This is a genomic window from Curvibacter sp. EU05-FHT14A10, assembly GCF_058791075.1.
On the sequence record NZ_JBYTDE010000030.1, the window covers coordinates 1 to 41,961 of the forward strand.

Consider the following 41,961-nt stretch of genomic DNA (forward strand, 5'->3'; position numbering starts at 1 on the left):
GTGGGCCCCATGATCAGCCCCGCCCACCTGGCCAAGGTGCGCAGCTACATCGAGCTGGGCCCCAAGGAAGGCGCCACGCTGCTGTGCGGCGGCCTGGACCGCCCGGCCTACGCGCCCGAGCTGCCCGCCCATGTACAACGCGGCAACTACGTGTGGCCCACCGTGTTCGCCGACGTGGACAACCGCATGAAGATCGCCCAGGACGAGATCTTCGGCCCCGTGGCCTGCCTGATCCCCTTCGAGGACGAGGCCGACGCCATCCGCATCGCCAACGACACGCAGTACGGCCTCTCCAGCTACGTCTGGACCGAGAACCTGGGCCGCGCCCACCGCATGGCCGCCGCCATCGAGGCCGGCATGTGCTTTGTCAACAGCCAGAACGTGCGCGACCTGCGCCAGCCCTTTGGCGGCACCAAGGCCAGCGGCACCGGGCGCGAGGGCGGCACCTGGAGCTACGAAGTGTTCTGTGAACCGAAGAACGTGGCGGTGTCCCTCGGCAGCCACCACATCCCTCATTGGGGAGTTTGAGATGGACCGTCGTCTTGTTCTGCAAGCCCTGGGCGCCACGTTGCTGCCCGGCCTGGCTCAGGCCCAGTCACCGGCCTGGCCCGCACGCCCGCTGAAGCTGATCGTGCCGTTTCCGCCCGGGGGCACCACCGATCTGGTGGCGCGCCTGGTGGCCACGCAGATGGCCGCCACGCTGGGGCAGCCGGTGGTGGTGGACAACAAGCCCGGGGCGGGCACGGTGATCGGCGTGGACGCCGGGGCCAAGGCGGCGCCTGACGGGCTGACCCTGACCTGCGTGGCCAATAGCTTTTGCGTCAACCAGACCCTGGTGAAGAACCTGCCCTATGACGGCCTGCGCGACCTGCGCCCGGTGGGCTTGATGGGCCTGTCGGAGCATGTGCTGGCCTGCCACCCGGACAGCGGCATCCGCTCCATCGCCGACCTGCGTGCCGCCGCGCGCAAGCCGGGCGCACGGCTCAGCTACGCCTCGTTCGGCAGCGGTACCTCGGCCCATCTGGCCGGCGAGATGCTGCGTGAACAGATGGGCATCGAGCTGACCCACATCCCCTACAAGGGTCAGGCCCCGGCCCTGAACGATTTGTTGGGCGGCCAGGTGACGCTGATGTTCGGCAACTGGCCCGAGTTCAGGGCCCATGTGCAGACCGGCAAACTGGTGGCCGTGGGCATGGCCACGGCACAGCGCTCAACCTATGCGCCCGACATCCCCACCCTGGCCGAGCAAGGCGTGGCAGTCGAATCCAACTCGTGGAACGGCCTGCTGGTGCCCACGGCCACGCCCGATGCGGTGGTGGCCCGGCTCAATGCCGCGCTGCGCCAGGCCCTGGAGACGGCGGCCGTGCGCGAGGCCTTTGCCAAGGGCAGCATCCGCTCGCTGGCGGGCACGCCCGAGCAGTTCGGCCAATTCATCCGCAGCGAAGTTGCCCGCTATGCGCAGGTGATCCGCAGCGCCCACATCAGCGCCGAGAGCTGACCCCACCCACCGACCTCACACTCCGGAGACCGCCATGGGCAAACTCGCACTGGCCGCCAAGATCACCCACGTGCCCTCGCTGTACCTGAGCGAGCTGCCGGGCCCGCGCCACGGCACGCGGCAAGACGCCATCGACGGCCACCATGAGATCGGCCGACGTTGCCGTGAACTGGGCGTGGACACCCTGGTGGTGTTCGACACCCACTGGCTGGTCAACGCCAACTACCACATCAACTGTGGCCCGCATTTCAAGGGCGTCTATACCAGCAACGAGCTGCCGCACTTCATCAGCAACCTGCCGTTTGAATGCCCGGGCAACCCCGAGCTGGGCCGGCTGATGGCGCGCACCTGCAATGAGCTGGGCGTGGAAACCCTGGCCCACGACGCCACCACGCTGAACCCCGAGTACGGCACCCTGGTGCCGCTGCGCTACATGAACCCCGACCAGCACTTCAAGGTGGTGTCGGTGTCGGCGCTGTGCACGGGCCACTACCTGAACGACAGCGCCCGCCTGGGCTGGGCCCTGCGCCGTGCGGTGGAGGAGCACTACGACGGCACGGTGGCCTTTCTGGCCAGCGGCTCGCTGAGCCACCGCTTTGCCCAGAACGGCCTGGCGCCCCAGTTCGCCTTCAAGGTCTGGAGCCCCTTCCTGGAGATGATGGACCACGAGGTGATCGCGCTGTGGCAGCGCGGCGACTGGCCCGCCTTCTGCGAGATGCTGCCCGAGTACGCCACCAAGGGCCATGGCGAAGGCTTCATGCACGACACCGCCATGCTGCTGGGCGCGCTGGGCTGGTCGGCCTATGAGGGCCAGGCCGAGGTCATCACCCCCTACTTCGGTGCCTCGGGCACGGGCCAGATCAATGCCGTGTTCCCCATCACGCCGCAGGACGGCCATGCCATTCCCGCGGCCCAGGCCTCGGCCGCCAGCGGCTACCAGGCCTTTCCGCGCCTGTGACCCCTTTCTGACATTTTTCATTGCATTGACATGCCCCACGTCGTCATCCTCTACACCCCCAACATCGAGCCCGAGACCGACCTCAGCGCCCTGTGCCGCAGCCTGGCCGACACCATGCTGGCCCACCGCGACGAGGCCGGCAAAGCCGTGTTCCCGCCGGGTGGCACCCGGGTGCTGGCCTTCCCGGCCGCCCACCACGCGGTGTCCGATGGCGGGGCGGCCGGCCGGGCCGCCGGTGGCAGCGGCGACTACGCCTTTGTCTACCTGAACCTGCGCATGGGCTCAGGCCGCTCGCCTGCCGTGGTCCAGGCCGTGGGCGAGGCCCTGCTGGGCGTGGTCAAACAGCACTTTGGCCCTCTGCTGGCGCAGCGCCACATTGGCATCACCCTGCAGGTGGACGAGGGTGCGCCCTCGTTTGATGGCAAGTACAGCAACCTGCACCCCTTGTTCAACAAGGCAGTCTGACCCCACCCTCCCCCTGAAAGCGAGACCCCGCATGTTCACCCCCGAGCAGATCGCCACCCTGGCCACCGAGCTGGACCAGGCCGAGAAAAGCCGCCAGCAGGTCGAGCATTTCTCCAAGCGCTACCCCGACATGCGCATCGAAGACGGCTATGCCATCTCGCGCGAATGGGTGCGCCAGAAGATCGCCGCAGGCCGCACCGTGCGTGGCCACAAGATCGGCCTGACCTCGCGCGCCATGCAGCTCTCGAGCCAGATCACCGAACCCGACTACGGCACCTTGCTGGACGACATGTTCTTTGCCGAGGGCAGCGACATCCCCTTCGAGCGCTTCATTGCCCCCCGGGTGGAGGTGGAACTGGCCTTCATCCTCGGCAAGCCGCTGCGCGGCCCCGGCGTCACCCTGTACGACGTGCTCGCCGCCACCGACTGGGTGGTGCCCGCCATCGAGATCATCGACGCCCGCATCGAGCAGTTCGACCGCCACACCAAGGCACCGCGCAAGGTGTTTGACACCATTGCCGACAACGCGGCCAATGCCGGCATCGTGCTGGGGGGGCGCCCGGTGCGCCCCGACGCGGTGGACCTGCGCTGGGTGAGCGCCCTGCTGTTCAAGAACGGCGTGATCGAGGAATCGGGCGTGGCCGCCGCGGTGCTGAACCACCCGGCCCAGGGTGTCGCCTGGCTGGCCAACAAGCTGGCCCCCTGGGGCGAAAGCCTGCAGGCCGGCGAGGTGGTGCTGGGCGGCTCGTTCACCCGGCCCACGCCGGCCCTGCCGGGCGACACCTTCCATGCCGATTACGGCCCGCTGGGTTCCATCGCTTTCAGATTCACATGACCCCCACGCTCATCACTCTGTGTATCGCTGCCCCCCCAGGGGGCCCAACCCGCCTTGGGGCGGCCCGGCGGCGGGTTGACATGACCCCCACGCTTGGCACTGCGTGTGCTGCGCTGCCCCCCGAGGGGGCCCAACCCGCCTTGGGGCGGCCCGGCGGCGGGTTGACTCCCACATCGAACAAGGTGTCGCATGACTGAAGTGAATCGCCCCGTCTGCCTGATCACCGGCGCCGCCACCGGCATCGGCGCGGCCTGTGCACGCGAGTTCTCGCGCCAGGGCTGGGATGTGGGCCTGGCCTACTTCGAGCCCACGGCCGCCGAGGCGCGGGCCGTGGCCCGCGAGTGCGAGGCCCTGGGCGCACGGGTGCTGGCCCTGGCGCTGGATGTGCGCGACGACGCACAGTGCCGGGCCGTGGCGGCGCAGATGCAGTTGCATTTCGGCGGCCTGCAAGCACTGGTCAATTCCGCCGGTGTCACCCGCTTCGTGCCCCATGCCGATCTTGAGTCGCTGGATGGCCCTGATTTTCAGCGGCTCAACGAGGTGAACCTGATCGGCCCCTGGCAGATGACTCGCGCCTGCCGCAATGCGCTGGCTGCTTCGGGCCAGGGGGCCGTGGTCAACATCTCGTCGGTGGGCGGCGTGCTGGGGCGGGGCTCTTCACTGGCCTATGCCGCGACCAAAGGGGCGCTCAACACCCTCACGCTGGGCCTGGCCCGGGCATTGGCCCCGGCGATCCGCGTCAATGCGATCGCCCCGGGCTTTGTGGCTGGCGGCCTGCCCAGCCGGGTGCTGGGCGAGGCCGAGCACGCCGAAGTGCTGCAGCGCCAGCGCCAGGCCTCGGTGCTGCAACGCGTGTCGCAGCCCGACGAGGTGGCAGCGCTGGCCTGGTTCGTGGCCGCGCGGGCGCCGGGCATGACGGGCGAGGTGCTGGTGATGGACAACGGTTTGCACCTGAACGCGGGTTGATTCGGCTCAAAAAGGTTATGAGGCAAAACCAAACACTGCAGGTAAACACGGGTGGCGATACCGCTCAACGGCTGGAAAAATCCGCTCTCAGACATTGACGCCAATGGGGCGTCCGTGCTGAGCCAGACATTCCGGAGACTGACATGAGCCACTTCGACACCCTGCACCCGAACCGCCGCCAATGGCTGCAAAGCACCGGCGCCGGCGCCTTGCTGGCCGCCCTGGGCCAGTCTGCGCTGGCCCAGACAAACGCCTTCGAATCAATGAAGATCATCACCGGCTTTGCGGCGGGTGGCACTTCGGACACCCTGTGCCGGCGGGTGGCCGACAAGCTGCCCGGCACGGGCTACACCAAGACGGCCTATGTCGAGAACAAGACGGGTGCGGGCGGGCAGATCGCGATCCAGTTCGTCAAGTCGCAAAACCCCGACGGCCAGACCCTGCTGCAGACCCCGATGTCGATGCTGGGCATCTACCCGCACATCTACAAGAAACTGGCCTACGACCCGGTGGCCGACCTGAGCCCGGTGTCGCTGGCCTGCGTGTTTGACTTTGGCTTTGCCGTGGGCCCCTCGGTGCCGGCCAGCGTGAAGACCGTGCCCGAGTTCCTGGCCTGGTGCAAGGCCAACCCCAAAGAGGCCAACTTCGGTTCACCGGCCGCCGGCTCGGTGCCGCACTTCGTGGGTTCGCTGCTGGGCCATCACGCAGGCATCGACCTCAAGCACGTTGCCTTCCGCGGCACCCAGCCCGCCATTCTCGACATGATCGGCGGCCAGTTGCCCGCGGTGTCGGGCCCGCTGGGCGAGTTCTCACAGCACGTGGCGGCGGGCAAGTGCCGCCTGCTGGCCTCCACCGGCGCACAGCGCAGCAAGTTCACGCCCAACACCCAGACCATGGCAGAACAAGGCCTGAAGGACATGGTGTTTGGCGAGTGGTTCGGCTTCTACCTGCCAGCCAAGGCCCCGCGTGAACTGGTGCAGCGCCTGAACACCGCACTGCGCGCCGCCCTGGCCACGCCCGAGGTGGTGGACGGCCTGGGCGCCATGGGACTGGAGGCCAAGTCCTCCACCCCCGCCGAGCTGGCCGCCCTGTTGAAAACCGACTTCGAACGCTGGGGTCCGCTGGTGAAAACCATCGGCTTCAGTGCCGACGCCTAGAGCGTCCCACCGCGCCCCCGACTGGGGGCCCCTTGAGGAAACTGACCATGACCCTGCCCCTCCAGCCCCAACGACTGCCGCCGCCAGCCCCACCCGCGGGCATGCACCCGGATGAGTGGGCCCAACGCCAACAGTTGGCGGCCTGCTACCGGGTATTCGCGCTGCTGGGCTGGACGGAGATGATCTACAACCACATCACGCTGCGCCTGCCCGACAGCGTGAGCGGGGGCGAGAAGCAGTTCCTGATCAACCCTTTCGGCCTGCACTACAGCGAGGTCACGGCCAGCAACCTGGTCAAGATCGACCTGCAGGGCCGGGTGCTCGACGGCTCAACCTACCCCGTCAACCCGGCGGGCTTCGTGGTGCACGGCGCCATCCACGAAGGGCTGGCCGAGGCCCACTGCGTGATGCACACCCACACCACCGCCGGCGTGGCCGTGGCCTGCCTGCAAGGCGGGCTGCAGCAGACCAACTTCTACACTGCGCAGCTGCACCACATGGTCGGCTACCACGACTTCGAGGGCATCACCGTGCATGCCGAAGAAGGCCCGCGCCTGGTCAACAACATCCGCGGCAAGCCCGCGGTGATTTTGCGCAACCACGGGCTGCTGGCCTATGGCCAGACCCTGCCCCAGACCTTTGCCATCCTGTGGACGCTGCAGCGCGCCTGCGAAATCCAGCTGGCCACCCTGTCCATGGGGCCGGCCATCCCGGTGACCGAAGAGGCCGCCATCAAGAGCAGCCGCGATGCCCTGCAGTTCAGCCCCAGCCACGGCGCCGGCCAGGACGTGTTCGACGCCCTGGTGCGCCAGGTGGAACGCCTGGACCGCAGCTACCAGCACTGAAGCCGGCCGCGCGCCACAATCACAGCCTCGCTCATCTTTTGCCCCCTCGGGGGCCCTGGACATCTCATGAAAGCATGCATTTACGGCGCCGGTGCCATCGGCGGCTGGATCGGTGCCGGCCTGGCCGACGCAGGGGCCACCCTCAGCGTGGTGGCCCGTGGTGCCACCTTGCAGGCCCTGCAAACGCATGGCCTGCGCCTTGAACAAGGCGGCCAGCAACGGCACTGGCCGGTGCAAGCCAGTGCCAACCCGGCCGAACTGGGCGTGCAGGATCTGGTGGTGATCGCGGTCAAGGCTCCGGCCCTGGTCGAGGTGGCGCGCCAGATCGCCCCCCTGATTGGCCCCGACACGGTGGTGCTGACGGCCATGAACGGGGTGCCCTGGTGGTTTCTGCAGGGCTTTGGCGATGGGCTGGCCGGCACGCGGCTGCAGTCGGTCGACCCCACGGGCGAGATCACGGCCGCCATCCCGGCCACTCAGGTGATCGGCTGCGTGGTGCACGCCAGTTGCTCGCTGAACGGCCCAGGCCAGGTGAAGCACCATTTCGGCAACGGCCTGATCATCGGCGAGCCTGCCGGCGGCAGCAGCCCGCGGCTGGAAGCCCTGCTGGCCTTGCTGCTGAAGGCCGGCTTCCAGGCCAGCGCCTCGGCCCAGATCCAGCGTGACGTCTGGTACAAGCTCTGGGGCAACATGACGGTCAACCCGGTGAGTGCGCTGACCGGCGCCACCACCGACTTGATCCTGGGCGACCCGCAGGTGCGTGACTTCATCTCTGCCGTGATGCGCGAGGCCAAGGCCATCGGCGAGCACATCGGCATCCCGATCGACCAGCAGCCTGAAGACCGGCACCAGGTCACGCTCAAGCTCGGCGCCTTCAAGACCTCGATGCTGCAGGATGTGGAGGCGCGGCGCAGCGTCGAGCTCGACGCCCTGGTGGGCGTGGTGCGCGAGCTGGGCCAGTTGGCCGGCGTGGCCACCCCCTTCACCGACGCCCTGCTGGGCCTGGCCCGGCTGCAGGCACAAACCCTGGGGCTGTACCCGCGATGAGCTGCCGCCCCGTTTTCACGCCCGTCCTGTACGGCCTGTACGGCCTGCTGGCCGCGGGCCTGCTGAGCGCCCTGCCCGCCCAGGCGATGGACGAGAACGCCGGCAACAAAGCCCCGGTCAAGGTGGTGGCGCCCGACACCTTGAACGTGAGCGGCCAAGCCGGCCAGGGCGCGCTGCGCCTGTACGCGTCGCGGGATCTGCAGGACATGGCCGCGCTGGCCGATGTCGAACGCGCGGTGCTGGTGTTCCATGGCCGGCTGCGCAACGCCAACGTTTACTGGGCCTCGGCACGCAAGGCCGCCCAGGCTGCCGGCCCCGCCGCAGCCCACAGCCTGCTGCTGGTGCCGCAGTTTCTGGCCGATCGCGACGTGGCAGCCCATGCCCTGCCGAGCGACACCTTGCGCTGGAGCCTGGAAGGCTGGATGGGGGGCGAGACCGCCACCGCGCCCGCCGCCCTCAGTTCCTTCGAAGCCATCGACGCCCTGCTGGCCCTGCTGGCCGACCGGAAGCGCTTTCCCAAACTCAGCCAGGTGGTGGTGGCCGGGCATTCAGGCGGCGCCCAGGTGGTGCAGCGCTACGCGGTGGTGGGCCAGGGCGAAGGCCGCCTGCCTGGCGTGGCCGTGCGCTATGTGGTGGCCAACCCCTCGTCCTACCTGTACTTTCACCCCGAACGACCGGTGCCGGCCGTGGCCGCGGCCTGCCCCGGGGTGAACCAATGGAAATACGGCTGGGCCGAGGCGCCAGGCTACGCCAGCCAGCTCAGCCCTGGCGCCTACGAGGCCCGCTACCTGCAACGCGACGTGATCTACCTGCTGGGCAGCGCCGACACCAACCCACAGCACCCGGCCCTGGACAAGAGCTGTGCCGCCGAGGCCCAGGGCCCCTACCGCTACGCCCGCGGCCATGCCTATGTGGACGACCTGCGCCAGCGCCACCCCGGGCTGGCCCAGCGCCAGTTTGACGTGCCCGGCGTGGGACACGACGGCGACGCCATGCTGGGCTCGGCCTGCGGCCAGGCCGCGCTGTTTGATGCGCCCGAGGCCTGGGCACGCTGCAAGGCGCCCTGAGTCCGATCAAGCCTGGCCGACTCCCGGCTTGAAACCGGGACGCTTCTGTGCTTCACTTCCTGAGGACGTGCGCCTCGGCTGGCGCACGCCCCAGCCATGGCCTCGATCGGATCGTCCACCTCTGCCGCTGCCGCCCCTCCACTGCCGGCTGCCACCAGCCGCGGCAAGGCAGCGGCGCGCACCGAGCTGAGCCCCGAACAGCAGCGCCAAGTGGCCGCCCTGAAGGCCACCGACCTGCGCGTGCGCAACCATGAGCAAGCCCACATCTCGGCCGGGCAGGGGGTGGTCACCAGCGGCGCCCAGTACACCTACACCACCGGCCCCGACGGCGTGCGCTACGCGGTGGCGGGCGAGGTGGGCATCGACACCTCGCGCGAGCAGAAGCCCGAGGCCAACATCGACAAAGGCCAGCGCATCCAGTCAGCCGCCCTGGCCCCGGCCGACCCCAGCCCGCAGGACCGCCGCGTGGCCGCCGTGGGCGCCGAATTGGTGGCCGACGGCCAGAGCGAGCTCAATGCTCAGCGCCACCAGCAGGCCACAGAACGCACCAGCCCACAGGCCCGGCAAGGCACGGCCGCCTACCGCTCGGTAAACTCCGGTTCGGACACCGACACCCGCCTCAGCCTGTTCGCCTGAACCGCCCATCGGCCGGCCGACGTGCCCAACCCCTGCATCCTTCACCGGAGTTTTCATGTCCCGTCTGCAGCTTTATTTCGCCCCAGGCACCTGCGCCCTGGCCGTCCACATCGCCCTGACCGAAGCCCAGGCCGGCCACGAGCTGGTTCGCGTCAACTTTGCCGAAGCCCAGCAACGCACGCCCGAGTACCTGGCCGTCAACCCCAAGGGGCGCGTGCCCGCCCTGGTCACCGAACAGGGCGTGCTGACCGAAACCCCCGCTTTGCTGCTGTACGTGGCCCAGCGCTTTCCTGAGGCCGGCCTGGCCCCGCTGGACAACCCCTTCCTGCTGGCCCGCATGCAGGAGGTGAACAGCTACCTGTGCTCGACCGTGCACATCAACCACGCCCACCGGCCGCGCGCCTCGCGTTGGGCCGACGAGCCCGAAGCCATTGCGGCCATGCAGCGCAAGGTGGCGGCCAACATGACCGAGAACTTCCAGCTGATCGAAAAGCACTACCTGCAAGGCCCCTGGGTGCTGGGCGACACCTACTCGGTGGCCGATGCCTACCTGTACACCATCTCCACCTGGCTGGCCAGCGACGGTGTTGACGTGGCGCAGTTCCCCCAGGTGGTGGCCCACCGCGAACGCCTGCTGCAGCGCCCGGGCGTGCAACAGGCCCTGGCCTCGGGCGCTTGATGGGCCCCAAGCAGCGGGGTCGCCTGCAGGCGGCCCACACGATGCAACCCGAGCGCGGCGAGGTGGCTGGCCATGCTTGAGGTCCCTGAGCCGGCCTCGGTCAACCGCTGGCTGCTGCTGGGCACGGCCATCGTGGCCGAGGTGATCGGCACCAGCTTCATGAAGTCGTCCGAGGGCTTCACCCGCCTGGGGCCTTCGCTGGCCGTGGTGCTGGGCTACGGTCTGGCCTTCTACCTGCTCTCGCTCACGCTCAAGGTGATGCCGGTGGGTGTGGCCTATGCAGTGTGGTCAGGCGTGGGCATCGCACTCATCACCGTGATCGCCTGGACCGTACATGGCCAGCAGTTGAACGGCCCCAGCCTGCTCGGCCTGGGCCTCATCATGGCCGGTGTGGTCGTGCTGCAGCTTTACGCAGACTGAATCGTCCGCCGCAAAAAGGCCCTGTGGCGCCACGTCAAGGCTGCAGTGGCCGGCAAGCCATTGAACCGCAGCCCAAGTTGGCCTGCCCGCCAGGAGCCCTCCTGCTCACTCTCGATCCTTGGACTGGCCAAACATCAGCACGCCTTTGCCCAAAAAATAATTGAGGGGAACCATCATGGCGGTGACCTCAAGCGGCGCCCAAACGCGGCTCTGGTGAAAGACCTCGACGAGAGTGGACAACAGCGGTGCCGACAAGGCATATTGAACCAGATAGATCCAAGGATAGGAAAATGCACCCCGCCATGAGAGCCCAACCCTGAAGACCCACAGAGCATTCAAAGAATACGATATCAAGATACCTGAGACATAGGCCACGGCAAAGGCAACTTGATAATGCATCCAGTTCTTGAGCGCCAAATAAATCAGCCATGACAGACCTGTATTGGCGACTCCGCTCAAGATAAAGCGAACGACACGACCCAACCCCTCTCGCCAGGAAGCCTTCATCGGGCACCCGTGTGGGAAGTCAGTGTCATGAACTCCGTGTAATCTCTGACATAGTCGGCTGGATCATAGGAATGCGATGCGAAGACCAGCAAGATTGCATCTTGCGAGTATTTGTATTGAGTGCCCCAAACCATGGGAGGCAGATACAGACCTGCGGCTGGATTGTCCAGCAAGACCTCCATGCGCTGTTGACCATCATCCACCATGACCGAACAACGGCCTTTCACACAGATGAGAAACTGATGGCACTCTCGGTGCGCATGCTCACCTCTGGTCTTTTCACTTGGCACATTGAAAACCAGGAAATAGCGCTTCGGAGCAAATGGAATTTGCGACTCAAAATCACCCACGGACAAATCACCACGCATATCCTTGACCAATCTCAGGTGATGCATGGTGACGCCGCGTACCGCTAAAGGATAGGAAGCTGGCTCTTCTTTCGAATCTGAACCAGAAAATCTCGGAGTCGACAAAACCTGCTCTACGCCATCACGGACAGGTGTCTGGCTGTTTGAGTAACCCGTAATCCGCGCTGGATTCCCCATCACAATGGCATTCGGAGGAACCGACTTGGTCACCACTGCACCGGCCCCGACCATGGCTCCTTGGCCGATCACAATCCCGGGCAGGAGACTGGCGCCAGCACCGATCGAAGCGCCTTTTTCAATGATTGTTCTTAGAAATTTCTCAGGTTGCTGACGGGAACGGGGAAATTTGTCATTTGAAAAGCTGACATTGGGGCCGATGAAGACATCGTCCGCCACACGCACCCCATCCCACAATTGAACACCTGATTTGACAGTAACGCGATGCCCCAACTCGACGTCATTCTCTATGAAACAATGCGAGCAAATGTTGCAATCCTCTCCCACCACAGCCCCTGGCAATACCACCACATACTGCCAAACGCGGGTCCTCGCTCCTATTTTTAAAGATTGAACATCGGCTGCTGGGTGTATCGTAGGCATATTTATTTTATGGATGATGGGTCGACCTGGACTTCATTGGAATCAGAGGTCATTTTTAAATTTTCTGGCTACGATCGACAACGGCCTCTGCTTTGTATTCTCATAGGCCCGCCACGCATAATTACCGACAACGCCAATCCCCAGAAGATTGAGTCCTCCTAGAAAGAGCACGGCCAGCATCGTTGCAGCATAGCCTGGTACTGGAATCAGGCCGAAGATCTTGGCCACCACAACCAAGACACTGAGCAGCAATGAAACAACGACCCCCACACACCCAAGGCGGATCAACAGCCTGATGGGATAGTCAGTGAAAGCAAAAACACTGTCCAGCATGTACTCAGCCTTTTTACGGAAACTCCAGGCTGATTTACCATGCACGCGTTCTTTCCGCTCATAGCCAACCAGTTCACGTCGAAAACCGAGCCAGAATATCAATGCAATCATTGAAGACCGCGACTCCTCCAGCTTGAGGAGCTGCTCTCTGAAGTCATGGTTACAGCCAAAAATATCGACTCCGCCTGGTGGCATTTCCGGCACGATCCAGCGTCGATACAAGGCCCAGAACAGGCCAGATGTCATGCGACTCAGCAAGGGGTCTTTGCGGGATACGCGGGTGCCCAGAGCCACATCGCAGACGTCCCGCTCCAGCAGATCGAAGAAATCAAGCAGCAATTGCGGCGGTTCCTGGAGATCGGCCGCCATGACGCCAAAGTACGCCCCTCGTGCGGCTGCCAAGCCCGTTCGGATGGCCGCAAAGGAGCCGAAATTCCGCGAGTGGACCAGCAACTGGGCTGCAAAAGTGAAGCGAGGCAAGGCCTCCCGCACTCGTTCGAAACTGCGATCAGGACTGCCGTCGATGACAAACACGGCTTCCAACAAACCATTCAAGGACGTGTTCAGATGCGACAGGACCTCAAACAGATCCGGCAGGGATTCCTCATTACCGTAGATCGGTATCACCACTGAATATTTCATGGTCGCCAACTGTTGACGGACTCCACAACATGGGCCAAGTCCTGCTCCGTCATTTCCGGATAGCAAGGAAGGGTCAGAACCTGGCTTGCCAGCAGATCAGTGCAGGGCAAGTCCCTGTCCGCGTACCCCGTCAGAACGGGTTGCCGATGATCGGGAATCGGATAATGCACATCCGTCGCCACGCCCCGCTCAAGCAGATGCGCCGCCAAGGATGCCCGCGCCTCAACGCGAATCACAAAAAGGTGCATCACATGGTTTTCGTCCAGGTCTGTCGGCACCTCGACCAGGGGATGGACCAGGCCACGGATATAGCCATGAGCCAGATGACGGCGACGAGCGTTGTCTTGGTCCAGAAAGGGTAGGAAAACCCTCAAATATGCGGACTGCAGTTCATCCAGGCGACTGTTGCGACCGCCTGGATAGGTGACCTTGTACTTCTGGCTCCAACCATACTGGCGCAATTGACCCAGGGCCTGCGCTGTCTTCGGATCACGGCAAACCACGGCGCCACCGTCTCCCAACCCACCCAGATTCTTGGTGGGGTAGAAACTGAAGCAGGCGGCATCGCCAAAAGCCCCCACACGGCGCCCAGCAACCCTTGCGCCATGTGCCTGGGCACAGTCCTCGATCAGGGGCACTCCACGGTCTGCGCAGAGCTTGGCCATCACATCGATACCAGGCACCGCGCGACCGTACAAGTGAGTGACAACAACGGCCTGGACCCCTGCCTCAAGCGCCTTTTGAACTTCAGCAACCGACACACACTGGGTGGACAAGTCGACATCCATGAAAAAGGGCGTCGCACCCAGATGCAAGAGGCTGCCGCAGGTGTACATGCCGGCATTGGCAACGGTGGCCACGACATCGCCAGCCGCCACCCCAAGCGCACGCAGGGCCAGTTCAATGGCATCGCTGCCGTTACCCACACCGACTGCAAAATCGACACCGACAAAGGCAGAAAATTCTTTTTCAAACGCCGCGGTCTCGGGCCCCAACACCAGCCACCCGCTGTCCAGGACACGTTGAGTGGCCTGCTCCAGCAAGGGCCGATAGCGAGCTATCCGGCTCGAAAGGTTGTTGATCTTTTGCACAACTCAAGAGAATAAATGGTTCGAGCAACTGCGAACCGGTTCAAAAATGAAAAACAACGCCATCAAGAGGGCACTCTGAGCTTGCAGCGCAGATCGATGTCTTTCAAGCGCACGGAGGAGCTCGAAGAAGCCAGGTCAATTCGCACTCTATGACCGAAGCCAGTTGCGTTCTCCAGAATAAAACTCAAAGTTTCGAACTTGCCATCATCCAATGCGTGAACAGGCTGCGTCAATGACCTGCCTGCCTCGAATTCATCCTGCTCCCCTACCGGGGCATAAACCCGCACCACATCAGCTTGCTGACTTTGCATCTGAAGGGCGACCTCCAAGATTTTGCAACTTCTCATTGGCAATGCATCTGGCAATTGCACCAAAATCTGGGGATTATGACCAGCAATCATTTCAACGCCCTTCAGACTCTGTTGCGAGGTGATATTACGCCAAGCAGTTTGCGCCAGGGCCCGATCCCGCGTCAGCTTGTACCAACTGGTCACCAAATCCGAATCATCGGCAGAGGGCAAAACCGGAACAGAGCGAATAAACGAGGCATTAATAGCCCGGGCATAGGCATAAGACCTTGAAAGATCAGGCAAAAAATCAACCTGCGGGCATTTTAATGGACGACCTTCCTGCAGTCGTTCAATCAGACAATCACGAAGTGCCAACTGAGACCCGCCAACATCTCGAAAATATCGAAAATGCTCCAGCGCACCGGCATGAACAGCATAAAAAACAGCAAATGAAGCCGAAAGCATGCTTAGTCGACGGAGCCACTTCATCGAAGCTGGCCGAGATCTCAAGAAAACAAAGCAAACAACACCGGCACACCATGGCCACCACAATGTCACCCAGAAATAATGGAATCGTTCCATGCCAAAGTTGAAGATCTCCAGAGGCAGACGAACTCCCTCGGGCCGCCAATGGGTTCGCCCAGCAGCCACGATCAACAGGTACACCGCCACGGCAGAAAACAAAGGCCCGACAACGCTCATCAAGTGGACCAATCGGTCATCGACATGCTCTAAACGCACCAGATACCTCACGGCCCAGCACATGCCAACCAGAATGGCGGCGCCAACGACCAACGACAGACCGAGAGAAAGGCCTGGCAATCCACCCGGCAGTAACAATGCCCGACCCAACTTACCCAGCAGATACCACCAGAAATCCGGCTCATAGGGCCAAGCCTTGGGTACTGGATGCGGGTCCACGCCATTACGCGGAAGCAATGCCCAATAGCAATGTTCAAAAGCAGTGATCAAACCAACCAGTGTCAGAGTGATCCCGGCTCGAGACAGTGAGACCCCGGACTGATTGGCCCTGCGAAGCAACACCCTTGAGAAGCAAAAAAGGAAAACACCCGTCGCCAATATGGCAAAAGCACCGGATATATAAGAGATTCCAGCAAGAAGCCCCAAGATAAAAACGAGGGGTTGCCGATAGCGATCCCGCATGGAGTCCGCCAACATCAGACGAACGATACCCAGGAGAAATATCAATGGAAGCGCCTGGTGATATGCCAAATTCTGAGATCCCCAATAGGATCCAGGCTGCAACATGAACAGGGTGAATGAAAAGCATGCGGCACACAAAACAAAATCACGCAACACTTTTCGCAAAATCACCCACTGAAGCCCAAGCAACGCCCCCATCACGACGGTGTAACTGAGTGCCTGATACGCAACAGAATTTCCACGAAGGTATTTTTGCGCCAAATCATCCAAAAAGTAACCTACGGGCGCAAGAGTTCCCCCACCAATTGTCAAAAATCGAGAAAAGCTGAACGCCCCTAGATTCTCATTATCAAGAAATCGCCAGTCATCGTAATTGGGTAGATCAATGCCATTGGATATCCATGCTATCAAGCTCAACCCAAAACTGATCGCCGGCAGGGAGCAAAGAAAAACAGACCAAAGAACAAACAGCCTTGAGACGTTCGCCTGCTGGTGGGTCGAATCATTGACGTTCTCTATCCACTTCACTTTACTTCACCGCAATAAAAACAGAGAAAACACGGAGTGTATAAAGAACATCCCCTCGGACACGAAATTCTAGATTTTTCATGCATTTCTTACCAAAATCCGGTTATTCGCAAGAGGCATCCTCAAGAAAGCGAGCCAGCGCTGAGGTTTGGGGTCAAAACCGGGATGTCGGGTCACCTGCAACTGGCTCATCAATGAGCGTGGGCCCTCCAACGAACTGTTTAAAACAGGTGTCTCAACTGCCAACCAAAAAGATTTTTGAACCTCAGTCTAACAGGTAAAGAAATTTACATCCTCCTCGACAAGGCGGACGATCCTGGCCGATTTCTGGTTGTGATGCCCACCGGATGGCCCTTTATTGGCAACCGTGACGAGCTCTGAGGAGCGGCAATTCTCAGTTGAGGCATTCGGTGACCTCAAACCAGAAGTCTCTTCTGTTACAGATGCCATTCAGCGAGCCCACGCTTGCTCAGAAGTGCCGATCAATTGAATTACTCAACCACTCGTCACAGTAGCCCTCCCCATTCGGGGCAACAGCAGTGTGGGCACCCGAATGTGGGGTTGATGTAACGCCAATGAGTATGAGTATTGGCGCCTCAAGAGACCGTCAAGTTGAGCGGGGCAACTTTGGGGGGCCGGCGCTTTCATTTGAACCCCGGGCCCACCTGTACGAACAGGGCTGGCCATCAGGTAGAACATGGCCCCATGCTGAGACCACGGGTGGAAACTGCACCGGGAAGAGGCAGGTCCGGATTATTCTGCCCCCCGGGAGAGAAGCGAACTCAAGCAACATCCACGGCCATGGCCACCCGGGGCGCCACTGCGCACATCAGTTCGTAACCCACGGTACCGGCGGCGTGGGCCACTTCGTCGATGGGCAGCACGGCGCCCTTGGACGAACGGCCCCACAGCGTGACCTCGCTGCCGAAGCCGAAGGGCACGCCGGCCTGTTCCAGCGGCGTGAGGTCGAGCATCAGCATGTCCATGCTGACACGGCCCACCAGGCGGGTGCGCACGCCATTCACCAGGATGGGGGTGCCGGTGTCGGCATGGCGTGGGTAGCCGTCGGCGTAACCGCAGGCGGCGATGCCCACGCGCATGGGCACCTCGGCCTGGAAGCGCGAGCCATAGCCCACGGTGGCGCCCGGCGCCAGCGTCTGCACGGCCAGCAGGCGGGTGTTCAGGCTCATGGTGGGCTGCAAGCCCCAGTGGGCGGCGCTGTGCTCCGGAAAATCAGGCGCGCTGCCATACAGCACGATGCCGGGGCGCGCCCAGTCACTTTTGACGCGGGGCTGCGCACTGTGGCGCAACGTGGCCGCACTGTTGGCCAGGCTGCGTTCACCGGGCAGGTCGGCGGTGGCCGCCAGGAAGGCCTCTTCCTGGTGGGCGATGCCGCGCGGGCCGTCGGCGTCACTGAAGTGGGTCATCAGCGAAATCTCGTCCACCTGGGGCAAGGCATTGAGCCGGGTCCAGGCCGAACGGTAGCGCTCGGGGGTGAAGCCCAGGCGGTTCATGCCCGAGTTCATCTTCAGGAACACCCGGTGCGGCACCTGGGTCTTGTGAGCGGCCAGCATGTCGATCTGCTCGTCGCAGTGCACCGCATGCCACAGATCCAGGCGCGAGCACAGCTCCAGGTCGCGCGATTCAAACACCCCCTCCAGCAACAGAATGGGGCCACGCCAGCCCAGCCGGCGCACGCGCTCGGCTTCGGCGAGGTCCAGCAGGGCAAAGCCGTCGGCACCCCGCAGACCTTCGAAGGCCCGCTCGATGCCATGGCCGTAGGCATTGGCCTTGACCACCGCCCAGACCCGTGCGTCGGGCACGGAACGACGCACCTGCGCCAGATTTTGCTGCAGCGCAGCAGTGTGAACGGTGGCCTGGATGGGACGCGGCATGACGGGAAGCTGAAGTCGAAGTAAGGGGATTTTGGCATTTCAGCCCGGGGGGCGCGTGATATAACCGTTTGCCTTTTTGAGGCCTCGTTCAACATTACAAAAGTATCAGTTTTGCTGATGCACGAATCAGCCACTCCATGAAGCGCGGTTTCTACACCATCATGTCGGCGCAGTTTTTCAGCTCGCTGGCCGACAACGCCATATTCGTGGCCGCGGTTGAACTGCTCAAAAGCGAAGGCGCCCCCGAGTGGCAGCGCGCGGCCCTGGTGCCCATGTTCGCCCTGTTCTACGTGATCCTGGCGCCCTTTGTGGGGGCCTTTGCCGACGCCCAGCCCAAGGGCAAGGTGATGTTCATCAGCAATGCGATCAAGGTGCTGGGCTGTCTGCTGATGCTGTTCGGCACCCACCCCCTGATGGCCTACGCCGTGATCGGCCTGGGCGCGGCGGCCTACTCGCCGGCCAAGTACGGGATCCTCACCGAACTGCTGCCGGCCTCGCAACTGGTCAAGGCCAATGGCTGGATCGAGGGGCTGACCATCGCCTCCATCATCCTGGGCGTGCTGGTGGGGGGGCAACTGGTGGGGCATTCGGTGTCGGGCCTGTTGCTGTCGTTTGACTTCCCGGTGTTCGACACCGGGGTCGATACCCCGCCCGAGGCCGCCATCTTCGTGCTGATCTTTGTCTACGCACTGGCCGCCTGGTTCAACACCCGCATCCCGCACACCGGCGTCACCATGCGCTCCTTGCGCCAGAACCCCGAGCAGAGCGTGCTGCGCAATGCCCTGAACCTGGTGCCCGATTTCTGGACCTGCAACTCGCGCCTGTGGCACGACCGGTTGGGCCAGATCTCACTCTCCACCACCACCTTGTTCTGGGGCGTCAGTGGCAACCTGCGCTACATCGTGCTGGCCTGGAGTGCGGCCGCACTGGGCTACAGCACCACCCAGGCCTCGTCCCTGGTCGGGGTGGTGGCCATCGGCACGGCCGTGGGTGCCGTGGTGGCCTCGATGCGCATGCGCCTGGAGCACGCCACCCGCGTCATGCCCCTGGGGATTGCCATGGGCGTGCTGGTGGTGCTGATGAATTACATCGACAACGTCTGGCTGGCCGCGCCCTTCCTGATCCTGCTGGGGGGCCTGGGTGGCTTCCTGGTGGTGCCGATGAACGCGCTGCTGCAACACCGTGGCCACAACCTGATGGGCGCAGGCCGCTCGATTGCGGTGCAGAACTTCAACGAACAGGCCTGCATCCTGGCCCTGGGCGCTTTCTACAGCCTGTCCACCAAGTTCGGCCTGTCGGCTTTCGGCGCGATCACGGCCTTCGGCCTGGTGGTGGCGGTGGCCATGTGGCTGATCAAGCGCTGGCACCAGCACAACTGCGTGCAGCACGCCGACGAGCTCAAGGCGCTGATCACGCTGGCGCGCAACGACCAAGGGCATTGAGGTTTCGATCCAGGAGGGCGCTCACCTGGGTGCTCACCTGAGTGGTCACCTGGCCGGTGTATAACCCGCCTCAGCGCCTCAACAGCGGGAGCCCCCCATGCCCAAGAACGCCGCCTTCACCCTGAAGCTGGAGCCCGCACTGCGGGACGCCTTCCTGGCGGCAGCCCAGGCGCACCGTCAGCCGGCCGAGCAGATCCTGCAAGACCTGGTCCGCGGTTTTGTGCAGCGCCAGCATCAGGCACACGACTACGCCACGTTTCTGCACGACAAGGTTGCCACTGCGCGTGAGCAGGTGCGCGCGGGCCGGTACCACGCGGCGGGCGAGGTAGACGCCCGGTTTGCAGCCCGGCACCCGGCCTTGCTGGCCCAGGCGGGGCGGGCTGTCACATGAGGGTCTTCTGGGCCTCGGCCGCCGAGCAGGACCGCAGCGACATCTTCGACTACACCCGCCAGGGCAACCCGCTGGCCGCCATCCAGATGGACCACCTCTTCGCCGAATGGGCGGCTCGCCTGGCCGGGCACCCCTTGCTGGGCCAGGCCGGCCTGATCCCGGGTACGCGTGAACTGATTCCCCACGAAAACTACCGCCTCGTCTACGAGGTACAGAGTGACACGGTGTGGATTCTGGCCCTGGTGCAAACGGCCCGCACCTGGCCATGACCCAGCCCACCTCATGAACCGACCTGCCCTGCACAGCCCCCCGAATCACGCCTCACTGCAAGCCTTGCCCTGTGTGCTGGCCCTGATGTTCAACGCCTTCGTCTGGGGCGTGTCATGGTGGCCACTGCGCCAACTGGAGCAGGCCGGCCTGCACCCGCTGTGGGCCACCGCGCTGATCTACCTGCTGTCGCTGAGCGTCACCCTGCTGCTGCGCCCCGGGGCGCTGGGTGGCCTGCTGCGGCACCGCGGGCTGTGGCTGCTGTCGCTGGGCGCGGGCATGACCAATGTGTGCTTCAACTGGGCCGTGACGGTGGGCGATGTGGTGCGCGTGGTGCTGCTGTTCTACCTGATGCCCGTGTGGTCCACCCTGCTGGCGTGGTGGCTGCTGGGTGAGCGGCCGCGCCTGGTCTCGCTGCTGCGCATGGCCCTGGCCCTGGCCGGGGTGGCGGTGGTGCTGAAAGCGCCGGGCGTGGATTGGCCGGTGCCCGAGTCCATGGCCGATTGGCTGGCCCTGGGCGGCGGTGCCAGCTTCGCCTTGACCAATGTGTTGCTCAAGCGTTTCAGCAACGCCCCGGCCGAGTCCCGGGTGCTGGCCATGTTCGGCGGTGGCTCGGTGTTGTCGTGCGCCACGGCGGCGCTGGGGGTGGTCCAGGGCCACATCAGCCCCCTGCCTGCGGCCGCACCCGGCTGGCTGCTGCTGGCCGCCGGGCTGAGCCTGGCCTACCTGCTGGGCAATGTGGCTTTGCAATACGGCGCCTCGCGCCTGGCCGCCAGCACCACCTCGCTGGTGATGCTGTCGGAGGTGCTGTTTGCCAGCGCCTCCTCGGTGCTGCTGGGGGCGGCCGAGCTGCCGCTGCGGGTGTGGCTGGGGGGTGCACTGATCGTGGCCGCTGCCGCCTGGCAGGCGCTGGCACCCAGCACCCCCGGCGAAGGCGCCGCGCATTGATGGCGATACGGAATGTCGCACTTCTGACGGTACGGCTGTTGGGCCCCCGCTAGCATGGCCCACCCCACTACCATCGATTGGATCCTTGCATGCCCAGCGTCTACGATTTCGAAGCCCAGCAGATCGACGGCCAGACCGTGCCCCTGAAGCAATTCGAGGGGCAGGTGCTGCTGATCGTGAACACCGCCAGCGCCTGTGGTTTCACGCCGCAGTTTGCGGGGCTGGAGGCGCTGAATCAGCGCTATGGCGGGCGCGGTCTGGTGGTGCTGGGCTTTCCATGCAACCAGTTCGGCCACCAGGACCCGGGCAGCGATGAGCAGATCGCCAGCTTCTGCCAGGTCAACTACGGCGTGAGCTTTCCGATGATGAGCAAGATCGAGGTGAACGGCCCCCACGCCCACGCCCTGTACCGCTGGCTCAGCGCCGAAGCCCCGGGTCTGCTGGGCAGCAAGATGATCAAGTGGAATTTCACCAAGTTCCTGGTGGGCCGGGATGGCCGGGTGATCCGTCGCTACGCGCCGCAGGATGCCCCGGCCAGGCTGGCCGGCGACATTGAGCAGGCGCTGGCCAGCTGATCTGGGGCCAGGTTCAGTGCCCCACAGGGCGCTGGAAGGCCCGCACGCCCATCATCACCCCGCCCATCAACAAGCCGATGCCGGTCCCGGTGAGCCAGCCAGGCCACTGGCCGCGGTGCAGGAAGCCGTAGGCCAGGGCGGACAGGGTTTCGAACACGATCAGTTGGCCCGTCAATGAGGTGGGCAGCAGCTTGCTGGCCCGGCTCCAGGCCAGGGTGCCGGCCCAGGAGGCGAACAGGCCCATGGCCAGCATCAGCCCCACAAACAGGCCCGGCTGGGGCCCCAGGCCCATCCACCAGGTCTGCCCGGGCAGTCGGCCCTGCCACAGGCCCCAGGCCAGCCAGCCCAATGCCGCCAGTGGCAGCGTGGCCAGGCCTTGTGCGGTGGTCCAGGTGGTGGCCGACAGGCCCGGGTGCGCCTTGAGCCAGCGGGCATTGCGGATGGGGTACCAGGTCCAGGCGGCCACGGCCACCACAGTGAGGCCAGCGCCCAGCCCGTAGGCATGGCCTTCGCTACCGCCCAGGCGCGCCATCTCCGACTGGTTGACGCAGGCGATGCCCCCCACGATCAGGCCCAGCGAGGGCATCAGCCGGGCCCAGGGCAAGGAGCGGTCATGCCAGTTGGCACACACCGCGATCACCACCGGCAGGGTACCGATCAACACGCTGGCCAGGGGCACGCCGGCCGCCTGGATGCCCGCCGAAAGAAACAGGTAGTACAGGATGTTTCCCACCCACGCGAGCTTGAATGCCTCCACCCAGTCGGCGCGGCGCAGCGCCGCCAGGCGACTGCGGTCAGGCCAGGCCAGCAGCAAGGCCACCACGCCGAAGGCGATGTAGCGCCCAAAGGCCAGCGCCGCCGGCGGGTAATCGGGCAACAGGGCGGGGGCCACAAAGACCAGGCCCCACATGAGGCCGGCGGCCAGGGCATAGGCCACGCCTCGGATCAGATCGGCAGTTGCCATGGGGAAATCGGCTGTCTCAGCAAAAGGTCGAAGCGGCGCAGTGTGCCCCAGGCACAGGCGCCGGTCTTGTACCGGATTGCGCTGCGGCCTCTCAGGAACGCAAATCCAGCTGGCGTTGGTAGGCGCCCGGGGTGATGCCGTAAAGGCGACGCATCAGCCGGTTCAGGTGGGGCTGATCCACCAGCCCGACGCTGGCGGCCACCTCGGCCGGCGCCACGCCCTGGGCCAGCAAGGCCTTGGCCCGGGCCCCTCGGCGCGCCTGCAGGTAGACCTGCGGGGTATGGCGGGTGCTCTGCTGGAAGCGGCGCAGAAAATGAAAGGGTGACAGCCCCGCCACCCCGGCGAGCTCGTCCAGGCGCAAGGTCTGGTGCAGGTGGGCTTCCAGGTAGTCCTGCACGCGGGCCAGCGTGAGCGCCGACAACCCGGCCTGGCGAGGCGGCATGCCGGCGGCGCGGCCATGGCGACGCACCAGCTCATCGACCAGCACGGCCAGCTGACTGTCAAACGCCAGCGGCTGCCCGACACAGGCCCACAGGACATCCAGGGCCTGGGTCACCCGCTGCCCCAGCACCGGGTCATCCACCGCGGCTTGGGCAAAACGCTGCACCGGCTGGCCGCTGAGCTCGGCCAGCACGGCCGGCTCCAGGTAGACCATGCGATAGCGCCAGCCCTGGGCGGTATCGGCGCGCCCGGTGTGCAGCTCATCGTCATCCATCAGCACCAGGGAGCCTGGGCCGGCCACGTGCTCACTGCCGCGGTAGCGAAAGCGCTCCACACCCCACTCAACCGCCCCGATGCCAAAGGCGTCGTGGGCATGAGGCGCAAAGGCGTGGTCGACGATTTCGGCCCGGTACAGCTCCACCCCGGCCCGGTGCGGCACCCGCCGGTACAGGGCGCGATCGCGCGGCGAGTCAAAGGCCTGTGGCACGCCGCTGGGGCGCAACGGGGGCTCGGCGTCGGGCACAGGTGCGCTCAACAAGGCTCAGGACCGGCTGGGCTGGCGCCAGGCGTGCCGCTGCAGCGATTCGAGGGTCACGAACTGCAGCGCGCTTTCATGGGTGGCCTCCAGCACCACAGGTGGGGCCACGCCAGCCTCCAGCGCCTCGCGCCAGCGCAGCGCACACAGGCACCAGCGGTCGCCCGGTTGCAACCCGGCAAAGCGGTATTCAGGTCTCGGGGTGCTGAGGTCATTGCCCACACTGAGCGAAAAGGCCAGGAAGTCGGCCGTCACACGGGCACAGACCAAGTGGCTGCCAGCGTCGTCGGCGTCGGTCTGGCAACAGCCGTCTCGGAAGTAGCCGGTCAGGGGGTCGTAAGAGCAGGCCATCAGCTCGGTGCCCAGCACGTTTTTCGCAGGAGACAAGGTGGTCATGGGGAAACTGCGCCAAGGCGCCGGATTGTTGGGGGCGTGTTCAAGGTCTCAGCCCCCAGTGTGCGACAAGCTGGTTTGCACTTTGTGAAATGTGAACAAAAACCCCGCCTGGTCCACGTGCATCAGGCGCGCTCGCGGCGCCCCTGGCCCACCTCGCGCAACAGGTCGGCCAGGGTCTTGCCGGCCTCATCGCGAAAGCGATCCTCCAGGCACTCCAGCTGGGTCATGCGGTCCAGCCGAAAGCTGCGGAAGGCCTGCCGGCTTTCGCACCAGGCGGCCAGCGTCCAGACCTGTCCCCAGAAAAAACAGCCCAGCGGCCGCAGCGTGCGTTCGCTGTGCTCGCCCGACAGCGCGTGATAGCACAGCCGCACCTTGTGGCGCGACTGGGCCGCCTCGCGCAGGCGCTGCAGGTGCTGCTGAACCTGCGGGTCCTGCCCCAGGGTGGGGGCATAAACGGCCTGCGACTCGGCCGCCGCCCGCGCCCCTGCGGGCAGCACCGACAGGATCTTGCCCAGGGCCTGTTCGGCCTCGCGCGCCAGGGCCGGGTCGAACCAGGCCTGGGCCAGGCGCACGGCCGCCAGCAGAGCGCCGGCCTCGGCCTGGGTGAACATCAGGGGCGGCAGCTCGAAGCCAGCCCCCATGCGGTAGCCCACGCCAGCCTCGCCCTCGATGGGCACGCCCTGGTGCTGCAGGTCGGCCACATCGCGGTAGATGGTGCGCTCGGACACCTCCAGCCGCTCGGCCAGAAAGGCGGCCGTGCTGAGGCGACGACCGCGAATCAGCTGGACGATGTGAAACAAACGGTCGGCGCGGCGCATGGGCATTGGAACGGTTGGGTGGGGTCAGGTGAGCCGGCCCCGGATCGACGATGATGCCAGTTCATTCTTTGCCCGGAAGCCCGACGCCATGAAAACCGCCCTGATCGTGATTGATGTGCAACAAGCCCTGTGTGAGGGCGAAGGCGCCGTCTGGCAGGCCCCCGCGCTGATCGAACGCCTCAATGGCTTGACGACGCGGGCCCGACAGGCCGGCGTGCCGGTGGTGTTTGTGCAGCATGAAAGCCCGGGCAGCCCCTTGGCGCACGGCTCGCGGGGCTGGCAGTTGGCCGACGGGCTGCAAGCCAGCACCCTGGACCTGCGGGTGCGCAAGACCACCCCGGACTCGTTCCTGAACACCGGGCTGAAGCTGCGCCTGGAGGCGCTGGGCATCCAGGCCCTGGTGCTGTGTGGCATGCACACCGAGTTCTGCGTGGACACCACGGCCCGGCGTGCGCTGGCCCTGGGCTACCCGGTGACGCTGCCGGCCGATGGCCATGGCTCGGCCGGCAATGCGGCCCTGAGCGCAGAGCAGGTGGTGACGCACCACAACATCACCTTGAGCAACATCAGCAGTTTCGGGCCTCGGGTACAGATCGTGCCCTGTGCCGAGCTGAGTTTCGGGGCCTGAGCCCCATCTCACGCCCGGCGACCCGCCTCAGGCCGGGCCAGCCACGCCCATGGCGTGGGCGATCAGCCCCATGTCGTGGGCACTGAGCTCGAACAGACCGAAGCGGAAGCGGGCGCCCCAGCGCTGGCGGTCTTCGACAAAGTCGAACCGGTCCAGCAGGGGGTGGATCGGTACCTCTCGGGCCACTGGCAGGTAATGCACGTCGCGCCGGAACGGCACGAAGCCACCGCCCATGTCGAAGGCATAGGGCTGGCCCGGCGCCACCCGGCCGATCGAGACCAGGCTTTGCAGCCGGTCGCTACCGCCCATGCGGGTGCTGGGCGAGTAATAGGCCACCCAGTCGCCGGGCTGCAGACGCACCAGCGGGCCTCGCTTGCCGTGGCAGACCTGCATGAAGCCCTGCGGGGCGTGGTCGCGGCCGCGGCGGGCGTGCTCGGCGCAGGCCACGGCCATCCAGTGGCGCGGCGCACGGTCGGGCAACAAGGGGGCATCCGGGAACAGGGGCATGGCGTGCATGGCGTGCCCCGGCTCAGCGCTGAGTGCTGTGCAGGCCCACCAGGTTGCCCTCGGTGTCGTGCACATGGGCAATGAAGCCGATGCCGTGGGGCAGTTCGATGCAGGTGTCCAACACCTGACCACCCGCCGCGCCAACGCGGGCCACGGCCGCCGCCAGCGAGGGGCTGCAGTCCAGGTAAGGGCGCACGCCCGCATCGGGGGCCACGCGGCGCCCGGGGCCGGCCACCAGGCAACCGCCCGGGGCCGGCTTGTCGTGGCAGAACACGGCCATGGGGCCGCCGCCAAAATCTTCGCGGTGCATGGGGCGGGCCAGCACGGCCTCATAAAAGGCCTGGGCACGGTCCAGGTCGGCGCAGGGGATCTCGAACCAGGTGATCGCGTGGCGGGTGGAGGTGGCAGAAGAGGTGTTCATGGTCTTTTCCTTCAAGCAGGGTTGTGAAGGACGCCATGTTGCGGGGGGGCTGCTGACAACGGGGTGTCAGCAGCCTGCGGCGCGCAAGGCGCCGGATGCAGGCTCAGGCTGCGGGGGTCGCGGGCGCTGCAGGGGCTTCGGACTCGTCCGCAGCGTCTTCAGCCACCTCGGGCGGGGTGGCCTCGGCCGCCAAGGCTGCCGCCATCTGCCGACGGCGCTGGGCACGCTCCAGGGTGCGGGCCGCGTCGCGCGGGTCGAACCCGTACATGTCGGCAAAGGCCTGCACGGTCTGGCCGCTGGCTTCGAAGGCGCGCAGGCGGGCTTCGTCGCGGGCGGCGGCTTCGGCGGCCTCGGCCAGGGCTTCGTCGAGCACGGCATTGGCGGCTTCGTCACGGCCGATCACGCGGGCCGCATAGGCCTCTGAGCTCAGGCCCGAGGCTTCGAAGGCCTGCACGATGCGCCGGCGCAGCTTGGGACGCAGGTCTTCAGCGCCCGGGCGCTGCTGGCGACGGCGGAACACCTCCAGCAAGGCATGGTGCACGTGCTCGGGGGCCATGGCTTCGACCGGCTGGCCTTGCAGGTCATGGCGCTGCTGGCCTGCGGCCACCGCCGTCAGATAGCGGCTGGAGCGGGTGTGCAAAGCCAGGGCGGCCTTCAAGGCTTCGCGCTCGAACACCTCGGGGTGGGCGTCCTGCAGGTCCTGGAAGATGCCTCGCTTGAGCGGCAGGGGCTGCTCGCCAAACAGGGCCGGGTACAGGCCGGCGAGTTGATCGAGCACGGGGTGGCTGCGCGCCGGACGGGCAGGCTTGGGCGACTGAGGGGCTGCCGCACCATGCTCAGCACGCTCGGCGCCAGGCTGGCGTTGCGGGCGGCGGCCACCTTCACGGCCTGGGTTGCGACCACCGTCACGTCCACCGTCACGACCCCGGTCACGGGCCGCTTGGGCGGCCGCTGGCTGGGCGGCAGCACCCTCACCGCCCTCGGGGCGCGAGCGCCCACGGCCACCGCGGCGGCCACGCCGCGCGCCGCGCTCAGGGGGGGCGCCGGCCTCGCCAGCGGGTTCCTGCGCGGTGACGGCACCGGTCGGAACTTCGGATGCGGCGGCCTGCGGCAACGCCGACGCGGCATCGGCCAGAGGAGGTACGCCAGCGGTTTCGGACACGGATTCAGTCATGGCAGAACGGATTTCGCAAAGGGACAAACCCGCCATCATGCCAGCACTCAGGCTTGCAGGGCCTCATCGAGCACCTCGACCCAGTGCTTGACCGGTGTTGCGGTACCGCTTTGCAGGTGGGTAATGCAACCGATGTTGGCGCTGACGATGACCTCTGGTTGCAGCGCTTCGAGATGCCCCACCTTGCGGTCGCGCAGCTCGTAGGCAATGTCGGGGTTGAGCACCGAGTAGGTGCCGGCCGAGCCGCAGCACAGGTGGGCCTCGTTGCGAGCCACCTGCACGGTGAAGCCCAGCTCGCCCAGATGGGTCTCCACGCCGCCACGCAGTTTCTGGCCGTGTTGCAGCGTGCAGGGCGGGTGGAAGGCCACCACCCCCTGCGGGGCGCTCTTCAGGCGCGATTTGAGCAAGGGCACCAGGTCGGGCAGCAGTTCGCTGAGGTCACGCGTCATCGAACTGACCAGGGCGGCCTTTTCGGCGTAGGCCGGGTCATCGCGCAGCAGGTGGCCGTAATCCTTGATGGTGGCACCGCATCCCGAGGCATTGATGACCAGGGCCTCGACCTGGCCACTGCTGAGCAGGGGCCACCAGGCGTCGATGTTGGCGCGCATCTGGCCCAGGCCACCGCTTTGGTCGTTGAGGTGAAACTTGACCGCCCCACAGCAGCCGGCCTGGGATGCGGTGACGCACTCGATGCCCGCGGCATCCAGCACCCGGGCGGTGGCGCTGTTGATGTTGGGCGACAGGGCCGGTTGCACGCAGCCGGCCAGGGTGAGCACCTTGCGGGCATGGCTGGCGCTGGGCCAACGCCCCGCCGACTGGGGCAGCGGCACCTTGGCACGCAGCGTGGGTGGCAAGGCCCCACGCACCATCTGGCCCAGTTTGAGTGCGGGCGCGAACAGCGGCGAAGGCAGGCCCTCCTTCAGCAGCCAGCGCACGGCCTTCTCGGACGCCGGGCGGGGCACCTGCTCGTCCACGATCTGGCGCCCGATGTCCACCAGATGCCCGTATTGCACGCCGCTGGGGCAGGTGCTTTCGCAGTTGCGGCACGTCAGGCAGCGGTCCAGGTGCATCTGGGTCTTGCGGGTGGGGGCCTCGCCCTCGAGCACCTGCTTGATCAGGTAGATGCGGCCACGCGGGCCATCGAGTTCATCGCCCAGCAGCTGGTAAGTGGGGCAGGTGGCGGTGCAGAAGCCGCAGTGCACACATTTGCGCAGAATGGCCTCGGCCTCGCGGCCGGCCGCGCTGTCCTGGTATTGGGGGGCGAGATGGGTTTGCATGGTGGGAGCGGTAAAGGAGCGTGTTCTTGGGCCGCAGGCGGCCGTTGGAGAGAGTCAGTCGGCGGCGGCCCGCTGTTCGACCAGGCGCCCCAGCCGGCGCAGGTCACCCAGCAGCGGCGGCAGCGACAGGGACAGCAGCAGCGTGGCCAAAGGCAGCACCCAGATGAAGCCGATGTGCTTGAAGCCGGCCGCCCCCACGATGCCGCCCACGGTGAACAGGCCCAGCAAGGAGGCAAACAGCTTGAGCCGGGCCGGGTTGGCACGCACCTGGGGGCCGGCCCCGGGCACGCTGCCGTTCCAATACAGCATCTTGCCCAGTTCGATGCCCAGATCGGTGACGATCCCGGTCATGTGGGTGGTACGGATCTGAGCCGAGGAGATCTTGGTCACCAGCGCGTTCTGCAAGCCCATGATGAAGGCCAGCAACAGCACGGTGAACGGCACGGCAAAGGGGGTCTGGCGATTGAAGGTGCTGCCGATCAGGCCGAACAGCAGCATCAAGATGGCCTCCAGCAGCAGGGGCAGCGCGTAACCGCTGCGCAAATGGTGCACCCGGCCCCAGTTGACCAGCACCGCCGTCAAGGCGGCCCCGGCCGTGAAGGACAGCAAGGCCCCACAGGCCGACGCCACCAGCAGCACATTGCCCAGCACCAGGTTGTCGGCCAGCATGGACACAAAGCCCGACATGTGTGAGGTGTACATGCCTACCACCAGAAACCCACCCGCGTTGATGGCGCCGGCATTGAAGGCCAGCAAAAAGCCCAGCATCCGGTTGGTGGCCGGGGTACGGTGCAGTCCGGTGAGGTGTCGCAGGCGGCGCATGGGGTGGCGGCGGGAAGGCTCGAGCCGGCTTACCAGCCGCGGTACAGCCGACCATGGCCGAACACGCCGGCCGGGTCGAACTGCTGCTTGAGGCCGCGCTGGATGCGATCGAGTGCCGGCGACAGCGGGGTGAAGACGTCGAGTGCGGCGTCCGGCCCGCGAAAACGGGTGGCATGCCCGCCCACACTGACCGCGTGGTGACGCAGCCGTTTGGCCTGGTCCGAGGGCGCATGCAACCAGCGCTGCGCGCCGCCCCACTCGATCAGGGTGGGCCCCAGCTGCAAAGGCACGGCGGTGTCGGGCACGGCCAGGCGCCACAGGCTGAAATCGGCCTGGGGCTGGAAAAAGGGGTGGGTCTGCTCGCGCAGCGACTGCCAGAAGGCCTGCGCCGGCTCGGGCGCCAGCAGCTCGCCGCCCAGGCGCTGGCAGGCGGCCTGGACCGCGGCCTGGGCGCCGCGCAAACGCAGGTGGAGCACACCGGCCAGCCAGCACGAGGCATTGACGGGCAGAGGCTGGCCGCCCCAGGCGTTCAGGCGGGTCAGTGCGGTGGGCTCGTCGAATTCAAAGCGCAGCGTGGCCTCGGCCACCGGAACCGGCAGCACCTTGAGCGAGACCGAGGTGATCAGCCCCAGCGTGCCCAGTGAACCCGCCAGCAGGCGCGACACGTCATAGCCGGCCACGTTTTTCATGACCTGGCCGCCAAAGGTGAGGTGCTCGGCACGGCCATTGACCAGCTCCAGCCCCAGCACGTAGTCGCGGACATTGCCCACCGCGGCCCGCGCCGGTCCGGCCAGGCCCGCCGCCACCATGCCCCCCACGGTGGCACCGGGGCCGAAATGCGGTGGCTCAAAGGGCAGGCACTGGCCCTGAGCCGCCAGTGCGGCCTCCAGCTCGGCCAGGGGGGTGCCCGCACCGGCTGTGATCACCAGTTCGCTGGGTTCGTAGGCGCTGATGCCCGACAGGCTGCGGGTGTCCAGGACCTGGCCATGCAGGCTCTGGCCATAGAAATCCTTGGTGCCACCGCCGCGGATGCGCAGGGGCGTGGCAGCGGCGGCGGCGGCGCGAATGCGCTCGATGAGGGTTTGCAAGGCGGTCTCCATGGGCGCAAATGGTACGCCCAGGGCCCGGGAGGCGCGATAGGCAGCCACGTGATTTTTTTGAACGCCCTGCATGCAGAAAATTGAGCCAGGGCAAATTCCACCGACCAAGGCCGGTCCGGAGCGGGTCCGCAGGACGCCCCCGGGCGGGGTCGTGGCTCAGAGGCTGTTCACGCCCCCCACGGGCCGCGCGAGATCGTGAACAGGCTCTCAGCCCTCGGCGAAGAAATTCACCGGCAGGCCCGGCACGTCGACCCGGGCGGCCAGCACGCGGCCGTTGTCCGGCCAGCGCTCGGCCTCGGCCTCCGGACGGCCGTTGGACGCCGTGGTGACATACAGGGTGCGGCCATCGTCGCCCCCGAAGCAGGGCATGGTGGGGCAGCGGGCGGGCAGTGGCACCTCGGCCAGCAGTTCGCCTGCGGGCGAGAACTTGAGCAGGCGGCCGCCTTCGAACTGAGCGCTCCAGTAGTTGCCCTCAACATCGACCGCCGCACCGTCGGGGCGGCCACCATAGCCTGCGGCGGCGGCCATGTCGTCGGAGCGGAAGCCTTCGGGCTTGGGGGGCAGTTGGGCGAACAGGCGATGTCGGCGCAAGGCCCCGCTGGTGGGGTCGAAGGTCCAGGCGTCGATGCGGTGGTCCTGGGTGTCGGCCCAGTACAAGGTGCGGCTGTCGGGCGACCAGGCCAGCCCGTTGGACACCACGTTGTTGATGGCGCGCAAGGCCAGCGTGGGCTTGCCCCCCTCGCGGGCGTCCACGCTGAACAGCTCGCCCAGGCGGCGGTCGCGGGGCTCGTAGATGGTGCCGGCCCAAAAGCGGCCCTGCGGGTCGCAGCGGCCATCGTTGAAGCGGGTGGTACGCGGGTCATAACTGAAACCAGCGATGCGCTGCAAGCTGCCGCCCCAATCGCGGGCGCGGTAGACACCATCACGCAGCGCCAACACCAGGCCGCCAGCGTGGGCCGGTGCCACGCACCCGGGCTCGCTGGGCAGGGCCCAGTGCTCGATGTGGCCAGTGAAGACGTTGCAGCGCAGCAGTTCACGCCCGGGGATATCGACCCAGTACAGCATCTGCTCGTGCGGGTGCCAGAACGGCGATTCTCCAAGTTTGCTGCGTTCGGGGCTGACGGCCTGCCAGTTCAGTTGCAGGGTGGTGCTCATGCGGGTTCTCCTTCGTCATGGCTGACTTCGATGCTCATCTGCAAGGTCAGCGACTCGCCTGGCGCCAGCGTGCGCACCCCCAGTTCGGCCGGGGCACGGCCCTGCGCGTGCTGCAGGTTGATGGCGTTGTTGGCATGGCTGACCGGCTCAATGGCCACGCTGTCTCGTTGAGGCTGGGTGCACACCACCAGGTAGGCGGTGTTGCTGCGCACGCGCACCGTCATGACCGGATCGCGCAAGGTGGCCAGGCCACGCCAGCCCTCGAAACAGTGGTCCAGGTCCAGCAGTTTGGCATCGGCGTGCAGGCCCGTGGACGGGGTGCGGTGAGTGGGCAGCTTGTCGGGGCCCATTTCCCAGCGAGCGGTGGCTTCGAAGGCCAGGTGGGCACCGGCCCGCTTGACGAACCAGGGGTGCCAGCCCAGGCCTGCAGGTACGGGCTGGGGCGACTGGTTGGTCATGCTCAGCGTCAGCTCCAGGGTATTGCCGCGCAGGCGCAGGGTCTGGGAGGCGTCAAAGGCAAAGGGCCAGGCGCCGTCGGCCGGGTGTTCGAAGGCCATGAGCAGGCTGTCAGGGCTTTGCTCCAGCACCTGCCAGGCGCGTTGCCAGCCCACGCCGTGAATGGCATGGGGCTCGGGCGCGTTGTTGTGCACCAGGGGGTGGCCGGTGCCTTGCCAGTGCAGCACGGCGTGGCCGATGCGGTTGGAATACGGCACCAGCGGGTAGCTGCCGGATTGCCGGGCCTGGGCCAAGCCCTCGGGCGGCGGCAGGCGCAGCACCGGCTCGCCGCGCCACCACAGGCCGGCCAGACAGCCCCCCAGGTCGGGGCGTACTGCGCAACGCAGTTCACCGCCAGCGGCGGTGTTGTCCAGGATCAGGGTGGGGGCATCGTGCATGGCATTCACCTTGGCGGCCGAGGCGGCGAAAAACGGAATCCCGGATTGTGCCCTCGGCCCGGAATGGCTCGCGCAAAAAAAGGGCCCGCCGAAGCGGGCCCAATATCCAAGGGAGACTCTCAATGAAAAAAACCTCGGAGGGGTCGCAGGGCAGCTACGGCCCCTCCGGCATGGCCTCAACGGTTGTAAGCCGTTTCGCCGTGCGAGGTGATGTCCAGACCTTCGCGCTCGTCTTCTTCGCTGACGCGCAGGCCAATGGTCAGGTCGACCACCTTGTAGGACACGAACGAGACCACGCCCGACCAGACCACGGTGACCAGGACGGCCTTGGTCTGGATCCAGACTTGGGAAGCGATGGAGTAGTCAGCAGCAGTGATGCCGGTGGCCGTGACCCAGTCAGCCACGAAGCCAGGGCCGCCCAGGGAAGGCGAGTTGAACACGCCGGTCAGGATGGCACCCAGGATACCGCCCACGCCGTGCACACCGAACACGTCCAGGGTGTCGTCAGCGCCGAGGATCTTCTTCAGACCGGTCACGCCCCACAGGCAGACAAAGCCAGCCAGCAGACCGATCACCAGTGCACCGCCGATACCGACGTTGCCGGCAGCCGGGGTGATGGCCACCAAGCCAGCGACAGCACCCGAGGCGGCACCCAGCATCGAGGCCTTGCCCTTGTGCAGGGCTTCACCCACGGACCAGGACAGCACAGCGGCAGCAGTGGCGCCGAAGGTGTTGATGAAGGCCAGGGCGGCAAAACCGTTGGCTTCCAGAGCGGAGCCGGCGTTGAAGCCGAACCAGCCCACCCACAGCAGCGAGGCGCCGACCATGGTCAGGGTCAGGCTGTGAGGTGCCATCGATTCCTTGCCGTAGCCGATGCGCTTGCCAACCATGAAGGCACCCACCAGGCCCGCCACAGCGGCGTTGATGTGCACCACGGTGCCGCCGGCGAAGTCCAGCGCGCCCCATTGCCAGATCATGCCGGCCTTGCCGTTCATGGCATCCACAACGTCCTTGCCGGTGTAAGCGTCCGGGCCCATCCAGAACCAGACCATGTGGGCGATCGGAGCGTAGCTGAAGGTGAACCACAGAACCATGAACATCAGCACGGCCGAGAACTTGATGCGTTCGGCAAAGGCGCCGACGATCAGCGTGCAGGTGATGCCGGCAAAGGTGGCCTGGAAGGCGGCAAACACGATTTCAGGAATCACGACACCCTTGCTGAAGGTGGCAGCGTTCACGAAAGTGCCTGCGGCGTTGTCCCAGATGCCCTTCATGAACAGCCGGTCAAAGCCGCCGATGAAGGAGCCCCCCTCAGTGAAGGCCAGGCTGTAGCCGTAGATGAACCACAGCACGACGATCAGAGAGAACGTGACCATCACCTGCATCAGCACGGACAGCATGTTCTTGCTGCGCACCAGGCCGCCGTAGAACAGGGCCAGGCCCGGCACGGTCATCAGGATGACCAGCAGGGTGGAGACCATCATCCAGGCGGTGTCGCCCTTGTTGGGAACCGGCTGCGGAGCAGCGGCAGCATCGGCCGGGGCAGCGGCGGCGGCGGCAGGTGCTGCGGCATCGGCCGGCTTGGCATCAGCGGCCTTGGCTTCGGCAGCAGGTGCTGCAGCAGCCGGTGCTTCAGCCGCGGGCGCGGCGGGAGTCTGAGCCAGCACGGCGCCGCCGGCAAACATCAGACTGAAACCCAGTGCAATCGTTGCGAATAGCTTTTTCATGGTTGTGACTTTCTTTCGGACGTGACCGAGGGCTCGTTTACAGGGCCTCTTTACCGGTCTCGCCGGTACGGATGCGGACCACCTGCTCGAGGTCGTACACAAAGATCTTCCCATCGCCGATCTTGCCGGTGCGGGCTGCGGACTCCACGGCTTCGATGACGCGCTCGACCAGGTCGTCGGCCACCGCAGCTTCGATCTTCACCTTGGGCAGGAAGTCGACGACGTATTCGGCACCGCGGTAGAGCTCGGTATGGCCCTTCTGGCGACCGAAGCCCTTCACTTCCGTGACGGTGATGCCTTGCACACCCATCGCGGACAGGGCTTCACGCACCTCGTCCAGCTTGAAGGGTTTGATGATGGCGGTTACGAGTTTCATGCGTTCTCCTAGGGCCAGGGCCGCTGATCAGAAGTTGTACTTGACGCTGACGACGACACCGTCACGACCGAGGTTCTTGTTGGACGGGGACACGTAAGCGCCGCTCTTGGCGTCGGTACCGAGCACGGCGCCCGACACGACGAAACCATTGCCCAGGTCCTTGTTCAGGGTCAGGGCGTAATCGGTGTAGCTGTACAGGCCATTGTTCTTGACCAGTTGGCGGCCCACGTGAGGCACCAGGCTCAGGCCATTGCCCAGGTCGAAGGTGGCCGACACGTCGAGGTAGCCGCTGTTCTTGCTGTTGGGGGTACCGAACAGGTCAGACAGGCTGTGCGAATACTTGGCGGTGACCACGTTGTAGGTCAGGGCGCCGTAGATTTCATCGGTGTTGGCATTGGTGCCCGACACGTTCTTGTAGGTGTTGCCCACGTATTCGTAGCGCAGGTAGCCCACGTCGTAGGCCACGTCCTTGACCACTTCACCGCGGTAGCCGCCATACAGGTCGAGCTCGACCGGGCCCTTGGCGTTGACGCCGGCCACCGTGCCGCCGTCCTTGATCCACTTGATGGTGGAGGCCCAGGCACCCACGTAGAAGCCGCTGGTGTGGGTGAAATCGACGCCGCCTTGCACGGCCGGCAGGAAACGCGACTGCGAAATGCCGCGATAGCGGTATTCGGAAGTCAGGCCGGCGTTGAAGGCCAGCGTGTTTTCAGGCGCGGCAGCCGGAGCTTCGGCCGGTGCAGCAGTCTGGGCAAACGAAGACGAGGCAGCCAGGGTCAGAGCGGCCAGGATCATTGTTTTTTTGACGTCGAATTTCACGGAGTTCTCCTGTTAAAAAAAATCATCGGGTTGACGCTGCACTTATGCAGGTTGTGTGCCAACTTTTGCGGCTCTTTGCGCAAATCCCCGTTGCCGCCAGCGGAACGCCCTGGAAGTGGGCGGGTCTTTTTGTTTCAAAATTGTTAGAAGAGCACCTAATTGGTGCAATTACGTGCAGCCTACGCCGATCGGCCTCCCAATGCACTCTTCTGGTGACGAGATGAACAGGAGCGCATGAAAATGGGTCTTTCTTTGGTGCAAAGCCGGGTTTTGCTCGGTTTCGAGGCGCTGCCGGTGACCGTTGAGGTGCATCTGGCCAATGGCCTGCCCAGCTTCACCCTGGTGGGCCTGGCCGAAGTCGAAGTCAAAGAGGCGCGCGAGCGCGTGCGCTCGGCCCTGCAGAACTCGGGGCTGGAGTTTCCGCACAACAAGCGCATCACCGTCAACCTGGCGCCCGCCGACCTGCCCAAGGACTCCGGCCGCTTCGACCTGCCCATCGCCCTGGGCCTGCTGGCCGCCAGCGAGCAGATCGACCCGGCCCGGCTGGCCGGGCACGAGTTCGCGGGTGAACTGTCGCTGTCCGGCGAACTGCGCCCGGTCAGCGGCGCACTGGCCATGTGCCTGGCCCTGCACCGCCAAGGGGGCGAGCCCGTGCAACTGGTGCTGCCCCCCGGCAGTGCCGAAGAGGCCGCCCTGGTGCCCGACATGCCGGTCTGGCGCGCCAACCACCTGCTGGACGTGGTGCAGGCCTTTGCCTGGTCGCCCGGCGAAGGCCCGACCGCCGAGGCCGAAGCGGGCACCGGCCTGGTGCGGGTGCAGGCGCCGGCGCGCAGCCCGGCCTTCAGCGGGCCGGATCTCCGAGACGTTCGGGGCCAGGCCGCGGCCAAGCGGGCCCTGGAGATCGCCGCGGCCGGCCACCACAGCCTGCTGATGAGCGGCCCCCCAGGCTCTGGCAAATCCATGCTGGCCCAGCGCTTTGCCGGCCTGCTGCCCGACATGAGCCTGGACGAGGCCCTGGAAAGCGCGGCCGTGGCCAGCCTGGAGGGGCGCTTCAACATCAGTGACTGGGGCCGCAGGCCCACCCGGCAGCCGCACCACACGGCCAGCGCCGTGGCCCTGGTGGGGGGCGGATCACCGCCCCGCCCCGGCGAAATCTCGCTGGCGCACCATGGTGTGCTGTTCCTCGATGAGATGCCCGAATTTCCGCGCAGCGCCCTGGAGGCCCTGCGCGAGCCGCTGGAAACCGGCGAGATCACCATCTCGCGGGCTGGGCGGCGGGCCAACTTCCCGGCCCGCTTCTTATTACTGGGCGCCATGAACCCCTGCCCCTGCGGCTACCACGGCTCGACCCTGCGCGCCTGCCGCTGTTCGCCCGAGCAGATCGCACGCTACCAAGGCCGACTCAGCGGCCCCCTGCTCGACCGCATCGACCTGCACCTGGAAGTGACGGCCGTGCCGGCCCTGGAGTTGCTGCCCGGCGTGACCAACGCCGTGCCGCCCCTGCCCGCCACCGACAGCGCCGAACTGCGCGCCCGCGTGGCCCAGGCCCGGGCCCGCGCCCTGCGACGACAGGGCGGCCCCAACCGAGACCTGCAAGGCCAGGCGCTGGACACCCATCTGCAGCTGGGCGAGGGCGTGGCCGGCCTGCTGCAGGCCATGAGCCGCCAATGGGCCTGGTCGGCCCGCGGCGTGCACCGGGTGCTGCGCGTGGCCCGCAGCGTGGCCGACCTGGCCGATTCAGACACCGTGCTGGCCGAGCACCTGGCCGAAGCCGCGCAGTACCGGCCGCTGGTGGTGCGGCGCTGAGGCTCAGCGCCGCGCCGCCGGCAAATCGCTGTCGGTCAAGGTGCGCAGGAAAGCCACCAGATCGCGCACGTCCGCCTCGCTGAGGCGAGCCCGCCCGCCCGGGCCGGTGCCGAAGGGGGCCTCGGTGTTCACATTGGATTCGTAGCTGGCGGGCAGATCGTCATACTTTTTCACGCGACCGTCGCGGCCCCGCGGATACACGCGCTCAGGCCGGGCATCCCGATCGGCATAGAAGCGCACCGCATCCTCCAGCCGGTGGTAAGCCCCGTTGTGAAAGAAAGCCTGGCGCACCGCCACGTTGCGCAGGCTGGGGGTCTTGAACAGACCACAGTACTCGGGGTGGTCCTTCAGATCGGTGCGCAAGGGGCCACACAGGCCCAGATCGAACCAGGCCGGATCGGCGTTGGCACGGATGGCGGGGTTGCGTGGCACGCCCAGGGCGATCAGGCCGTGGTCGGTGAACTCGGGAAACGCCCCACGCTTGACCGCACCCGGGTGGCACTGCAGGCAGTTGCCCTTGTTCTGGTCGTTGAAGACGGCCATGCCGCGCCGCTCGGCCGCATTGAGCTGGGCCTGGCCGCGCAAAAAGGCGTCGTAGCGGCTGTTGTAGGGGTAAAAATCGGCCGGGCTTTGCTGGAACACCTCCAGCGCCCAGAGCAGGCCCTTCCAGGCCTTGTCGGGCTGGCTCAGCACCTGGGGCCCGAAAGTGGTGCGAAAAGCGCCTGCACTCGGTGAAGCGGCCAAGCGAGCCACCACGTCCGCCGGGCTGCGGTTGGCCATCTCCAACGGTGACAACAAGGGCATCTCGGCCTGCTCATGCGCCGAATTGGCGCGCCCGTCCCAGGTGCGCCCCCCGGTGGGGCCCTGGTCGATGCTGTCGTTGCCGTCGCTGTCATTGAAGTGCTCGCTGAACGGGGGGGTGGCCTGCCGATAGCGCAGCGAGGGCACAGCACGCAAGCCCTGCAGGCGCCCGTCGGGGCCGCCCAGCTGCACCGCCAGGGCGTTGGCCGGCCCATACGCGTGCTGCGGGCTGTGGCACGAGGCGCAGCTCATGCGGCCCGAGGCCGACAAGGCTGGCTCATTGAACAGGCGCCGCCCCAGCTCGGTCAGTTCGGCCGGATTGGGTTGGCGCTCGAAGCGGGTGGCATAGAAGGGCTGGGCTGGCTCCGACGGTGCGGCCCCAACCGTGCCCGCCAAGGCACACCAAGACAACACAGCAGCAGAAAAAGCAGAAGACAGACGGCTCACGGGCGACGCTTTCGACAACAGAGGTCGCCCTTGTACCGCCGCCCCGTGGCAATGCCGTGACAGCCAGACAGTCGGCTGTGGGCGGACACGAGGGCAGCCGCCCCATTGCAAAGACACGGTAAAGAAGGGCCGGATTCCGCGCATGTAAACGGTCTGTCACAGGCGCTCGGAACACTGAGCCGTCCATCTTTGTCACCCACCGGGATCACTCCACCATGAAAAACCGTCCCTCGCTGAAAGGCCTTGCCGTCTTTCCCTTGACCGTGCTGGCTGCACTGGCGCTGAGCGCCTGCGGCAGCGACAGCGTCGACACCACCACCGCCCTGCGCTCCAAGGTGAAGAACGTGGTCGTCATCTACGCCGAAAACCGCTCCTTCGACGGCTTGTATGGCAACTTCCCAGGTGCCAACGGCATCAGCAACCTGTACGACGCCAACGGCAAGCTGACCTCGGCCTACGTGCCGCAAAAAGACCGCAACGGCAACGTGCTGGCCACCCTGCCCCAGACCTGGGGCGGTGTGACGGCCGGCGGCGTGACCCCGGTGGTGACCCAGGCGCAAAGCGCTGGCCTGGCCAACGCGCCGTTCTCGATCGAAACCGCCTTCCAGGCCGCCTCGAACGCCGTGCTGACCACCGCCACGGTGACGCGCGACCTGTACCACCGCTTCTTCGAAAACCAGATGCAGATCAACGGCGGCGCCAACGACATGTTTGCCGCCTGGTCAGACGCCGGCGGCCTGACCATGGGCCGTTTCGACACCAGCGGTACCGCCATGTACAAGCTGGCCCAGCAATACGTGCTGGCCGACAACTTCTTCCAGGGCGCCTTCGGCGGCTCGTTCCTGAACCACCAGTACCTGGTGTGCGCCTGCGCCCCCGAGTACCCGAACGCCGACACCGCCACCGCCGCCCCCACCATCGCGGTGCTGAACAAGGACGCCAGCGGCAAGTACACCAGCACACTGACCACCAAGTCGACCAGCCCGGCCTCGGCCCTGGACGGCGCCCCCAGCTATGTGCTGAGCGGCAACATCACCCCCGCCAACTACTTTGGTGACGGCAAGTTCTACGCCGTGAACACCATGCAGCCGCCCTACCAGCCCAGCGGCAACGCCCCGGCCAACGTGACTGGCAGCAACGGCCTGTACGCCAACGCCACCAAGGCCACCACCCTGCCCGCGCAGACGGCCACGAACATCGGCGACCTGATGGATGCCAAGAACGTGACCTGGAAGTGGTACAGCGGCGCCTGGAACAGCGCCCTGGCCGACGGCGTGCAAGACCCCTCGGCCACCCGCTCGGTGATCTACGCCGGCAACAGTTTTGGTGTGGCCACCACCGCCAACGTGGACTTCCAGCCGCACCACCAGCCTTTCAACTACTACGCCAAGGCCGACCCGGTGACCGGCGCCGCCTACCGCACCAACCACCTGAAGGACTACAACGACCTGGTCGCCGATGCCGCCGCCGGCACCCTGCCCGCAGTGACCTTCTACAAGCCCGAAGGCCTGTACAACCAGCACCCCGGCTACGCCAATATCAAGGACGCCGACAGCAAGATCGCTGACCTGATCGCCAAGCTGCAGGCCAGCCCGCAGTGGAACAACATGGTGGTGGTCGTGACCTATGACGAGTTCGGCGGCACCTGGGACCACGTGGCCCCGCCCAAGGGCGACCTGATCGGCCCCGGCACCCGCATCCCGGCACTGGTGATCTCGCCCCTGGCCAAGAAGGGCACCGTGGACCACACCCAGTACGACACCGCCTCGGTGCTGCGCCTGATCACCCGCACCTTCAGCCTGGACACCCTGCCCGGCCTGGCCTCGCGTGACGCCGCATTGAAGGCCAACGGCGCCTCCGTCATGGGCGACCTGACCAATGCGCTGCAGCTGAACTGATCGAACGAGCGGGCGCTTTCAGCGCCCAGTCCGCATGCTGGCCCCTCTGCTTGGGGGCTGGCTATTTTTGTTGGCGGGTCAGGAGTGAGAGGCTGTCAACGCGATGAGAAATAGGGTGCGTCATCGTGGGCTCAATGCTTAGATGAGCAGCGCTTCAGGCACAACGACAGGCCTGTTTGTGTAGTGGACGATCAGTGGGGTACAGACCATTGAGTTTGGATTGGATCGGGCTTCACACTCATTCCCGGCTGGATTCGACACTGGGATCAATGAGCCACATGCAGTACGATGGTCGCTGGTTGACGATGCAACTGAAGGCTACTGCTTGAAAACCGGGATATGCGCTCCGATTTTCAGGGGCAAACTCAGAGCAGCCGGCCGTGAAGAAGATCCTCCACAAACGTTCGGCTAGGCTGCTACCTGTCACCGACGGCCATCACATTCCGTGCCTCCAAGCAGAAGGGCGCGCTCACCCTGAGCCACGGTCTGGAGGCGGGCGATGCACTCATCGCCGCTACCGTCATCGAGCACCTGCCGATGCTTACTGCCAATAGCAAGCATTTCCGAGCCGTCGCCACCCTCACCGCCGAGGCGTTCGTGCATTGAGGTGATCCGCGTCGATGAACACAAGCAAGTGTGAAAGAAGTTCAGCAAGACCGACTTGACTACGAGTATCGGTTAGGTGCATTTGATTGAATTGTCCATTGACCTCGCCGACGGTCAACTCGGCCTCGCCTGACTCCCAAATCACAAGATCTAGTTCTTGGTTGTCACGACATAAATTCAGACTACAAGAAGGGTTGGGCCGATCAGTCGGGGAGCGAATAAACCGCGCGTTTACATCAGCCGATTCGAGACTCCCCGCCATCGACGCCAACCATGCTTCCAAAACATCAAAGATGTGCATGTTCTACGGATTCCTGATAACACAAACAATGCAAGTCGCTGGCGCTAGCTCCGCAGGCGCAGGGCCATAGAGTCGCGTCGTGACATTTGGCCCAGGGATAACTGACCATTCGGGCTTGCTACCTGGCTTCAGCACACTTGTCGGCACATCAAATTCAGAATAAATGGATGAGCCTCTTCCTGCCCCTGCGAACGCAGCCGGATTCGCCGGGTTTACAACATAAGTTCGACCACCAGCCCCTTCGACAACTCGACCGGTTTCGTTCATGGTTTTGAACTCTGTTGCGCTCATCCAGCGCCCGACCCGGGTTGTCTCCGCCGCCCCATTTGCCGCAGGTGCTACAGCGCTCTCCACCGCCGCACTGCCGCCCGCAAGCCCCGATACCGCCCCCAGCGCCGGCCCCAGTATCGCCCCATCTCCCGCCGCATCCAACAC

General features: G+C 65.6%; 45 protein-coding genes. 21 read left to right on the forward strand and 24 right to left on the reverse strand.

Going from position 1 to position 41,961, the window contains the following annotated elements:
* From AC3WUT_RS28935 to AC3WUT_RS28995, 13 genes are all read left to right on the forward strand, one after another.
* On the forward strand, positions 1-528 hold a 528-nt coding region (locus tag AC3WUT_RS28935; RefSeq protein WP_492350527.1), incomplete at its 5' end, for an aldehyde dehydrogenase family protein.
* Between the two features lies 1 nt (position 529).
* Positions 530-1,498, forward strand: coding sequence for a tripartite tricarboxylate transporter substrate binding protein (locus AC3WUT_RS28940; RefSeq protein WP_492350528.1), 969 nt, complete (start codon positions 530-532; stop codon positions 1,496-1,498).
* A 34-nt stretch (positions 1,499-1,532) separates the two neighbouring features.
* Positions 1,533-2,456: a 3,4-dihydroxyphenylacetate 2,3-dioxygenase gene (gene hpaD, locus AC3WUT_RS28945; RefSeq protein ID WP_492350529.1), complete on the forward strand. Its 924-nt coding sequence runs from the start codon at positions 1,533-1,535 to the stop codon at positions 2,454-2,456.
* A gap of 30 nt (positions 2,457-2,486) precedes the next feature.
* On the forward strand, positions 2,487-2,921 hold the full coding sequence (locus AC3WUT_RS28950; protein WP_492350530.1) for a 5-carboxymethyl-2-hydroxymuconate isomerase: 435 nt from the start codon (positions 2,487-2,489) through the stop codon (positions 2,919-2,921).
* Positions 2,922-2,952: 31 nt separating this feature from the next.
* On the forward strand, positions 2,953-3,756 hold the full coding sequence (hpaH, locus tag AC3WUT_RS28955) for a 2-oxo-hept-4-ene-1,7-dioate hydratase (protein ID WP_492350531.1): 804 nt from the start codon (positions 2,953-2,955) through the stop codon (positions 3,754-3,756).
* Between the two features lie 189 nt (positions 3,757-3,945).
* Positions 3,946-4,722, forward strand: coding sequence for an SDR family NAD(P)-dependent oxidoreductase (locus AC3WUT_RS28960; protein ID WP_492350532.1), 777 nt, complete (start codon positions 3,946-3,948; stop codon positions 4,720-4,722).
* 143 nt (positions 4,723-4,865) lie between these two features.
* Positions 4,866-5,879, forward strand: coding sequence for a Bug family tripartite tricarboxylate transporter substrate binding protein (locus tag AC3WUT_RS28965; RefSeq protein WP_492350533.1), 1,014 nt, complete (start codon positions 4,866-4,868; stop codon positions 5,877-5,879).
* 47 nt (positions 5,880-5,926) lie between these two features.
* Positions 5,927-6,724, forward strand: coding sequence for a class II aldolase/adducin family protein (locus AC3WUT_RS28970; RefSeq protein WP_492350534.1), 798 nt, complete (start codon positions 5,927-5,929; stop codon positions 6,722-6,724).
* Positions 6,725-6,790: 66 nt separating this feature from the next.
* Positions 6,791-7,771 carry a 2-dehydropantoate 2-reductase gene (locus tag AC3WUT_RS28975; RefSeq protein ID WP_492350535.1) on the forward strand — a complete coding sequence of 327 codons (981 nt, stop codon included), beginning with the start codon at positions 6,791-6,793 and terminating at the stop codon, positions 7,769-7,771.
* The gene (locus AC3WUT_RS28980; RefSeq protein WP_492350536.1) at positions 7,768-8,838 is read left to right on the forward strand and encodes an alpha/beta hydrolase; all 1,071 of its coding nucleotides are present in this window, start codon (positions 7,768-7,770) and stop codon (positions 8,836-8,838) included. Before AC3WUT_RS28975 ends, AC3WUT_RS28980 begins: the two co-directional genes overlap by 4 nt.
* A 96-nt stretch (positions 8,839-8,934) precedes the next feature.
* Positions 8,935-9,474 (forward strand): putative metalloprotease CJM1_0395 family protein, encoded by a 540-nt coding sequence (locus AC3WUT_RS28985; RefSeq protein ID WP_492350537.1) that lies wholly within the window; start codon positions 8,935-8,937, stop codon positions 9,472-9,474.
* A 55-nt stretch (positions 9,475-9,529) separates the two neighbouring features.
* Positions 9,530-10,153: a glutathione S-transferase family protein gene (locus AC3WUT_RS28990; RefSeq protein ID WP_492350538.1), complete on the forward strand. Its 624-nt coding sequence runs from the start codon at positions 9,530-9,532 to the stop codon at positions 10,151-10,153.
* Between the two features lie 72 nt (positions 10,154-10,225).
* Positions 10,226-10,573 (forward strand): DMT family transporter, encoded by a 348-nt coding sequence (locus AC3WUT_RS28995; protein WP_492350539.1) that lies wholly within the window; start codon positions 10,226-10,228, stop codon positions 10,571-10,573.
* A 105-nt stretch (positions 10,574-10,678) separates the two neighbouring features.
* Here the strand turns inward: AC3WUT_RS28995 and AC3WUT_RS29000 are convergent, their stop codons facing one another.
* From AC3WUT_RS29000 to alr, 6 genes are all read right to left on the reverse strand, one after another.
* On the reverse strand, positions 10,679-11,080 hold the full coding sequence (locus AC3WUT_RS29000) for a GtrA family protein (RefSeq protein WP_492350540.1): 402 nt from the start codon (positions 11,078-11,080) through the stop codon (positions 10,679-10,681).
* Positions 11,077-12,048, reverse strand: coding sequence for a WxcM-like domain-containing protein (locus AC3WUT_RS29005; protein WP_492350541.1), 972 nt, complete (start codon positions 12,046-12,048; stop codon positions 11,077-11,079). The genes AC3WUT_RS29000 and AC3WUT_RS29005 overlap by 4 nt, the downstream gene beginning before the upstream one ends.
* 42 nt (positions 12,049-12,090) lie before the next feature.
* The gene (locus AC3WUT_RS29010; RefSeq protein ID WP_492350542.1) at positions 12,091-13,023 is read right to left on the reverse strand and encodes a glycosyltransferase; all 933 of its coding nucleotides are present in this window, start codon (positions 13,021-13,023) and stop codon (positions 12,091-12,093) included.
* Positions 13,020-14,114, reverse strand: a complete 1,095-nt coding sequence (locus AC3WUT_RS29015) for a DegT/DnrJ/EryC1/StrS family aminotransferase (RefSeq protein WP_492350543.1) — start codon at positions 14,112-14,114, stop codon at positions 13,020-13,022. The genes AC3WUT_RS29010 and AC3WUT_RS29015 overlap by 4 nt, the downstream gene beginning before the upstream one ends.
* A 62-nt stretch (positions 14,115-14,176) precedes the next feature.
* On the reverse strand, positions 14,177-16,096 hold the full coding sequence (locus tag AC3WUT_RS29020) for a hypothetical protein (RefSeq protein ID WP_492350544.1): 1,920 nt from the start codon (positions 16,094-16,096) through the stop codon (positions 14,177-14,179).
* A 782-nt stretch (positions 16,097-16,878) separates the two neighbouring features.
* On the reverse strand, positions 16,879-17,991 hold the full coding sequence (gene alr / locus AC3WUT_RS29025) for an alanine racemase (protein WP_492350545.1): 1,113 nt from the start codon (positions 17,989-17,991) through the stop codon (positions 16,879-16,881).
* A gap of 137 nt (positions 17,992-18,128) precedes the next feature.
* Here alr and lplT point away from each other — a divergent pair, with 137 nt between their 5' ends.
* The 5 genes from lplT (at position 18,129) to AC3WUT_RS29050 (ending at position 21,614) form a co-directional block, all read left to right on the forward strand.
* On the forward strand, positions 18,129-19,433 hold the full coding sequence (lplT, locus tag AC3WUT_RS29030; protein WP_492350546.1) for a lysophospholipid transporter LplT: 1,305 nt from the start codon (positions 18,129-18,131) through the stop codon (positions 19,431-19,433).
* 97 nt (positions 19,434-19,530) lie between these two features.
* The gene (locus tag AC3WUT_RS29035) at positions 19,531-19,824 is read left to right on the forward strand and encodes a hypothetical protein (RefSeq protein ID WP_492350547.1); all 294 of its coding nucleotides are present in this window, start codon (positions 19,531-19,533) and stop codon (positions 19,822-19,824) included.
* Entirely contained in the window at positions 19,821-20,093 is a 273-nt protein-coding gene (locus tag AC3WUT_RS29040; protein ID WP_492350548.1) for a type II toxin-antitoxin system RelE/ParE family toxin, read from the forward strand. The genes AC3WUT_RS29035 and AC3WUT_RS29040 overlap by 4 nt, the downstream gene beginning before the upstream one ends.
* 13 nt (positions 20,094-20,106) lie before the next feature.
* Positions 20,107-21,039, forward strand: a complete 933-nt coding sequence (locus AC3WUT_RS29045; protein ID WP_492350549.1) for a DMT family transporter — start codon at positions 20,107-20,109, stop codon at positions 21,037-21,039.
* Positions 21,040-21,128: 89 nt separating this feature from the next.
* A complete protein-coding gene (locus AC3WUT_RS29050; RefSeq protein WP_492350550.1) occupies positions 21,129-21,614 on the forward strand; it encodes a glutathione peroxidase in 486 nt (161 codons plus the stop codon).
* A 13-nt stretch (positions 21,615-21,627) separates the two neighbouring features.
* On the opposite strand, the gene AC3WUT_RS29055 is transcribed toward AC3WUT_RS29050, so the two are convergent.
* From AC3WUT_RS29055 to AC3WUT_RS29070, 4 genes are all read right to left on the reverse strand, one after another.
* Positions 21,628-22,578 carry a DMT family transporter gene (locus AC3WUT_RS29055; RefSeq protein WP_492350551.1) on the reverse strand — a complete coding sequence of 317 codons (951 nt, stop codon included), beginning with the start codon at positions 22,576-22,578 and terminating at the stop codon, positions 21,628-21,630.
* Between the two features lie 91 nt (positions 22,579-22,669).
* On the reverse strand, positions 22,670-23,554 hold the full coding sequence (locus AC3WUT_RS29060) for an AraC family transcriptional regulator (RefSeq protein ID WP_492350552.1): 885 nt from the start codon (positions 23,552-23,554) through the stop codon (positions 22,670-22,672).
* Between the two features lie 6 nt (positions 23,555-23,560).
* Positions 23,561-23,950: a DUF2237 family protein gene (locus tag AC3WUT_RS29065; protein WP_492350553.1), complete on the reverse strand. Its 390-nt coding sequence runs from the start codon at positions 23,948-23,950 to the stop codon at positions 23,561-23,563.
* A gap of 122 nt (positions 23,951-24,072) precedes the next feature.
* Positions 24,073-24,768, reverse strand: coding sequence for a helix-turn-helix transcriptional regulator (locus tag AC3WUT_RS29070; RefSeq protein ID WP_492350554.1), 696 nt, complete (start codon positions 24,766-24,768; stop codon positions 24,073-24,075).
* An 88-nt stretch (positions 24,769-24,856) separates the two neighbouring features.
* Here AC3WUT_RS29070 and AC3WUT_RS29075 point away from each other — a divergent pair, with 88 nt between their 5' ends.
* A complete protein-coding gene (locus AC3WUT_RS29075; protein ID WP_492350555.1) occupies positions 24,857-25,396 on the forward strand; it encodes a cysteine hydrolase family protein in 540 nt (179 codons plus the stop codon).
* A 27-nt stretch (positions 25,397-25,423) separates the two neighbouring features.
* On the opposite strand, the gene AC3WUT_RS29080 is transcribed toward AC3WUT_RS29075, so the two are convergent.
* The 11 genes from AC3WUT_RS29080 to AC3WUT_RS29130 all read right to left on the reverse strand — a co-directional run bounded on the left by AC3WUT_RS29080 (position 25,424) and on the right by AC3WUT_RS29130 (position 35,643).
* Positions 25,424-25,912, reverse strand: a complete 489-nt coding sequence (locus AC3WUT_RS29080) for an EVE domain-containing protein (RefSeq protein WP_492350556.1) — start codon at positions 25,910-25,912, stop codon at positions 25,424-25,426.
* A 13-nt stretch (positions 25,913-25,925) separates the two neighbouring features.
* Positions 25,926-26,324 (reverse strand): VOC family protein, encoded by a 399-nt coding sequence (locus tag AC3WUT_RS29085; protein WP_492350557.1) that lies wholly within the window; start codon positions 26,322-26,324, stop codon positions 25,926-25,928.
* A 103-nt stretch (positions 26,325-26,427) separates the two neighbouring features.
* Positions 26,428-27,498, reverse strand: coding sequence for a ProQ/FINO family protein (locus AC3WUT_RS29090; protein ID WP_492350558.1), 1,071 nt, complete (start codon positions 27,496-27,498; stop codon positions 26,428-26,430).
* A gap of 47 nt (positions 27,499-27,545) precedes the next feature.
* Positions 27,546-28,775 carry a glycolate oxidase subunit GlcF gene (gene glcF / locus AC3WUT_RS29095; protein WP_492350559.1) on the reverse strand — a complete coding sequence of 410 codons (1,230 nt, stop codon included), beginning with the start codon at positions 28,773-28,775 and terminating at the stop codon, positions 27,546-27,548.
* 54 nt (positions 28,776-28,829) lie between these two features.
* Positions 28,830-29,597 carry a YoaK family protein gene (locus tag AC3WUT_RS29100; protein WP_492350560.1) on the reverse strand — a complete coding sequence of 256 codons (768 nt, stop codon included), beginning with the start codon at positions 29,595-29,597 and terminating at the stop codon, positions 28,830-28,832.
* 29 nt (positions 29,598-29,626) lie between these two features.
* On the reverse strand, positions 29,627-30,697 hold the full coding sequence (gene glcE / locus AC3WUT_RS29105) for a glycolate oxidase subunit GlcE (RefSeq protein ID WP_492350568.1): 1,071 nt from the start codon (positions 30,695-30,697) through the stop codon (positions 29,627-29,629).
* Positions 30,698-30,904: 207 nt separating this feature from the next.
* Positions 30,905-31,852: an SMP-30/gluconolactonase/LRE family protein gene (locus AC3WUT_RS29110; RefSeq protein WP_492350561.1), complete on the reverse strand. Its 948-nt coding sequence runs from the start codon at positions 31,850-31,852 to the stop codon at positions 30,905-30,907.
* Complete coding sequence (locus AC3WUT_RS29115) at positions 31,849-32,745, reverse strand: aldose 1-epimerase (RefSeq protein ID WP_492350562.1); 897 nt, start codon at positions 32,743-32,745, stop codon at positions 31,849-31,851. Before AC3WUT_RS29115 ends, AC3WUT_RS29110 begins: the two co-directional genes overlap by 4 nt.
* 176 nt (positions 32,746-32,921) lie before the next feature.
* A complete protein-coding gene (locus AC3WUT_RS29120) occupies positions 32,922-34,472 on the reverse strand; it encodes an ammonium transporter (RefSeq protein ID WP_492350563.1) in 1,551 nt (516 codons plus the stop codon).
* 37 nt (positions 34,473-34,509) lie between these two features.
* Positions 34,510-34,848: a P-II family nitrogen regulator gene (glnK, locus tag AC3WUT_RS29125; protein ID WP_019573583.1), complete on the reverse strand. Its 339-nt coding sequence runs from the start codon at positions 34,846-34,848 to the stop codon at positions 34,510-34,512.
* A gap of 27 nt (positions 34,849-34,875) precedes the next feature.
* Positions 34,876-35,643, reverse strand: a complete 768-nt coding sequence (locus AC3WUT_RS29130; protein WP_492350569.1) for a TorF family putative porin — start codon at positions 35,641-35,643, stop codon at positions 34,876-34,878.
* A gap of 264 nt (positions 35,644-35,907) precedes the next feature.
* Between AC3WUT_RS29130 and AC3WUT_RS29135 the strand changes: the two genes are divergently transcribed.
* The gene (locus tag AC3WUT_RS29135) at positions 35,908-37,473 is read left to right on the forward strand and encodes a YifB family Mg chelatase-like AAA ATPase (protein WP_492350564.1); all 1,566 of its coding nucleotides are present in this window, start codon (positions 35,908-35,910) and stop codon (positions 37,471-37,473) included.
* 3 nt (positions 37,474-37,476) lie between these two features.
* Here the strand turns inward: AC3WUT_RS29135 and AC3WUT_RS29140 are convergent, their stop codons facing one another.
* A complete protein-coding gene (locus tag AC3WUT_RS29140; protein WP_492350570.1) occupies positions 37,477-38,712 on the reverse strand; it encodes a cytochrome-c peroxidase in 1,236 nt (411 codons plus the stop codon).
* 224 nt (positions 38,713-38,936) lie between these two features.
* On the opposite strand from AC3WUT_RS29140, the gene acpA reads away from it, so the two are divergent.
* The gene (gene acpA / locus AC3WUT_RS29145; RefSeq protein WP_492350565.1) at positions 38,937-40,619 is read left to right on the forward strand and encodes an acid phosphatase; all 1,683 of its coding nucleotides are present in this window, start codon (positions 38,937-38,939) and stop codon (positions 40,617-40,619) included.
* Positions 40,620-41,199: 580 nt separating this feature from the next.
* On the opposite strand, the gene AC3WUT_RS29150 is transcribed toward acpA, so the two are convergent.
* Entirely contained in the window at positions 41,200-41,526 is a 327-nt protein-coding gene (locus AC3WUT_RS29150) for an immunity protein TriTu family protein (RefSeq protein ID WP_492350566.1), read from the reverse strand.
* 3 nt (positions 41,527-41,529) lie between these two features.
* Positions 41,530-41,961, reverse strand: coding sequence for a TreTu family toxin (locus tag AC3WUT_RS29155; protein ID WP_492350567.1), 432 nt, complete (start codon positions 41,959-41,961; stop codon positions 41,530-41,532).

Coding starts and splice junctions, on each gene's coding strand:
- AC3WUT_RS28940 (WP_492350528.1), top strand. CDS start 530: ATGGACCGTCGTCTTGTTCTGCAAGCCCTGGGCGCCACGTTGCTGCCC.
- hpaD (WP_492350529.1), top strand. CDS start 1,533: ATGGGCAAACTCGCACTGGCCGCCAAGATCACCCACGTGCCCTCGCTG.
- AC3WUT_RS28950 (WP_492350530.1), top strand. CDS start 2,487: ATGCCCCACGTCGTCATCCTCTACACCCCCAACATCGAGCCCGAGACC.
- hpaH (WP_492350531.1), top strand. CDS start 2,953: ATGTTCACCCCCGAGCAGATCGCCACCCTGGCCACCGAGCTGGACCAG.
- AC3WUT_RS28960 (WP_492350532.1), top strand. CDS start 3,946: ATGACTGAAGTGAATCGCCCCGTCTGCCTGATCACCGGCGCCGCCACC.
- AC3WUT_RS28965 (WP_492350533.1), top strand. CDS start 4,866: ATGAGCCACTTCGACACCCTGCACCCGAACCGCCGCCAATGGCTGCAA.
- AC3WUT_RS28970 (WP_492350534.1), top strand. CDS start 5,927: ATGACCCTGCCCCTCCAGCCCCAACGACTGCCGCCGCCAGCCCCACCC.
- AC3WUT_RS28975 (WP_492350535.1), top strand. CDS start 6,791: ATGAAAGCATGCATTTACGGCGCCGGTGCCATCGGCGGCTGGATCGGT.
- AC3WUT_RS28980 (WP_492350536.1), top strand. CDS start 7,768: ATGAGCTGCCGCCCCGTTTTCACGCCCGTCCTGTACGGCCTGTACGGC.
- AC3WUT_RS28985 (WP_492350537.1), top strand. CDS start 8,935: ATGGCCTCGATCGGATCGTCCACCTCTGCCGCTGCCGCCCCTCCACTG.
- AC3WUT_RS28990 (WP_492350538.1), top strand. CDS start 9,530: ATGTCCCGTCTGCAGCTTTATTTCGCCCCAGGCACCTGCGCCCTGGCC.
- AC3WUT_RS28995 (WP_492350539.1), top strand. CDS start 10,226: ATGCTTGAGGTCCCTGAGCCGGCCTCGGTCAACCGCTGGCTGCTGCTG.
- AC3WUT_RS29000 (WP_492350540.1), bottom strand. CDS start 11,080: ATGAAGGCTTCCTGGCGAGAGGGGTTGGGTCGTGTCGTTCGCTTTATC.
- AC3WUT_RS29005 (WP_492350541.1), bottom strand. CDS start 12,048: ATGCCTACGATACACCCAGCAGCCGATGTTCAATCTTTAAAAATAGGA.
- AC3WUT_RS29010 (WP_492350542.1), bottom strand. CDS start 13,023: ATGAAATATTCAGTGGTGATACCGATCTACGGTAATGAGGAATCCCTG.
- alr (WP_492350545.1), bottom strand. CDS start 17,991: ATGCCGCGTCCCATCCAGGCCACCGTTCACACTGCTGCGCTGCAGCAA.
- lplT (WP_492350546.1), top strand. CDS start 18,129: ATGAAGCGCGGTTTCTACACCATCATGTCGGCGCAGTTTTTCAGCTCG.
- AC3WUT_RS29035 (WP_492350547.1), top strand. CDS start 19,531: ATGCCCAAGAACGCCGCCTTCACCCTGAAGCTGGAGCCCGCACTGCGG.
- AC3WUT_RS29040 (WP_492350548.1), top strand. CDS start 19,821: ATGAGGGTCTTCTGGGCCTCGGCCGCCGAGCAGGACCGCAGCGACATC.
- AC3WUT_RS29045 (WP_492350549.1), top strand. CDS start 20,107: ATGAACCGACCTGCCCTGCACAGCCCCCCGAATCACGCCTCACTGCAA.
- AC3WUT_RS29050 (WP_492350550.1), top strand. CDS start 21,129: ATGCCCAGCGTCTACGATTTCGAAGCCCAGCAGATCGACGGCCAGACC.
- AC3WUT_RS29055 (WP_492350551.1), bottom strand. CDS start 22,578: ATGGCAACTGCCGATCTGATCCGAGGCGTGGCCTATGCCCTGGCCGCC.
- AC3WUT_RS29065 (WP_492350553.1), bottom strand. CDS start 23,950: ATGACCACCTTGTCTCCTGCGAAAAACGTGCTGGGCACCGAGCTGATG.
- AC3WUT_RS29070 (WP_492350554.1), bottom strand. CDS start 24,768: ATGCGCCGCGCCGACCGTTTGTTTCACATCGTCCAGCTGATTCGCGGT.
- AC3WUT_RS29075 (WP_492350555.1), top strand. CDS start 24,857: ATGAAAACCGCCCTGATCGTGATTGATGTGCAACAAGCCCTGTGTGAG.
- AC3WUT_RS29080 (WP_492350556.1), bottom strand. CDS start 25,912: ATGCACGCCATGCCCCTGTTCCCGGATGCCCCCTTGTTGCCCGACCGT.
- AC3WUT_RS29085 (WP_492350557.1), bottom strand. CDS start 26,324: ATGAACACCTCTTCTGCCACCTCCACCCGCCACGCGATCACCTGGTTC.
- AC3WUT_RS29090 (WP_492350558.1), bottom strand. CDS start 27,498: ATGACTGAATCCGTGTCCGAAACCGCTGGCGTACCTCCTCTGGCCGAT.
- glcF (WP_492350559.1), bottom strand. CDS start 28,775: ATGCAAACCCATCTCGCCCCCCAATACCAGGACAGCGCGGCCGGCCGC.
- AC3WUT_RS29100 (WP_492350560.1), bottom strand. CDS start 29,597: ATGCGCCGCCTGCGACACCTCACCGGACTGCACCGTACCCCGGCCACC.
- glcE (WP_492350568.1), bottom strand. CDS start 30,697: ATGGAGACCGCCTTGCAAACCCTCATCGAGCGCATTCGCGCCGCCGCC.
- AC3WUT_RS29110 (WP_492350561.1), bottom strand. CDS start 31,852: ATGAGCACCACCCTGCAACTGAACTGGCAGGCCGTCAGCCCCGAACGC.
- AC3WUT_RS29115 (WP_492350562.1), bottom strand. CDS start 32,745: ATGCACGATGCCCCCACCCTGATCCTGGACAACACCGCCGCTGGCGGT.
- AC3WUT_RS29120 (WP_492350563.1), bottom strand. CDS start 34,472: ATGAAAAAGCTATTCGCAACGATTGCACTGGGTTTCAGTCTGATGTTT.
- glnK (WP_019573583.1), bottom strand. CDS start 34,848: ATGAAACTCGTAACCGCCATCATCAAACCCTTCAAGCTGGACGAGGTG.
- AC3WUT_RS29130 (WP_492350569.1), bottom strand. CDS start 35,643: ATGATCCTGGCCGCTCTGACCCTGGCTGCCTCGTCTTCGTTTGCCCAG.
- AC3WUT_RS29135 (WP_492350564.1), top strand. CDS start 35,908: ATGGGTCTTTCTTTGGTGCAAAGCCGGGTTTTGCTCGGTTTCGAGGCG.
- acpA (WP_492350565.1), top strand. CDS start 38,937: ATGAAAAACCGTCCCTCGCTGAAAGGCCTTGCCGTCTTTCCCTTGACC.
- AC3WUT_RS29150 (WP_492350566.1), bottom strand. CDS start 41,526: ATGCACATCTTTGATGTTTTGGAAGCATGGTTGGCGTCGATGGCGGGG.